At 64.0% G+C, this 56240-nt stretch carries 59 protein-coding genes (2 of these 59 cut by a window edge); 19 read left to right on the top strand and 40 right to left on the bottom strand.

Going from position 1 to position 56240, the window contains the following annotated elements; translation table 11 throughout:
- From ffh to ispH, 11 genes are all read right to left on the bottom strand, one after another.
- Positions 1 to 418: the 5' end (the start) of a signal recognition particle protein gene (gene ffh, locus AC1RQ9_RS03365; RefSeq protein ID WP_485985544.1), read on the bottom strand. 977 nt of this gene lie to the left of the window's left edge; the window shows 418 of its 1395 coding nt (coding positions 1–418); the start codon lies at positions 416 to 418; its stop codon lies off the left edge, out of view.
- A gap of 189 nt (positions 419 to 607) precedes the next feature.
- Positions 608 to 1117 (bottom strand): Spy/CpxP family protein refolding chaperone, encoded by a 510-nt coding sequence (locus AC1RQ9_RS03360; RefSeq protein ID WP_010506471.1) that lies wholly within the window; start codon positions 1115 to 1117, stop codon positions 608 to 610.
- Positions 1118 to 1260: 143 nt separating this feature from the next.
- A complete protein-coding gene (pstB, locus tag AC1RQ9_RS03355) occupies positions 1261 to 2046 on the bottom strand; it encodes a phosphate ABC transporter ATP-binding protein PstB (RefSeq protein WP_193732398.1) in 786 nt (261 codons plus the stop codon).
- Positions 2043 to 2951, bottom strand: coding sequence for a phosphate ABC transporter permease PstA (pstA, locus tag AC1RQ9_RS03350; RefSeq protein ID WP_485985542.1), 909 nt, complete (start codon positions 2949 to 2951; stop codon positions 2043 to 2045). Before pstA ends, pstB begins: the two co-directional genes overlap by 4 nt.
- On the bottom strand, positions 2952 to 3914 hold the full coding sequence (pstC, locus tag AC1RQ9_RS03345; protein WP_193732400.1) for a phosphate ABC transporter permease subunit PstC: 963 nt from the start codon (positions 3912 to 3914) through the stop codon (positions 2952 to 2954).
- A gap of 179 nt (positions 3915 to 4093) precedes the next feature.
- A complete protein-coding gene (locus AC1RQ9_RS03340) occupies positions 4094 to 4999 on the bottom strand; it encodes a nucleoside hydrolase (RefSeq protein ID WP_485985540.1) in 906 nt (301 codons plus the stop codon).
- A gap of 60 nt (positions 5000 to 5059) precedes the next feature.
- The gene (locus AC1RQ9_RS03335) at positions 5060 to 5839 is read right to left on the bottom strand and encodes an ABC transporter permease (protein WP_193732402.1); all 780 of its coding nucleotides are present in this window, start codon (positions 5837 to 5839) and stop codon (positions 5060 to 5062) included.
- Entirely contained in the window at positions 5836 to 6561 is a 726-nt protein-coding gene (locus AC1RQ9_RS03330; protein WP_193732403.1) for an ABC transporter ATP-binding protein, read from the bottom strand. Before AC1RQ9_RS03330 ends, AC1RQ9_RS03335 begins: the two co-directional genes overlap by 4 nt.
- Entirely contained in the window at positions 6558 to 7058 is a 501-nt protein-coding gene (rnhA, locus tag AC1RQ9_RS03325; protein WP_485985539.1) for a ribonuclease HI, read from the bottom strand. Before rnhA ends, AC1RQ9_RS03330 begins: the two co-directional genes overlap by 4 nt.
- Positions 7058 to 8026 (bottom strand): homoserine kinase, encoded by a 969-nt coding sequence (locus tag AC1RQ9_RS03320; protein WP_485985538.1) that lies wholly within the window; start codon positions 8024 to 8026, stop codon positions 7058 to 7060. Before AC1RQ9_RS03320 ends, rnhA begins: the two co-directional genes overlap by 1 nt.
- A 13-nt stretch (positions 8027 to 8039) precedes the next feature.
- Positions 8040 to 9029 carry a 4-hydroxy-3-methylbut-2-enyl diphosphate reductase gene (gene ispH / locus AC1RQ9_RS03315; RefSeq protein ID WP_085949323.1) on the bottom strand — a complete coding sequence of 330 codons (990 nt, stop codon included), beginning with the start codon at positions 9027 to 9029 and terminating at the stop codon, positions 8040 to 8042.
- Positions 9030 to 9292: 263 nt separating this feature from the next.
- On the opposite strand from ispH, the gene AC1RQ9_RS03310 reads away from it, so the two are divergent.
- Genes AC1RQ9_RS03310 through AC1RQ9_RS03295 form a run of 4 tightly spaced genes read left to right on the top strand, consistent with a single transcriptional unit; the run spans position 9293 to position 13893 of the window.
- A complete protein-coding gene (locus tag AC1RQ9_RS03310) occupies positions 9293 to 9871 on the top strand; it encodes a YajG family lipoprotein (RefSeq protein ID WP_485985537.1) in 579 nt (192 codons plus the stop codon).
- A gap of 9 nt (positions 9872 to 9880) precedes the next feature.
- Positions 9881 to 11818: an OPT family oligopeptide transporter gene (locus AC1RQ9_RS03305; protein WP_485985536.1), complete on the top strand. Its 1938-nt coding sequence runs from the start codon at positions 9881 to 9883 to the stop codon at positions 11816 to 11818.
- Positions 11819 to 11875: 57 nt separating this feature from the next.
- Positions 11876 to 13549: a M3 family oligoendopeptidase gene (locus AC1RQ9_RS03300; RefSeq protein ID WP_485985535.1), complete on the top strand. Its 1674-nt coding sequence runs from the start codon at positions 11876 to 11878 to the stop codon at positions 13547 to 13549.
- A 47-nt stretch (positions 13550 to 13596) separates the two neighbouring features.
- On the top strand, positions 13597 to 13893 hold the full coding sequence (locus AC1RQ9_RS03295) for a hypothetical protein (protein ID WP_485985534.1): 297 nt from the start codon (positions 13597 to 13599) through the stop codon (positions 13891 to 13893).
- Here the strand turns inward: AC1RQ9_RS03295 and AC1RQ9_RS03290 are convergent.
- The gene (locus AC1RQ9_RS03290; RefSeq protein ID WP_485985532.1) at positions 13888 to 14838 is read right to left on the bottom strand and encodes an SAM-dependent methyltransferase; all 951 of its coding nucleotides are present in this window, start codon (positions 14836 to 14838) and stop codon (positions 13888 to 13890) included. The two genes, AC1RQ9_RS03295 and AC1RQ9_RS03290, sit on opposite strands and share 6 nt — an antisense overlap.
- Positions 14835 to 15212, bottom strand: coding sequence for a DUF423 domain-containing protein (locus tag AC1RQ9_RS03285; RefSeq protein WP_485985530.1), 378 nt, complete (start codon positions 15210 to 15212; stop codon positions 14835 to 14837). The genes AC1RQ9_RS03290 and AC1RQ9_RS03285 overlap by 4 nt, the downstream gene beginning before the upstream one ends.
- 569 nt (positions 15213 to 15781) lie before the next feature.
- Between AC1RQ9_RS03285 and AC1RQ9_RS03280 the strand changes: the two genes are divergently transcribed.
- Together AC1RQ9_RS03280 and AC1RQ9_RS03275 are read left to right on the top strand one after the other, a co-directional pair.
- Complete coding sequence (locus AC1RQ9_RS03280) at positions 15782 to 16348, top strand: DUF4142 domain-containing protein (RefSeq protein ID WP_485985529.1); 567 nt, start codon at positions 15782 to 15784, stop codon at positions 16346 to 16348.
- A 46-nt stretch (positions 16349 to 16394) separates the two neighbouring features.
- Entirely contained in the window at positions 16395 to 16967 is a 573-nt protein-coding gene (locus tag AC1RQ9_RS03275; protein ID WP_485985528.1) for a cob(I)yrinic acid a,c-diamide adenosyltransferase, read from the top strand.
- An 18-nt stretch (positions 16968 to 16985) separates the two neighbouring features.
- Here AC1RQ9_RS03275 and AC1RQ9_RS03270 read toward each other — a convergent pair whose 3' ends face one another.
- Positions 16986 to 17561, bottom strand: coding sequence for a gluconokinase (locus tag AC1RQ9_RS03270; protein ID WP_485985527.1), 576 nt, complete (start codon positions 17559 to 17561; stop codon positions 16986 to 16988).
- Between the two features lie 414 nt (positions 17562 to 17975).
- Here AC1RQ9_RS03270 and AC1RQ9_RS03265 point away from each other — a divergent pair, with 414 nt between their 5' ends.
- A complete protein-coding gene (locus tag AC1RQ9_RS03265) occupies positions 17976 to 18635 on the top strand; it encodes a hypothetical protein (RefSeq protein WP_485985526.1) in 660 nt (219 codons plus the stop codon).
- A gap of 19 nt (positions 18636 to 18654) precedes the next feature.
- Positions 18655 to 19134 (top strand): hypothetical protein, encoded by a 480-nt coding sequence (locus tag AC1RQ9_RS03260; protein WP_193732417.1) that lies wholly within the window; start codon positions 18655 to 18657, stop codon positions 19132 to 19134.
- Positions 19135 to 19160: 26 nt separating this feature from the next.
- Here AC1RQ9_RS03260 and AC1RQ9_RS03255 read toward each other — a convergent pair whose 3' ends face one another.
- From AC1RQ9_RS03255 to gluQRS, 3 genes are all read right to left on the bottom strand, one after another.
- Positions 19161 to 20387, bottom strand: coding sequence for a pyridoxal phosphate-dependent aminotransferase (locus tag AC1RQ9_RS03255; protein WP_485985525.1), 1227 nt, complete (start codon positions 20385 to 20387; stop codon positions 19161 to 19163).
- A gap of 5 nt (positions 20388 to 20392) precedes the next feature.
- Complete coding sequence (locus AC1RQ9_RS03250; protein WP_485985524.1) at positions 20393 to 21595, bottom strand: pyridoxal phosphate-dependent aminotransferase; 1203 nt, start codon at positions 21593 to 21595, stop codon at positions 20393 to 20395.
- 63 nt (positions 21596 to 21658) lie between these two features.
- A complete protein-coding gene (gene gluQRS, locus AC1RQ9_RS03245) occupies positions 21659 to 22537 on the bottom strand; it encodes a tRNA glutamyl-Q(34) synthetase GluQRS (RefSeq protein WP_485985523.1) in 879 nt (292 codons plus the stop codon).
- Between the two features lie 220 nt (positions 22538 to 22757).
- On the opposite strand from gluQRS, the gene AC1RQ9_RS03240 reads away from it, so the two are divergent.
- Positions 22758 to 23318, top strand: coding sequence for an HNH endonuclease (locus tag AC1RQ9_RS03240; protein ID WP_193732420.1), 561 nt, complete (start codon positions 22758 to 22760; stop codon positions 23316 to 23318).
- A gap of 28 nt (positions 23319 to 23346) precedes the next feature.
- Here AC1RQ9_RS03240 and AC1RQ9_RS03235 read toward each other — a convergent pair whose 3' ends face one another.
- Positions 23347 to 23661 (bottom strand): hypothetical protein, encoded by a 315-nt coding sequence (locus AC1RQ9_RS03235; protein ID WP_193732421.1) that lies wholly within the window; start codon positions 23659 to 23661, stop codon positions 23347 to 23349.
- Positions 23662 to 24047: 386 nt separating this feature from the next.
- Here AC1RQ9_RS03235 and hpnR point away from each other — a divergent pair, with 386 nt between their 5' ends.
- Together hpnR and AC1RQ9_RS03225 are read left to right on the top strand one after the other, a co-directional pair.
- A complete protein-coding gene (gene hpnR, locus AC1RQ9_RS03230) occupies positions 24048 to 25592 on the top strand; it encodes a hopanoid C-3 methylase HpnR (protein WP_485985522.1) in 1545 nt (514 codons plus the stop codon).
- A gap of 624 nt (positions 25593 to 26216) precedes the next feature.
- Entirely contained in the window at positions 26217 to 26426 is a 210-nt protein-coding gene (locus AC1RQ9_RS03225; RefSeq protein WP_193732423.1) for a heavy-metal-associated domain-containing protein, read from the top strand.
- A 153-nt stretch (positions 26427 to 26579) separates the two neighbouring features.
- On the opposite strand, the gene AC1RQ9_RS03220 is transcribed toward AC1RQ9_RS03225, so the two are convergent.
- The 11 genes from AC1RQ9_RS03220 to AC1RQ9_RS03170 form a co-directional block, all read right to left on the bottom strand.
- Entirely contained in the window at positions 26580 to 27023 is a 444-nt protein-coding gene (locus AC1RQ9_RS03220; protein ID WP_193732424.1) for a SufE family protein, read from the bottom strand.
- A gap of 104 nt (positions 27024 to 27127) precedes the next feature.
- A complete protein-coding gene (gene hslU, locus AC1RQ9_RS03215) occupies positions 27128 to 28441 on the bottom strand; it encodes an ATP-dependent protease ATPase subunit HslU (protein WP_193732425.1) in 1314 nt (437 codons plus the stop codon).
- A complete protein-coding gene (gene hslV, locus AC1RQ9_RS03210; protein WP_110555435.1) occupies positions 28441 to 29034 on the bottom strand; it encodes an ATP-dependent protease subunit HslV in 594 nt (197 codons plus the stop codon). The genes hslU and hslV overlap by 1 nt, the downstream gene beginning before the upstream one ends.
- A gap of 66 nt (positions 29035 to 29100) precedes the next feature.
- The gene (locus AC1RQ9_RS03205; protein WP_193732426.1) at positions 29101 to 31068 is read right to left on the bottom strand and encodes a response regulator; all 1968 of its coding nucleotides are present in this window, start codon (positions 31066 to 31068) and stop codon (positions 29101 to 29103) included.
- 35 nt (positions 31069 to 31103) lie between these two features.
- Positions 31104 to 32969 (bottom strand): response regulator, encoded by a 1866-nt coding sequence (locus AC1RQ9_RS03200; RefSeq protein ID WP_485985521.1) that lies wholly within the window; start codon positions 32967 to 32969, stop codon positions 31104 to 31106.
- Positions 32970 to 32979: 10 nt separating this feature from the next.
- Positions 32980 to 34071: a chemotaxis-specific protein-glutamate methyltransferase CheB gene (cheB, locus tag AC1RQ9_RS03195; RefSeq protein WP_485985520.1), complete on the bottom strand. Its 1092-nt coding sequence runs from the start codon at positions 34069 to 34071 to the stop codon at positions 32980 to 32982.
- The gene (locus AC1RQ9_RS03190) at positions 34068 to 36191 is read right to left on the bottom strand and encodes a hybrid sensor histidine kinase/response regulator (RefSeq protein WP_485985519.1); all 2124 of its coding nucleotides are present in this window, start codon (positions 36189 to 36191) and stop codon (positions 34068 to 34070) included. The genes cheB and AC1RQ9_RS03190 overlap by 4 nt, the downstream gene beginning before the upstream one ends.
- A gap of 10 nt (positions 36192 to 36201) precedes the next feature.
- Complete coding sequence (locus tag AC1RQ9_RS03185) at positions 36202 to 37884, bottom strand: methyl-accepting chemotaxis protein (protein ID WP_193732430.1); 1683 nt, start codon at positions 37882 to 37884, stop codon at positions 36202 to 36204.
- A gap of 6 nt (positions 37885 to 37890) precedes the next feature.
- On the bottom strand, positions 37891 to 38430 hold the full coding sequence (locus AC1RQ9_RS03180; protein ID WP_485985518.1) for a chemotaxis protein CheW: 540 nt from the start codon (positions 38428 to 38430) through the stop codon (positions 37891 to 37893).
- Positions 38427 to 39797, bottom strand: a complete 1371-nt coding sequence (locus AC1RQ9_RS03175; RefSeq protein ID WP_485985517.1) for a CheR family methyltransferase — start codon at positions 39795 to 39797, stop codon at positions 38427 to 38429. The genes AC1RQ9_RS03180 and AC1RQ9_RS03175 overlap by 4 nt, the downstream gene beginning before the upstream one ends.
- Positions 39794 to 40405, bottom strand: coding sequence for a chemotaxis protein CheW (locus AC1RQ9_RS03170; protein WP_485985516.1), 612 nt, complete (start codon positions 40403 to 40405; stop codon positions 39794 to 39796). Before AC1RQ9_RS03170 ends, AC1RQ9_RS03175 begins: the two co-directional genes overlap by 4 nt.
- A gap of 135 nt (positions 40406 to 40540) precedes the next feature.
- Between AC1RQ9_RS03170 and AC1RQ9_RS03165 the strand changes: the two genes are divergently transcribed.
- The 5 genes from AC1RQ9_RS03165 to AC1RQ9_RS03145 all read left to right on the top strand — a co-directional run bounded on the left by AC1RQ9_RS03165 (position 40541) and on the right by AC1RQ9_RS03145 (position 44061).
- Complete coding sequence (locus AC1RQ9_RS03165) at positions 40541 to 40948, top strand: hypothetical protein (protein WP_193732434.1); 408 nt, start codon at positions 40541 to 40543, stop codon at positions 40946 to 40948.
- A 20-nt stretch (positions 40949 to 40968) separates the two neighbouring features.
- The gene (locus tag AC1RQ9_RS03160; protein WP_193732435.1) at positions 40969 to 41637 is read left to right on the top strand and encodes a cell division ATP-binding protein FtsE; all 669 of its coding nucleotides are present in this window, start codon (positions 40969 to 40971) and stop codon (positions 41635 to 41637) included.
- Entirely contained in the window at positions 41637 to 42563 is a 927-nt protein-coding gene (locus AC1RQ9_RS03155) for a cell division protein FtsX (protein ID WP_485985515.1), read from the top strand. Before AC1RQ9_RS03160 ends, AC1RQ9_RS03155 begins: the two co-directional genes overlap by 1 nt.
- Positions 42542 to 43231: a YdcF family protein gene (locus AC1RQ9_RS03150; protein WP_485985514.1), complete on the top strand. Its 690-nt coding sequence runs from the start codon at positions 42542 to 42544 to the stop codon at positions 43229 to 43231. Before AC1RQ9_RS03155 ends, AC1RQ9_RS03150 begins: the two co-directional genes overlap by 22 nt.
- Positions 43232 to 43308: 77 nt before the next feature.
- Complete coding sequence (locus tag AC1RQ9_RS03145; RefSeq protein ID WP_485985613.1) at positions 43309 to 44061, top strand: lysophospholipid acyltransferase family protein; 753 nt, start codon at positions 43309 to 43311, stop codon at positions 44059 to 44061.
- A gap of 131 nt (positions 44062 to 44192) precedes the next feature.
- Here the strand turns inward: AC1RQ9_RS03145 and phaR are convergent, their stop codons facing one another.
- Both phaR and gloB read right to left on the bottom strand, forming a co-directional pair.
- On the bottom strand, positions 44193 to 44822 hold the full coding sequence (gene phaR, locus AC1RQ9_RS03140; RefSeq protein ID WP_485985513.1) for a polyhydroxyalkanoate synthesis repressor PhaR: 630 nt from the start codon (positions 44820 to 44822) through the stop codon (positions 44193 to 44195).
- Positions 44823 to 45203: 381 nt separating this feature from the next.
- On the bottom strand, positions 45204 to 45935 hold the full coding sequence (gloB, locus tag AC1RQ9_RS03135; protein ID WP_485985512.1) for a hydroxyacylglutathione hydrolase: 732 nt from the start codon (positions 45933 to 45935) through the stop codon (positions 45204 to 45206).
- Between the two features lie 98 nt (positions 45936 to 46033).
- On the opposite strand from gloB, the gene AC1RQ9_RS03130 reads away from it, so the two are divergent.
- The 3 genes from AC1RQ9_RS03130 to AC1RQ9_RS03120 are packed head-to-tail and all read left to right on the top strand — an operon-like array spanning position 46034 to position 48371.
- Positions 46034 to 46786, top strand: a complete 753-nt coding sequence (locus AC1RQ9_RS03130) for a methyltransferase domain-containing protein (protein ID WP_485985511.1) — start codon at positions 46034 to 46036, stop codon at positions 46784 to 46786.
- Positions 46787 to 46820: 34 nt separating this feature from the next.
- Positions 46821 to 47498, top strand: a complete 678-nt coding sequence (locus AC1RQ9_RS03125; RefSeq protein ID WP_010506572.1) for a phosphatidylserine decarboxylase — start codon at positions 46821 to 46823, stop codon at positions 47496 to 47498.
- Positions 47499 to 47504: 6 nt separating this feature from the next.
- Positions 47505 to 48371, top strand: a complete 867-nt coding sequence (locus AC1RQ9_RS03120; RefSeq protein WP_485985510.1) for a CDP-alcohol phosphatidyltransferase family protein — start codon at positions 47505 to 47507, stop codon at positions 48369 to 48371.
- A 66-nt stretch (positions 48372 to 48437) separates the two neighbouring features.
- Here AC1RQ9_RS03120 and AC1RQ9_RS03115 read toward each other — a convergent pair whose 3' ends face one another.
- From AC1RQ9_RS03115 to AC1RQ9_RS03075, 9 genes are all read right to left on the bottom strand, one after another.
- Positions 48438 to 48893 (bottom strand): NADH-quinone oxidoreductase subunit B family protein, encoded by a 456-nt coding sequence (locus AC1RQ9_RS03115; protein WP_485985509.1) that lies wholly within the window; start codon positions 48891 to 48893, stop codon positions 48438 to 48440.
- A gap of 6 nt (positions 48894 to 48899) precedes the next feature.
- Complete coding sequence (locus AC1RQ9_RS03110; RefSeq protein ID WP_485985612.1) at positions 48900 to 50372, bottom strand: NADH-quinone oxidoreductase subunit D-related protein; 1473 nt, start codon at positions 50370 to 50372, stop codon at positions 48900 to 48902.
- Entirely contained in the window at positions 50372 to 51448 is a 1077-nt protein-coding gene (locus tag AC1RQ9_RS03105) for a hypothetical protein (RefSeq protein ID WP_485985508.1), read from the bottom strand. Before AC1RQ9_RS03105 ends, AC1RQ9_RS03110 begins: the two co-directional genes overlap by 1 nt.
- Positions 51445 to 51990 carry a hypothetical protein gene (locus AC1RQ9_RS03100; protein WP_485985507.1) on the bottom strand — a complete coding sequence of 182 codons (546 nt, stop codon included), beginning with the start codon at positions 51988 to 51990 and terminating at the stop codon, positions 51445 to 51447. Before AC1RQ9_RS03100 ends, AC1RQ9_RS03105 begins: the two co-directional genes overlap by 4 nt.
- Positions 51991 to 51992: 2 nt before the next feature.
- Positions 51993 to 52961: a hypothetical protein gene (locus AC1RQ9_RS03095; protein ID WP_485985506.1), complete on the bottom strand. Its 969-nt coding sequence runs from the start codon at positions 52959 to 52961 to the stop codon at positions 51993 to 51995.
- Between the two features lie 6 nt (positions 52962 to 52967).
- Complete coding sequence (locus AC1RQ9_RS03090; protein ID WP_485985505.1) at positions 52968 to 54707, bottom strand: hypothetical protein; 1740 nt, start codon at positions 54705 to 54707, stop codon at positions 52968 to 52970.
- A gap of 82 nt (positions 54708 to 54789) precedes the next feature.
- Positions 54790 to 55641, bottom strand: a complete 852-nt coding sequence (locus tag AC1RQ9_RS03085; RefSeq protein WP_485985504.1) for an aldo/keto reductase — start codon at positions 55639 to 55641, stop codon at positions 54790 to 54792.
- A gap of 53 nt (positions 55642 to 55694) precedes the next feature.
- Complete coding sequence (locus AC1RQ9_RS03080) at positions 55695 to 56141, bottom strand: DNA polymerase III subunit chi (RefSeq protein ID WP_193732449.1); 447 nt, start codon at positions 56139 to 56141, stop codon at positions 55695 to 55697.
- 42 nt (positions 56142 to 56183) lie between these two features.
- Positions 56184 to 56240: the final stretch of a leucyl aminopeptidase gene (locus AC1RQ9_RS03075; RefSeq protein WP_485985611.1), read on the bottom strand. 1410 nt of this gene lie beyond the right edge of the window; the window shows 57 of its 1467 coding nt (coding positions 1411–1467); its start codon lies off the right edge, out of view; the stop codon is at positions 56184 to 56186.

Genomic DNA, 56240 nt, shown 5'->3' with positions numbered 1-56240 from the left:
TATCAAGGCTGGCCAGCAGCACCTTCTTGCGCTCACGCTGCGCCAGGCGCCGCGCGATCTTGCCCGACGTGGTGGTCTTGCCCGATCCCTGAAGGCCAACCATCAGGATGGGCACCGGCGGGGCGGCGTTCAGGTTCAGCGGAACGGCGCCCGCGCCACCCAGCGCGTCGATCAGCGCGTCATTGACGATCTTGGCGACGGCCTGACCGGGGGAAATGCTGTCCAGCACCTCATGCCCCACGGCGCGTTCACGGACCTTGTTGACGAAATCCTTGACGACAGGCAGCGCCACGTCGGCGTCCAGCATGGCCAGACGCACTTCGCGCATGGCTTCCGTAACATCGGCTTCCGACAATGCCCCGCGCTTGGCGAGGCCATCGAACACACCGGAAAGCTTGCCTGACAGGGTTTCGAACAAAGTATTTCCCCAAAAGAGGACGCGCCACTGCGCGAACCCTCGCGAAGTGACGTGCCTGATTGTTGGCCGGATGTATCCCCTGCCCCCCGCCATGTCAAGCATTACGGGGCCGCGCATAAAAAAACGGCTGCCCGACCATGCCGGGCAGCCGCCTTAGACCCTCAGCCCGCAACAGGCGGGCGGACGATCTTACTTCTTGGCATCTTCGGGTGCCGGGGGTGCGGTCAGGGCACGCAGCTGCTCATGCAGGCTGGCAACCTTGTCCTGCGTCTCACGGATCTGGTTCAGCTGGTCCGTGGTCAGGATATCGTGGATGCGGATCGCGGTCTGCAGGCGGGCGGCCTCATGCAGCTGGTGAATCTGGGCGATCTGCTGCTGCAGGCCAACGATCTGGGATTCATCAACCTTGCCCGGCGTGGCCAGCAGGTCCTGGATCTGCTGGTGGAGCTTGTGTTCCTTATCCATGTCGGCACGGAAATCGGGATGGCTGTCCTGCAGGATGGCCTTCAGTTTCTTATGCTGTGCGGATGTCAGCTGCACATTCCCAAGGAACGGCATGCCGAACCCGCCGGGGCCACCCGGACCACCACAGCCGCCCGGCGGCGGGGGCGGTGCGTGGTGCGCGGCAACGGCCTGACCGGAGAAACCTGCAGCCATACCGCCAACGATCGTGGCGGCCAGAATCATTTTCTTCATCATGGGAATTAAGTCTACTCCTGTTATAACGTATTTTCTACCCTGCATGGCTCAGGCCCGTCATGCAAGGCCTGTAAGCGTAACGCTACAACACCCCATGTGTTCAGTGTGTGCAAACCTTGCTACAAAATGTAAGGTATGCGGACCTAACCGAAACGGCCCGTGATATAGTCCTGCGTGCGATTTTCGCGCGGCGCGGTGAACATGCGGTCGGCGCTGTCCACTTCCACCACCTCCCCCATATAGAAAAAAGCCACCTGGTCGGCACAGCGCGCGGCCTGCTGCAGGTTGTGGGTCACGATGGCGATGGTGAAATCGGTTTTCAGTTCATCCAGCAGTTCCTCGATCCGGGCGGTGGACACGGGATCAAGCGCACTGGTCGGTTCATCCAGCAGCACCACTTCGGGCCGGGTGGCGATGGTGCGCGCGATGCACAGGCGCTGCTGCTGGCCGCCCGACAGCGCCGATGCCGAATCGTGCAGCCTGTCGCGCACCTCCGGCCACAGGGCGACACGCCTGAGCACATCCTCCACCCGGGCATCCATGGCCGCGCGGTCAAGGCGTTCATGCAGGCGCACGCCAAAGGCGATGTTGTCATAGATCGACATGGGGAACGGCGTGGGCTTCTGGAACACCATGCCCACGCGTGCGCGCAGCACGTTCAGGTTCACCTTCGGACCAAGGATGTTGCAGCCATCAAAAATCACCTCCCCCGTGGCACGCTGCCCGGGATAGAGGTCGTACATGCGGTTGAGCACGCGCAGCAGCGTGGACTTGCCACACCCTGACGGGCCGATCATGCCGGTCACCTGCCCCTGGGGGAAATCGATCGAGATATTCTTCAGCGCGTGGTTCGCACCGTAATAGAAATCAAGGTTACGCACCGAAATCGCGGCTGGCACCGGCTGTTTTTCCGCCACTGTCATATTCATTTCCTGTTACGTCCCAGCCCCAGCCGCACGGTTATGTTGATCATGAGGATACCCGCCGTAATCAGCAGCGCCCCGGTCCATGCCAGCGCAGTCCAGTCCTCGTACGCCGCGCCGGCATACTGGTAGATGGTAACCGGCAGGCTGGCCATGGGGGCGGCAGGGGATACCGACCAGTTCATGTTCCCAAGCGAGGTGAACAGCAGGGGCGCCGTCTCACCCGATACGCGGGCCAGGGCCAGCAGGATGCCCGTCGCCACCCCGTCGCGCGCGGCGCGCAGGCAGACAAACAGGATGACCCGCCACCGTGGCGCGCCCAGCGCGATCGCCGCCTCACGCATGGACAGCGGCACAAGGCGCAACATGTCTTCGGTCGTGCGCACCACGACCGGCACCACCAGCATGGACAGCGCCAGCGCGCCCGCAATCCCGGAAAAATGCCCCGTCGGCACCACCACGATCATGTAGATGAACAGCCCCACCAGAATGGATGGCGCGGACAGCAGCAGGTCGGATATGAACCGGACCATGTTGATGAACCGCCCGTCGGTGGCCGTGAATTCCGCAAGGTAGATCCCCACCAGCAGCCCCACCGGCGCCCCGATCAGCACGGCCAGACCGGTCTGGATCAGGCTGCCGACAATGGCGTTGGCCAGACCGCCCCCCTGCCCTGGCGGCAGGGTCACATGCACGAAGGTAATCCAGCGCAGGCCACCCACCCCGTTGCGCACCAGCACGAACAGGATGGAAAACAGCATGAGCAGCACAAGGACCGTGGCGGCCCAGCACAGCCCCGTCGCCACCCGGTCCACCATGCGCCTGCGCATGTCGGACAGGCCGTTGCCCTGCCACCGCCCGGATGCGCAGGGCGCGGTGGCGGCCTGCGTCACGTTATCCCGGCCCGCCATTTATCGGCCCGCCGCCCTGGTGCGCAGCAGCAGCCGCGAACAGACCAGTGTTCCGAGTGAAATCAGCATGAGCAGGAAGCCCGCGGCCATAAGGGATGAAAATTTCAGGCTGCCCATCGCGCTTTCGGGAAATTCCAGCGCGATCAGCGATGCAATGGTGTTACCGGGGGAAAACAGCGACCAGCCGATATGGTTGGCGTTGCCGATGACGAACGTGATCGCCATCGTCTCCCCCAGCGCGCGGCCAAGCCCCAGCATGATCCCGCCGACCACGGATGTGCGTGACCACGGCAGGATGATGCGGCGCACCACCTCCCACCGTGTCATGCCCAGCCCATAGGCGCTTTCCTTCAGCACGGCGGGCATGGACAGGAACACGTCACGCATTACGGCGGATATGAACGGCGTGATCATGACCGCCAGGATCATGCCCCCCGTCAGGAAACCGGTGCCATAGGGCGCGCCACGGAACAGTGGGCCGATGCCGGGCACGCGCCCCAGCGTATGGCCGGCAAACGGTTCCACATAATGCGCCATGAACGGCACCAGCACCGCAAAGCCCCACATGCCGAAGATGATGGACGGCACCGCCGCCAGAAGCTGGATGAGTGTGCCGATGACCCCCGCAATGCGCGCAGACGCGATTTCGGTCAGCCACACCGCGATGCCAAAGGCCAGCGGCACTGCCAGCGCAATAGCCAGCAGGGCCGTGACCAGCGTGCCGAACACGGGGGCGGCAGCGCCAAAATGCTGGGTTACGGGATTCCAGGCCTTGTCGATGATAAAGGCCGGACCAAAGGTCGCGAACGCACCACGCGCGCCCCACGCCATGACGGCCACCATGCCGCCAAGCCCCAGCAGGATCAGGACAGCGGCGCAACGCACGATGGTGGCGAATACGGCATCACCGTTTCCCCTTGCCACCCCCGTCAGGGCCGAAGGGGATGTTGCAGACCGATCCATACAGAAGACCTCCGCGCCGCCACACGCTTCACTGTTCTCGACATTCGCGCCCGTGGACGCACCGGAATGCGGGGACCAATACTGGACGGAACGGCGGTTCTGCAACCGTCATGATCGCCCGTGGCACAAGTTTGCACCAGATCGTTGTATTTTTGTGCAATTCCGATGGCCCGGACCGGTTATTTACGTGCGCTCAGCAGCAGGTCACGCAGCACGCCACGCACGGCCTCGACCGACATGCGTTCCAGCACCAGTGCGTTGGGCTGCACGCCCGGCGGTCCCATGCGGCGCGCGACGGTCATGCCACGGGTAAATTCGCCACGGCATTCCACATCGACATGCGCCAGGTGGCCGCTGAAAAGACCGGGGCCAAGCAGCGCCAACAGCGGGGCTGCCGCCCGCAGCGAAACATCCACCCCGCTGCCACGCGCGCCACCGTTCCGCGCGGCCACCAGTTCGGCATGCACCCTGCCCGCGACGGAAGCCGGGGTATTACCCATCGGCTCAAGCTGTTCCATCCACACCGCATCCGCCAGCAGCCGCACAGTGCAGTCCAGCGGCACCAGGGTCACCGGCACGCCCGCCGCCAGCACCACGGCCGCGGCTTCCGGGTCAGCTGCGATATTGCGTTCGGCCACGCTGGTGGCATCGCCATGCACGAAAAACGCGCCGCCATTCACAATCACCCCATGCAGGTGCGACGCCATATCGGGGGCCTGCACCAGGGCCAGCGCCAGCGTGGTCAGCGGGCCGGAGCAGCATATGCTGACACTATCCGCCGGGCACGCACGCACCGCCTGCACCAGATGCAGCGCACCCAGCCCATCCTGCCCCGCAGGCAGGTCATGACCCATGCCACCGGCCTGCACCATCGGGGCGGGACAGCCCGTGCATACGGTGACATCGTCCAGCCCGTACTGATGCAGCAGGTCACGCGCATGGGCCTGCGCCACCTCCACCTCGGCAGCCCTGCCGCTGAACAGCACCAGTACCGGGCGCACATGGTCAGGCACCTGCAGCGCCGCCAGCAGGGTCGCCATGCCCTGCGCGCCGGGTGTCAGGTCAAGAATGATGGGGCGTGTCATTGGGCATCCATCCTGCATTGGGTTGCGCGGTTATCGGTGGTGGTGACGTGTTACAACAGTTCAGTCAACATCAGCATGCCGGGGCAGCCAGTACAGCGCGCGCACCAGCGCCCGGTCCACGCCCCACCACAGCAGCACGGTCATGGCCGCCAGCACCGCAAGGGCGGCAAACATGAGGTCGGTCTGGAATCGGGTATTGGCCGTCTGCATGAGAAACCCGAGACCGGACGACGCCCCGACCCATTCCCCCACAACGGCCCCGATCGGAGCGATGGCCGTGGCCATGCGCACGCCCGAGGCAAAGGACGGCAGGGCCGCGGGCAGACGCACATGCACCAGCACCCGCCACCGCGTGGCCCCCATGGTGCGGGCAAGGTCCATCCAACCCGGCTCGGTCTGGCGCAGGCCGTCGCCAAGCGCCGATGTGACGGGAAAGAAAATGACCAGCACCGCCATGACCACCTTGGACGCCATGCCGAATCCGAACCACAGCACCAGCAGCGGCGCCAGCGCGAAAACCGGCACCGCCTGGCTGAGCAGCACCATGGGCATGACCCACCGCCGCAGCGGCGCGCAGACCGCCATGCCGATGGCCAGCGCACTGCCTGCCCCGATTCCCAGCACAAGGCCCATAACCGTTTCTTCCAGCGTGGTCAGGGCGGCGGGAGCAAGCTGCGCGCGCTGCATCCACAGCGCACGCGCCACCGCATCCGGACCGGGCAGCATATAGGGCGGCACGTGCCCCCATCGTGCCAGCGCGCCCCACACGGCCACCAGACCGGCCAGCGTGACAAGCGGGCGCAGCAGGCGCATCCCCCGTGCCGTGGCCGTACCGGTCATTGCATCATCCGCCGCAGCAGCGCGGACTGCGCCGCCAGCACGCCCGCATCATCCACCGCGCGCGGCACGGCTCCCGCCGGGACATCAATCGCGTCCAGCCGTGCGGGATGCCCGGACATGAGCAGCATGCGATCCGCCAGACGGCAGGCTTCCAGCGGGTCATGGGTAATCAGCACCACGGTCCGGCCCGCCAGCATCCGCCCGGCCAGATCCTGCATGCGTGCCCGTGTCACGCTGTCCAGTGCGGAGAAAGGTTCATCCATCAGCACGACCGGACGGTCTTCATACAATACCCGCGCCAGTGCTACGCGCTGCCGCATGCCACCCGACAGCGTGGCCGGCAGGGCCGCCGCATGCGCTGACAGCCCGACACAGTCCAGCAGGTGCCCTGCCCTGTCCCGGTCCGGCCGTTCGCCACGCAGGCGCGCGCCCAGCATCACGTTGTCCGTGGCACGCGCCCAGGGCAGCAGCAGGTCCTGCTGCCCCATCCACGCAACCCGTCCGGCAAGGGGTTGCCCGTCCGCCGCAACGATACGTCCATAATCAGGGGCGACCAGCCCGCCCAGCATGCGCAGCAGCGATGTCTTGCCAACACCGCTGGCCCCCAGCAGCACGGTGATGATCCCGGCCCCGATACACAGGTCCAGATTTCGGAAAAGCGGTGCGGCCCCGAAGTCCAGCCCCACCCCTTCCAGATGGATGGCAGGGGGCGCGTGCATCATTTTCCACGCTTGGGATAGGGAATGCCCAGCGCGTCGCGCGCGGCGGTGGCCATCTGGTCGACGCGTTCGTTGTTCACGTCGCCGGAATGACCACGGACCCATTTCCACTCGATCTCGTGCTTCGCACTGACATCCAGCAGCCGCCGCCACAGATCCATGTTCGCCACCGGGTCACCGGATGCATTGCGCCATTTGCGCCGTACCCAGCCCGTGCTCCACCGCGTGATGCCATTGCGCACATATTCGCTGTCGGTATGCAGCACGACGCGGCAGGGACGCTTCAGCGCCTCCAGCGCCTCGGCGGCGGCGGTCAGTTCCATGCGGTTGTTGGTGGTTTCCGCCTCGCCCCCCGACAGTTCGCGTTCCTGCCCGCGATAACACAGCAATGCGCCCCAGCCACCCGGGCCGGGATTGGGCTTGCACCCGCCATCGGTCCAGATTTCCACCATGTCGGTGGTGGGGGGGGCGTTTTCGACGGGGGCCATGTCCTCGTCCATCACAGGAAACCTTCATCCATGCGGGACGCGAAGAATTCCATGCGCCTCAGATAATCCAGCGGATCCTTGCGCGTCACCAGCGCATCCGGCGGCGTATTGATCCAGTCATACAGGCGGGTCAGCGTGAAGCGGATGGCGGCACCCGTGGCAAGGGTGGCAAGGGCCGCGTTCTCCGCATCCTCCAGCGGGCGGACATGGCGGTAGGCTTCCACCATGGCGCGCGCACGGGTTGGCACGAAACGGGCCATGTCATCAAAGCACCATGCATTGATGGTAATGGCCAGATCGTAGGCGTACCAGTCGGTGCAGGCGAAATAGAAGTCGATGATGCCCGACAGTTTTCCATCACGGAAAAAGACATTGTCAGGAAACAGGTCGGCATGGATCTGCCCGCGCGGCAGGGACGGGTTGTTACCCGTGCCGGGCCATGCGGGCAGCACGCGCGCCAGCGTATCGCCAATCGCGCGCACCAGACCGGGGCGGACCTCATCCCCCCCTGCCCGGCAGGCCTGCAGCAGGTCGGCCCATGCCCGCGGCCCCATGGAATTGGGGCGTTCGGCCACGTATCCTTCGCCCAGCAGGTGCAGCCGCGCCAGCGCTTCGCCCACCTGCGCGCACATGTCCACATCCACCTGCCGCGACCAGCCGCCGGGCAGGAAGGTGGTGATGGCGGCGGGACGGCCGGACAGCGTGCGCAGCGTGCGCCCCTGCCGGTCGGCCACCGGCAGCGGGCACGACAGGCCATGCTGCGCCAGATACTGCATAAGCCCCAGGAACCATGGCAGTTCATCCGGGTTCACCCGACGTTCGTACAACGTCAGGATGAAGGTGGCCTGTGTGGTCTTCAGCAGGAAGTTGCTGTTTTCCACACCTTCCGCAATGCCGTGGCAGGCGACGGGCCTGCCGATGTCATAGCCTTCCAGAAACGCAGCCAGCGCATCTTCCGGCACTTCGGTATAGACTGCCATGTGGGAATACGGTTCAGCCCAGTGGCGCCGGCAGGCGGAAGGCCACGTTTTCTTCCTTGACGGTGATTTCCTCGATCTCAAGCGTGAAACGCTTGGCCAGGGCCGCCACCATTTCCTGAACCAGCGATTCCGGCGCGGATGCGCCCGCCGTGATCCCCAGTGTCGCGACGCCATCCAGCGCCGACCAGTCCAGCGCATTCAGGCGCGGCACCAGCAGCGCGCGCGGCGCGCCCGAACGTTCGGCCACTTCACGCAGACGCTGCGAGTTGGACGAATTGGGCGAACCGATCACGATCACCAGGTCACAGCCGGGTGCGATCGCCTTGACCGCTTCCTGCCGGTTGGTGGTGGCGTAGCAGATGTCCTCACGCCGCGGCCCTTCGATCAGGGGGAAGCGATCACGCAGGATATCCACGATTTCCGCCGTATCATCGACCGACAGCGTGGTCTGGGTAATGAAGGCCAGGCGCGAGGGATCGGCCGGCTGGACCGTGCGTGCTTCCTCGGCATCGTTGATCAGGGTGACGGCGCCGGCGGGCAACTGGCCCATCGTGCCGACCACTTCGGGATGACCCGCATGGCCGATCATCAGGATATGGCGGCTTTCGGGGCCACCATCGGCAAAGTGACGCTCGGCCTCGCGGTGGACCTTGGACACCAGCGGGCACGTCGCATCCAGGTACAGCAGGTTGCGGCGCATGGCCTCGGCCGGGACGGTCTTGGGCACGCCGTGGGCGGAAAACACCACCTGTCCGTCGGCGGGGACTTCATCGAGTTCCTCGACAAAGATCGCGCCCTGGGCTTCCAGCGCCTCGACCACGGTGCGGTTATGGACGATCTCGTGGCGGACATAGACCGGCGCGCCATAGCGGCGGATCGCCTCTTCCACCACGCGGATGGCGCGATCGACGCCGGCGCAGAAACCGCGCGGGCCTGCCAGCAGTACTTTCAGGACACGGGGCGGGGCCTCGGTGGGGGCGGTATTATCGGGCGTATGAATCATCTGGTCGGGCATGGTGTTCCCCAAACATCCGGCGGGCGGTATAGGATACGGGCCGCGATCTGCTACAGTTCCGGCGCCGGTCTCCCGTGCGATGGTCCCGGCCCTACGCAAACCGCGGCAATGGCGCAAGCCATTTTCCCGCTGATCCTAACGTACTGTGCCATGTCTGTCCTCCCCCGTCGCCCTGCCGGCATTGCGCTGCACCCCGGCCACCCCCCGCGGGGCGGGCCTCTGTCCACACCTGACCTACCCGGAATACCCGCATGATTCCTGCCCTTGTGCCATCACGCCTGTCACGAAACGCCCTGACAATCTGCATGCTGGGGGCCGTGTCCCTGCTGGCCGGCTGTTCCAGCGAATCCGATTCGATCGATTTCGCCCCGGCCTGTCCCGTGGTGGAAATCCCCGGTGAGGCTGCCGATTACTACCAGTATTCCGGCAACGACCATGACGTGACCCACCTGGTCGCGCGCGCCAGCCTGACCCGCGTGGTCGGATCGTGCGAGGCGGGGCAGAAGCGCACCGTCATGACCAACATGAAAATCGGGCTGCATGTGGAACGCGGCCCGGCATCGAACGTGAATTTCGTCAACATTCCGTATTTCGTCGCCGTGGTGTTCAATGGCGAGATCAAGAGCAAGAAGGAATTCGTCGCCCACGTGTCGTTTGACAACGGGCGCATGCAGGACCTGACCCATACGCGCAACATTCCCATCACACTGCCGGTGTCGCGCCATATCCACAGCGACCAGTACCATATCGAGATCGGCTTCCAGCTGACCAAGGCGCAGCTTGACTTCAACCGCGCACATCTTGTCATGCCGACCTTCCACAAGATGTAAGGGGCCGCCTTGGCCAACCATTCCCAGACATCCGAACTGACATGGCGCGGCATCGTGATCGGTGCGCTGATCACCGTCGTCTTTACCGCGTCCAATGTCTATCTGGGGCTGCGGGTCGGGATGACCATCGCCACCTCCATTCCCGCCGCCGTCATTTCCATGGCGGTGCTGCGGATCCTGGGCGGGGGCACGATCCTTGAAAACAACCTGGTCCAGACCCAGGCCTCCGCCGCGGGCACCCTGTCATGCGTGTTCGCCAGCCTGCCTGCGCTGGTCATGGCCGGGACGTGGCAGCATTTCCCCTTCGTGCTGACGGCACTGCTGACGGCGGCGGGCGGCATGACGGGGGTGCTGTTCACCATTCCGCTGCGCCGCGTCATGCTGGCGGACCCGGTCCTGCCCTTTCCCGAAGGGGTGGCGGCGGCCGAGATCCTGCGCGCAGGTGCGGCAAGGGAGGACCAGGGCGGCATCCGCGCCCTGATGCACGGTGGCGTGCTGGCGGCGGTCATGACCTTCGCCACCGCAGGCCTGCGCGTGCTGGGCGATGGCATGACGGCGACCGCCATCTGGGGTGTGTCGGCCTTTCGCCTGTCACTGGGATTTTCACCCGCGCTGCTGGGGGCGGGTTACCTGGTCGGGCTGGAAGGCGGCATCGCGATGATGACGGGGGCGCTGCTGACATGGGAAATCATCGTACCCGTCATGGCGCATGTCCAGCCCAACCCGGCAGGCCTGCCCGCGGGTGCGTTCGCCACCAGCCTGTGGAAGGACAAGGCCCGGTTCATTGGCGTGGGACTGATCGGGATTGCCGCGATATGGACGGTGCTGCGCATGGGGCGGCCGCTGCTGGCCAGCGTACGCACCCTGCTGGAACGCAAGCAGGGCGACACGCGTACCGACCGCACCGAAACCGACCTCTCGCCCCGCGCAATGCGCGCCGTCGCCAGCATCGTGCTGGTGACAATCGGGGGACTGTTTTTTGTATTTGCGCATCTTTACGTGCCCACCCTGTCCGCATTCGTGGCCGCTGTCGCGGGGCTTGCGTGCTGTGCGGGTGTCGGACTGTTCGTGGCGGCGGCATGTGGGTACATGGCGGGGCTGGTGGGATCATCGTCATCCCCCATTTCCGGTGTTATCATCCTGGCGGCCATGTGCCTGTCGTGCATATTTGTCATGCTGCGCGCGCTGGGGCTGTTCGCGGGGGTGGGCGGGCAGCATTTCGCCATTGGCTTCTGCCTGTATGTCCTGACCGCTATCACGGCATCAGCCGCGATCGCCAATGACAACCTGCAGGACCTGAAAACCGGCAGGCTGGTGGGGGCCACGCCATGGAAGCAGGAAGCCGTCCTGCTGATTGGCTGCCTGACCGGGGCGATCATCATTCCGCCGGTGCTGAACGTATTGTACCAGACCTATGGTTTCGTGGGGGCGATGCCGCGCGCGGGCATGGACGCGGCCCATGCGCTGGCTGCCCCGCAGCCCGCGCTGCTGCTGCTGATCACATCAGGCATTTTCCTGCATCAGCTTGACTGGAACATGCTGCTGCTGGGCGTGGGAACCGGATGCCTGCTGATCGGGATCGATGCCGGGTTGCGCCGCACGGGGCGGGGCGCGCTGCCGCCGCTGGCGGTGGGGGTTGGCATCTACCTGCCCATGAGCGTTTCCGTGACCCTGGCCATTGGTGCGATCCTGGGCCATGTCATCACGCGCCTGAACGCAGGGACAGGCAGCCATCAGGGCACCATGATCGCATCGGGCCTGATTGTGGGGGAAAGCCTGACGGGGGTGGTGCTGGCCAGCCTGTCCGCGCTGAGCGGGCGCGACAGCCCGCTTTCGCTGCTGCCCGCGGGCATGGATGCGACCCTGACCAACTGGGCGGGGCTTGGCGCGTTCTGCGCGCTGTGCGCATGGTTCTGCGCCATGCAACTGCGACAGGACCGGCGGTAGGCACGCCAGATAATCGGGCATGGACGCAGGCAAGGTTTCCATGGCACCCTGCCCCGCATGTTGCGCCATTTTGACAGCCTTGATTTCCCACGCCCCACGCGCGACGCGCTCGGGCTGCGTTTTGGTCAGGTCTCGACCCTGCTGGACCAGGGCAACGTACCGGATGCCGCCCGCCTGTTTGATACGATCCGTCGCGATTACGAAAGCTGGTCCGCGCTGGTTGACCTGCGCTTCGCACAGGATACCACCAGCCCCGCCGCCCGCGCCGAACGTGACTATGCCGATGCCCTGACGCCGCATGTCACGGCGCATGAAGTCGCGCTGAAGCGCAGGCTGCTGGAATATCCCGACCCCACGGCGGTGGCGCAGGTGGTTACACCCCATACGCTGGAACTGTGGCAGACCGACATCACTACCTTTGACCCCCGCATTGCCGACGCGCTGGAGGAAGAAGCCCGGCTGAGTGGCGAATACACCACCCTGCTGGCCAGTGCGCGGGTGGAAATTGACGGGAACCACGTCAACCTGTCCGGCCTTGCCCCCTATGCCGAAAGCACGGACCGTGCCATGCGCCGCGAGGCGGAACGGGTCAGATGGGCATTTTTCGAACAGAACGCCACACGGCTCGATACCCTGTTTGACCAGATGGTCCACCTGCGTCACGGCATGGCGGAAACGCTGGGCTATGACAGCTATATCCCGCTGGCGTACCGCCGCATGCGCCGGGTGGATTATGGCCCGGCAGACGTCGCGCGCTTTCGCGATGAGGTGCATGAACACGTCGTGCCGCTGGTCCATGACATCCTGCAAAAGCGGTGCGGGACGATGGGATGGGACATCCTGTATTCATGGGATGAACCGCTGATCGACCCGAAGGGCAACCCGCGCCCGGCGGGCGACCACGATCTACTGCTGGCACGCGCGCAGACCATATTTGACCGCATGGGCGGCGATCTGGGCGGGTTTTTCGGGCAGATGCGCGATGGCGGCTATCTGGACCTGGTCAACCGGCCCGGAAAGGCGGGGGGTGGTTTCTGCACATCCTTCCCCACGGTGGGCATGCCGTTCATATTCGCCAATTTCAACGGCACGCAGCACGACATCAATGTGTTCACCCACGAAATGGGCCATGCCTACCAGAACTGGAAAAGCCGCAGCCTGCCCGCCGTTGACCTGCTGTGGCCGACCATGGACGGGGCCGAAATCAATTCCATGGCGCTGGAATTCCTGACATGGCCGCATATCGACCTGATGGTGGAAGCGGGACAGGGCGAGCGCTTCCGGCAGATGCACCTGATTTCCTCCCTGTCGTTCCTGCCCTATGGGGTCTGCGTCGATCACTTCCAGACCGAGATCTATGCCAACCCTGGCATGACACCGGCACAACGCCACGCCACATGGAAGCGGCTGGAACAGCGCTACCTGCCGTGGCGCAACTATGGCGGCCTGTCGCACCCGGCCATGGGGGGACGGTGGCAGGCGCAGGGGCATATCTACCGCTCGCCCTTCTATTACATTGATTACGCGCTGGCGCTGTGCTGCGCGATGCAGTTCTGGATCCGCAGCCGTACGGACATGGACGGCGCATTGCAGGCCTATGTCGCGCTGTGTGCACGGGGTGGGGCGCAACCCTTTACCCGGCTGGTCCGTTCTGCAGGACTGAAGTCGCCCTTCCAGCCGGGCACGCTGGCCGACGTGGTCCGCACGGCGCGCGATATCCTGAACGCCTGATCACCAACGCAGGCATCATCCGCCCTTCATCACACCAAGGGGAAGTCATGTCTTCCACCCCGCCCCCCACCATTACCCGGACCGTGTGCAAGACGCTGGCGGTGCTTGTGCTGACGGGGCTGTTCATGCTCAGCCTGCGATTCAGCGCCGTCGTGGCGGGCATGGTGGACCGTATTGCCGGAACCGGCATGTGGCTGGCGCTGTACCGTCTGGCCGGAGCGAATGACGCGACCGAGCAGGAACGGCTGATCGTCATGGCGGTCGCCCTTGTGTGCTGCCTGCTGGCGATCGCGGTGGTGGAAGTGGCGGACAGGCTGATCAGCCGTCGCCGCGCGTCATCATGACGGGTCACGCTGCCAGAAAAAGGTCAGTTCATGCTTGTTGTGCCACAGGTGCAGCACCCGGCCACCGGGAATGGCGGCGAACGCATCCGCCGTGTCATGATCGGTTTCACCCTGAAACTTGATGGTCATGACAATGCGCGCGGCGCGACCCGACGCAATCCAACGCCGCGCCAGCGCCAGCAGGCGGGCGGGATAGGCGATGATGTCGGAAAACAGCCAGTCCACGGGATCACAGCTTTCCGGGTCCAGCCCGAACGCGCTTTCATACCGGCACGTCACGTTGGGCAGGCCCGCCACGTTTTCAGCAAGGGGTGAGCGGTCGATGGCGGTGACATGCGCCCCGCAACTGGCGGCGACCCATGTCCAGCCACCGGGACAGGCCCCAAGGTCAATGCAGGTTTCGCCCGCCACCGGCCATTGCCCCAGACGCAGCAGGGCCTCCCACAGCTTGAGATAGGCGCGCGAAGGCGGGTCGGTACGGTTTTCGACAAACGGGACCTCGCCATTCACGAAAGGCGAGGACTTGGTACGCGACAGCAGCAGCCGGTCGGCCGAAAGCAGCGTCCATGCCCCAAGATGCGCATCCGGCCCGACGGCGGGAAAGGTAAAGGGTTTTGGCCGCAACGGTGGCAGCGCATCGGTTACCAGCGCACTACGCCGGTGCAACGTTGGCGCATATCCCGCCCAGTTGCGCTGGATCGCCCGCATGATCCGTGCCGCCCCCTTGATGGACGGGACCGCGTGTTCTTCCGGTGCATCCCATATGTCCAGCGCCCACAGACAGGCCACCGGCGGCAGGGCGGATAGCGCCAGACGCCCGTGCCAGCACAGGTCACCTGCCCCCCGGCGGGCCAGTTCCTGTTCCATGACGTCTTCAAACCCCGGTGGCGCCAGATACGCGCTACGCACCGGCCAGGGCGGCTGCGTGCTGTCTGTTGCATTCATGAACGCATGACCCCGACAGCCAGAAGCAGCCACGCAAGCATGAGCATGCTGCCCCCCGTGGGCGCAACCGGACCGGGATGAATGCCCCAGAACGCGGTCAGCGCCACGCCCACACTGAACAGGACGGTGCCTACTGCCATAAGGCAGCCGGACACGGAAACCAGCACCCTGCACCCCTGCTGGATCATCAGGACCGAAATGCCGATAATGGCCAGCGCGTGCCACATCTGCATCTGTATGGCCTGACGGGCCATGTCCCGTCCCCCATCGGCAAAGAAACGGTCAGGCAGATGAGCGGTCAGTGCGCCCCCCATGACACCGGAAAACGCGGCCAGCGCCGCAAAACACAACAGGAACCTGACAACAGTAGGCATTCGGGGTATCCGCAAAACAGGGTGATAGCCCGCATCGGGCGCGGGCGGGCACACCCTACTCTGCGCATGGGTCAATCGTATAGGTCACGCGGGCAGGAAGCTGTCGTGCCAGATGTCGGTATCATGAAATTCCATCCATGCCCGTGGCTGGTCCCCACCGGTACGGTCAGGTCCGGACATTGCGATGAACCTGAATTCGTTACTGCAGAAAGCGAAAATGCGACCCTCAACGCAACGCATCCGTAAAATCCATGCAAATTTCATAAACAAATGCAGCAATATATTTACATATAAATTTATTACTATTTATAACTTATATTGTTTTTATTATTATACATAAATCATCATATATTTTTCCTTATATTCTATATTTTATATAAATATATTTTAATTTTATTATTATTTTTTCAAATGCACTGGTATTTTTATTATCCATATCCTGCACGGAACCGGTTACACAATACCCGTCCTGCCCTGCATGGCCGCTTTGTATGGTCCACCAAAACTGATAAAACAGGGTGACATTCAGTAAAAACCGCCTGAATTTCACACGTTAGGAAGATGACAATATGAAACATCACGCAGTCTGGTTCCTTTTTGCGTCTGTCAGCCTTCTTCCTGCCGTCTCCATGGCCCGACCCACGCCTGCGCCCGTCCCCGCGGCAGCAACCGCAGCGGTACCGACACTGCCGCCGCTGACGGAATCAGATTCCACCTTTGCCGAAAACGTTTCCGCGCTGAACACATTTGAAATGACCATTTCAAAAATGGCCACGACACAGGCCAAGCGTCCGAAAGTGCAGGAATTCGCAGAAAAATCGCTGAAAATGCACACAGCGAACCAGAAAACCCTGTCCACCATGACGCTGAAGCACGGCCTGGAACTGCACAAGGACATGAGTTCGGACGAAACCGAGGTCGCAGACGACCTGAAGACCCAGAACGGGACCAAATTCGACCGCACCTACCTTGACCTGCAGGCCCAGGCGGCAAGCGATGCGCTGGCCATGTTCCAGAATGAAGCGGAATCAGCCAGCGACCCGGACCTGAAGGCCTATGCCTCCACCACGGCGGATACGCTTCAGGCCCACCTGAACGAAGCCATGAAACTCGGGGCCAGCAAGCCCACCCGGTAACCATGGCGGGCGGATCAGGATACCGGATTTACAGACAGGATCATTCATGACCATTCGCATCGACCGGATCGTGACCCGCGGCGGGGATACGGGCCAGACCTCGCTGGGCAACGGGGAACGGGTTGCCAAGGATTCGGCCCGGATCGAGGCCCTTGGCACGCTGGATGAAGCCAATGCCATCATCGGCCTGCTGCGCGGCACCCTGCCCGCAGGCCGCAACGCCACCTTCATTGCATGGCTACAGGGACTGCTGTTCGATATTGGCGGCGCGATCTGCATGCCCGCCAACCCGCCCCGTCCGCTTCCCCATGCGGCGGCCGCCCTTCAGGCCATGGAACATGAAATCGAGCGCCTGCGCGCGGATATTCCGCCACTGCGCAGCTTCATCCTGCCCGGCGGCACGCCTGCCGCCGCCCACGCCCATCTGGCGCGCACCGTCGTGCGCCGGGCGGAACGACGGCTGGCGACACTGGCGCGGCAGGACGATATCGGCACCAATATTCCCGCCTGCATGAACCGCCTGTCGGATTACCTGTTCGTGCTGGGACGGCACCTTAATGACAACGGGGCGGCCGACCTGACATGGACACCCGCCTCCCCTCCGCCTGACCTGAACTGAACAGGCGGGCCACCCGCGTCATGCAGGCAGGCCGGACAGGTGCGCGCAGGCCTGTTCCGCCAGGATTTCCTGCGCTGCATTGACATCCAGCGCCATGACGACCTCATCATCCATGTCAGGTTCTTCCAGCGTCGCGAACTGGCTGTCCAGCATGGCGACCGGCATGAAGTGGCCGGTCCGTTCCCGCAGGCGTGGCGCGATGTCTTCCCGGCTCCCCTTGAGATAGACGAAACAGACATCCTGACCGCTGCCGCCAATATGTTCGCGGTATTTCCGCTTCAGCGCGGAACAGGTCACGATTCCACACTGGTTCGCATCCCCCCACTGCCGGACCTGCTGCGCGATACAGTCCAGCCACGGGGCGCGGTCTTCATCCGTCAGGGGGATGCCGTTGCTCATCTTGGCGATGTTATGGGCGGTATGCAGGTCATCGCCCTCGATCAGGGGCCAGCCCAGACGGTCGGCCATAAGCTGGGCCATGGTACTCTTGCCACATCCCGAGACCCCCATGACAATCAGCACGCATGGCCGGTTACCCTGCCGGAGCCTGCGTGAAAGGGAAACCGAAACGGCCTGGTGGTCAATGTTACACATTCCGCGTCCTGTCGGATGTTATCAGGGATAACCCATACCATCCCTTATCTGGACCAACCGCCCCCATGAAGGCAAGTGACCTGTCGGCGGGAGACCATATGACGCCAGAATATAAAGTGCTATTTTTATGCACCAATTAAATGATATAAAAAATATATTCAAAATTATATTTATGAATTACTATACATTATATTATTAAAATATTATTTTACTTAAAAATAAGCTTCCAATAATAAATAATATGTTACCGTGTTATATTATTCCTTATCCCCTTGCATAAGTTGGCGGGAAAGAATTATATACTCAGTAAATCACCTAAAGACAGGCACCACTGGTATACTGGCTGTAGGAATAGATTCCTAAATATAATTTCAGCCACCCCCTTATGGTGCATTGATTATCGAGAGTTCCGCTGTGTCATCATATAATGATTTTCTTTCCTTCCCGAAAGAAGAAGACCAGAACGCCCATCGGGAAGAAGTGAATGAATCCGCATTCCGGCAGGCGCTTGAACGACTGGGCAAGGGCAAGCCCGCGCCGCGTGGCGCAGGCGGCGGAAAGGCACCGGCACCCAAGGCCCGCCCGGCCCGTCAGGCCGACCCCACGCAGCGCCGGCGCAAATTCGTACAGGATGGCGATGTCCGGGTTGAACATCACTCCCTGGCCACCGGGCGCACCACTCCACGTGCAATCCATGCACAACAGGAAGACCGTGGCGAAATCGAACAGTTGCGCCACAAGGTGCAGTTTGAACAGAAACTGCGCGAACAGGCTGAACTGCGCCTGTCGGAAGCACAGGCGCAGATCCGTTCCCTGACCACACGCATTGGCCATGCCGATGTCATCACGGCGGAACACAAGGGAAAACTGGCGGCGCAGGATACGGAATTACTGGCCGTACGTGCGGAGCTATACAATACCCGTGAAGAAAACGACCAGTTGCGTGAAGAACTGACGCGCCTGAAATCACGACAGCGTACCGCAGACCCCCGCCCCGCACCAATACAGGCCACCGCCCCGCAGGACGAGACACCGGCGGAAGAACCCGAACCCGTCAAGTGGTGGCTGCGCTAGGCGCTGGCGGCGCACCTGCATGCCCCCGGAAGCCCCACAACATAATCCGGCAGCCCGGCAACGTCAGGTCGGACTTGTCATTGTCGCGACATGTACCTCCGCCAGCCTGGCCATCCTGATCCTGCTGCCGCTGGTCAGCGGGCTGGTGAACCTGCTGCGTGATATACTTGGCGTGCTGATCCTGCCCTTTTCGTTCATGTTCGGGCTGGGCGGCGAAGGTGGCCAGTCGCCTGCCCTGTTACGCCTGCTGTCGGATATGGGCATGCAGACACAGGCCCACCCCCTGCGGCTGGGCGGGGCGGCCATACTGGAACTGCTCGCCGTTTTCCTGTTTGTCATTGCCGAACGGCTGGGCGGCCGCACGGGCTACATGGCGGCCTGTGCCGCGTCCGCCGGGGCCATTGGCCTGTCGGGACTGCCACTGGCCATGCCGCTGCTGCCCGCCATCGTGACGGAGGGGGTCTTCCTGCTCTGCCCCCCCTCGCCCGATCCGGACTGAGCACGCGCCCATGCCCGCCATGGGTGTCAGTTCAGTCCATCGACAAAGCGCGCGATCCGTGCGCAGCTTTCCTTCAGGATATCATCGCTGGTGGCGTATGACAGCCGCAGGTAAGGCCCCTGCCCGAAGGCCGAGCCATGCACCACCGCCACGTGCTGTTCCGTCAGCAGGGCAATGGCGAAATCCTGATCCGTTTCCAGCCGGTGGCCACCAGCCGAAACACGCCCCATGCACCCCGCAATACCCGGATAGGCATAGAACGCCCCATGCGGCATGGCGCAGGTCAGCCCCGGTATGGCCCGCAATGTGGACACCACCATTTCGCGCCTGCCTGCATAGACCGCGCACATCTGCGCGATAATGTCCGCCGGGCCATCAAGTGCTGCCGCCGCTGCCGCCTGGCTTATGGAACAGATGCCTGATGTGGCGCTGCCCTGTATGGCCGTCATGGCACGGATAAGGGGCGTAGGACCGCCCACATATCCCACCCGCCAGCCGGTCATGGCATAGGCCTTGGACACGCCATTCAGCGTCAGGATACGGTCCTTGAGATCCGGCGCCACGGCGGCAAGGGAGTGATGCCGCAAGCCGTCATACAGCAGGTGTTCGTAAATCTCATCCGACAGGATATGGACGTGCGGGTGGCGACGCAGCACCTCGGCCACGGCTTCCAGGTCCGCCTGTCCCATCGTCCCGCCGGTGGGGTTGTTGGGGAAGTTGAGGACAAGCCATTTGGTGCGCGGCGTGATTGCCGCTTCCAGCGCCTGCGCCGTCAGGCGGAAACCGTCAGCTTCATGGCAGTCGGCATAGACCGGGGTGCCACCGAACATCTGCACGATCAGCGGGTAGCTGACCCAGTAAGGACGAGGAATGACAACCTCATCCCCCGGCTGCACCGTCGCCATGAAGGCATTAAAAATGACCTGCTTGCCCCCATTGGACACCATGATTTCGGCAGGCGCGTAGTCCAGCCCGTTTTCACGCGCGAATTTGCGTGCAATGGCGGCCTTCAGCGCGGGCGTGCCATCAACGGGCGGATATTTGGTCTGCCCGTCCAGCGCCGCGCGGTGGGCGGCCTCGATCACGGCGGCGGGGGTGGCGAAATCAGGCTCGCCCAGAGCGAGGGAGAGTACCTTCTCCCCCTTCGCACGCAGGTTGCGCGCGCGCTGGGCCATGGCGATGGTGGCTGGTACCGTCAGGCGGTCCATCCGCTGCGCAAACAGCGGATGGACCCGGTCCGCATCCCTATCCATATCCCTTACCGCAGCCCGGCACAGAAACGCTGGATGCGCAGGCAGGCTTCCTTCAGGCTTTCGGTGTCGGTAGCATAGGAAATGCGGAAATGACCGGCAAACATGAATGCGCTGCCATGCACGGCGGCCACACCTTCCTCATCCAGCAATGCGGTAACAAATGCCTCATCCGTGTCGATCAGCGTGCCACCCGCGCTGGTCTTGCCAAGGCAGCCGACCAGTGACGGAAAGACATAGAACGCCCCTTCCGGCACCGGGCAGTGCAGGCCCGCAGCCTCGTTCAGCATGTTCACGACCAGGTCACGCCGCGCCTGATAGGTGCTGACCATGGTGCCGATGAAGTCCTGCGGGCCGGTCAGGGCTTCTACCGCCGCCGCCTGGCTGATCGAACACGGGCCGGATGTGGACTGGCTCTGCAGTTTGTTCATCGCGCGCGTCATCTGCACCGGGGCTGCGGAATAACCGATACGCCAGCCGGTCATGGCATAGGCTTTCGACACGCCGTTCATGGTCACCGTACGGTCGCGCAGGCGGGGTTCCACCTCCACCACCGTCGGTGCGCGAAAGCCGTCATAGACCAGCTTGTTGTAGATATCGTCCGTCAGGATCCACACGTTGGGATGACGCAGCAGCACGTCACACAGGCCACGCATTTCCGCAGCGGAATAAGCGGCGCCCGTCGGATTGTTGGGGGAATTGAGCAGCAGCCAGCGCGTGCGCGGGGTAATCGCGGCCTCCAGATCGGCGGGCTGCAGCTTGAAGCCGTTTTCCGCGCTGCACGGCACGATGACCGGCGTGCCTTCGGCCAGCGAGACGATATCGGGATACGACACCCAGCACGGTGCGGGGATGATGGCCTCATCCCCCGGATTGATGGTCGCGACCATGGCGTTATAGATGATCTGCTTGCCACCGTTGGAGACGATCACCTCGTCCCACGTATAATCCAGGCCGCTATCGGCACGGAACCGTTCGGCAATCGCGCGGCGCAGGGCGGGCGTGCCCGCGACATCGGTGTATTTGGTCTCACCCGCCGCGATAGCCTGCATGGCCGCCTTCTTGATCGTGTCCGGGGTGTCGAAATCCGGCTCACCGGCGGAAAGGCTGATAATGTCCTTTCCCGCCGCCTTGAGTGCACGCGCCTTGGTTGAGATGGCGATCGTCTGGCTGGGGCTGATCCGGTCCAGCCGGGCGGCGGTAAGATCCATGATGTCAAGATCCATCAACAGTGAAAGACAGACCGGCACGCAGCCGGGCAACGGGCGCGTAGCCTAATGCGAACGCGCAGCGGTGGAAACAGCAGATATGTGATCAGGCCGCCCTGCAGCAGCGCATACCTGTTGTGGTGTCATACCCGCCGCGCGCATGGCACGGATGGATACCGCGCCATCCCGCTTGGCCAGCCGCCGGCCCGTGTCATCGCACAACAGGGGATGGTGGCTGTAACATGGTGCGGGCCAGCCCATGACATGCTGCAGCAGGCGGTGCAGCGCGGTGGCGGCCATAAGATCCTCGCCCCTTGTCACCAGGTTTACGCCCTGCAACGCATCATCATGCGTGACACACAGGTGATAGGACGCGGGCACATCCCTGCGCGCCAGCACCACGTCGCCAAACAGTTGCGGCTGGCATGCGCGCGGGCCGTGGCCAAGTTCATGCCATGTCAGTTCCCGCGCCCCGGGCAACCGCATGGCTGCCGCCATGTCCAGCCGCAGCGCATGGGGCTTGCCCGCCGTAAGCCACTCCGCCCGCAGCGCGGGGTCCATATGCCGACACGTGCCGGGATAGACCAGCGTGCCATCGGGGGCGTGATGGGGGGCGCTGGCGGCTTCGGCAATGTCGCGCCGGGTGCAGAAACACGGATACAGCAGGCCACGCGCCTGCAGGTTGTCCAGCACGCGGCGGTAGTCGGGCATGTGCTGCGATTGCCTGCGTACCGGCTGTGGCCATGACAGGCCAAGCCAGGCCAGGTCCGCGTACAGGTCGGCAATGAATTCGGGACGGCAGCGGACCGTGTCGATGTCTTCCACGCGCAGAAGGAAGGTCCCGCCCGACTCCGCAGCCAGCCGCCAGCCCCGCAGGGCTGATGCGACATGACCAAGGTGCAGGCGCCCCGTGGGGCTGGGGGCAAACCGGGTCGTGAATGCCATTATCGAATTAAAACAGCATGATACCTGAAAACACCGTCATTTTCCTGTCTTCCTCCGTTCATGAAGGGCGTCCACAGGCCCCATGGCCATGGCTTGCCACGCCATGCGGGGTCTGCAATAGATTCCTGCAGTTATCTGACGACGACGCACAACGCAGGCGTTCGCTTCGCTACAGGATACGCCCAAGCATTGTGCGCGGCATTCGGAAAGGAATGCGTCCGTGCCCTGTGACAGTCAATACCTGCCCGCGCTGGTCCTGAACGCCGATTTCAGGCCGCTTTCCTACTTCCCGCTTTCGCTATGGTCATGGCAGGACGCCATCCGCGCCGTCTGGCTGGACCGCGTATCGGTGCTGAGCGAATATGACACCGTCGTGCGTTCCCCCACCCACAGCCTGCGCCTGCCCAGCGTCATCGCGCTGAAGGACTATATCCCTTCCGCCCGCAAGCCTGCCTTCACCCGCTTCAACGTCTTCCTGCGGGACAATTTTTCCTGCCAGTACTGCAATACCCGCTTCCCGACACAGGAACTGACATTCGACCATGTCATCCCGCGCAGCAAGGGCGGCCGCACAAGCTGGGAAAACGTGGTAACGGCATGCAGTCCGTGCAACCTGATCAAGGGATCGTACATGCCCCACCAGATCCGCATGTATCCCGACCACACGCCCACACGCCCCACCAGCCGCAGGCTACAGGAAAACGGCCGCGCCTTTCCGCCCAACTACCTGCATGAAAGCTGGCGTGATTATCTGTACTGGGACACCGAACTGGAAAACTGAAACGGACCGGGGCGCAGGCCCCGACACGTTATTTTGTATAGCTGTAACCGTATTCGTCCGCCATCTTCTGCAGATCGGGCGCGCCGCGCAGTTTTAGCGGCAGCGGCTCGGCATGCTTGTGGTTCTTGCTGAAGACGAAGTTATGGTCGCTCATCCGCTGGCAGGTATTCGCCGCGATGGGAAAGCTGAGCTGCATGGTGGTGCCCATCTGTTCACGCAGGCACTTCACATCACTTTCGAAGGGCTTGCGCCCGATTTCAGCGGTACAGCCGCATACCAGAACCAGCCCACATGCCAGCAGCCCGAGGCGGGCGGACATTCTTTCCACGATTTTCAGCTTCATTTCGACCCCGTCGCTTAAGCGGTGCCGACACTGCCACGAAAGTGCTGGTTGCGATAGGGGACATGAAAGCCATCCACGTCCTGCCCCGTTGGCAGTGCATAGGTCCCCTACCACCAAAGCCGGGCATGAAAGAAAAACATACCAGCCCATGAAATACAGCACAGGACCTGCTGGCATTAACTGAATGCATAGGTGATATTACCGTGAACTGGATGACAGATCACGGTTATATTGCCACCCTCAGTCATTATTCTTATTTTTTCTAAATCGTGCCTGATATATAAAAAATACAAATACGACGCTGGTCCGGCTGTAAATTTGTTATCGGATTGCGTATGCACTGGCGTGCTGTGACACCGTCCCCATCGATGCCCTGAGGTAAAAGAATGAGATTACTGGCCGTTCATCCAAGCTCGCTCATGTACACGAAGGTCTTCCTGCGTCTTGAACCGCTGGGGCTTGAACTGGTTGCCGGTGCCGCGCGCAACAAGGGACATGATGTGGAAATCATCGACCTGCAGGTCGAGAAGCATCCCGATTACTGGGAACGCATCGAGCGATTCCGCCCGCATGCCATCTGCTTTTCCGGCAACTACCTGGCCAATGTCCCCGAGATCATTGACCTGTGCAAGGAAACGCGCCGGCGCCTGCCCAACGTGTTCCTGTTCATTGGCGGGCACTCGATCTCGTTCATCGCGCGTGACGTACTGGCACTGTCCGACGGGGCCATCAACTGCGTGCTGAAGGGTGAGGGCGACGCCACCGTCGGCCTGCTGCTTGAAGCATGGGAACAGGGCAAGGACCTGCTGAGCGTGCCCGGCGTCGTTACCATGGATGGTGATGGGCCGCCGCCGATCTTCATCGAATCCCTCGATGAGGTCCGTCCCGCGCGTGACCTGCTGCAACACCGCCGCAAGTACTTCATCGGCACGCTGGACCCGGCGGCATCGATCGAATTTGCCCGTGGCTGCCCGTGGGACTGCACGTTCTGCAGCGCATGGACCTTCTACGGCCGGTCCTACCGCACCGCCAGCGCCAAGGTGATTGGCGAGGAACTGCAGGAAATCAAGGAACCCGGCATTTTCATCGTCGATGACGTGGCCTTCGTCCATGCCGAACACGGCCTTGCCATCGCCGATGAGATCAAGCGCCGCAACATCCAGAAGGAATACTACCTCGAGACCCGCGCCGACGTGCTGATGCGCAACAAGGAAGTGTTCGCAGTCTGGAAGGAAATCGGCCTGAGCTACATCTTCATCGGGCTGGAAGCGGTCGATGCGGAAGGGCTGAAGCGGTTCCGCAAGCGCGTGTCGATGGACCGCAATTTCGAGGCGCTGGAATACGCCCGCTCGCTGGACCTGATCGTCGCCATCAACCTGATCGCCGACCCGTCATGGGATCGCGAACGCTTTGAGGTGATCCGCCAGTGGTGCCTGGAAATCCCGGACATCGTGAACATTTCCGTCACCACCCCCTACCCCGGCACGGAAATCTGGGAAAGCGAGTCCCGCAAGCTGACCACGCGCGACTATCGCCTGTTTGACATCCAGCACGCGGTCATGCCCACCACGCTGCCGCTGCGTGAGTTCTATGAAGAACTGGTCAAGACCCAGCAGATCCTGAACAACAAGCATCTGGGCTGGAGCGCGATCAAGGACACGCTGGGCATCGCCCTGCGTCTTGCGCTGCGTGGACAGACCAACTTCCTGACCATGATCTGGAAGTTCAACTCGGTCTTCAATCCCGACCTGCAGATGGCCGACCATGCGCAGAAGCCGGAATACGAAATGCCGCTGAAGCCGGAAGGCACCGATCAGAAAATTGATCGCAAGACGTTGTATGTCCACGGTCCTGCCGGCCGCAAGTCGCGCAAGCTGGATGATGATACGGAAAAGTTTGTGGATGAAACCCGCATGAGCACGGTTGACTGAACAGCCACACCTCACTGCGTTCATGATCCGAAAGGCCGGTTGCTTCAAGCACCGGCCTTTTTTGCATGCCGACACCCACACCGTCCCGGTTACCTGACAGATCCAGACCCCGCCAGGAATGTGCCCCCGCCTGCCCGGCCAGCACTGCCATGACCCCGCGTAATATAATGCCATGGCCCGTTGTCTGTCGTCCCGGCAAGCCATGGAGTAATACGCTGCGGGCACGAATCATGGCCGTTTACGCCCCCAAAATTCGATAGCAATTTTATTACAAACGATAATATCATGAGGCCTGACTGATCCGGTTACAGCCCCTATCCATCAAGATCGTGTGGCAGCACCGATCATGCCCAAGATGCACTTCCGGTTTCATTTTCATGGAATAGGAGACTGCCTGAAAAATCAGCCCGGGAAACATCCGGCAATCATAAGGAAGTTTTTTGGTGAAGCTTTTTGAAAAAAGACGGCACCTGAAAACTTTTATTGTTTTTTATCAACAGGTTGTTTTCAAACAGTCTTTGAGATGAGGTGATGGCGTTAAACGCCCTTATCTGGTGTAATCGCTCCGGTTCTCAACCACAGGCACCCATACAGGCTGCCAGCAGGTGCAAAGGCGATCAGATCATGGAAACAATAACACTGAACATAAGCGGCATGACCTGTGATGGATGCGCATCCAAGGTCGTACACGCGCTGGAAGCCGTGGATGGCGTCTCGATGGTGGAAGTCTCGCTGGAACAGGGCAAGGCCTTCATCACCTATGACGGACGCACCACCAATCCCGACGACTTGTTCGCTGCCGTTGACGATGCGGGCTTTGACGCGGGTTACTGATCCGCATGGGCAGGCCTGATCGCCTGTCTCGTCCCTTCCGGCCCCAAAAGATAAGAAGTTTTTGGTGAAGCTTTTTCCCAAAAAATTTCAAGGAACGCCGCCTTTCTGAAAAAAGGCGGCACCCGGAAACTTTTATTCTTTTTTGCCAACGGTTCAGGCTGGCATGGCGGCGGCAGCCTTGCGTATGGCCTGCGCCATGGCTTCCACCCCATTGCCCCGGTTGGTGGACAGTGCCTGCACCAGACCAAGGTCACGCAGGAATTTGGGGTCCGTATTCAGGATTTCATCCCGGCTGCGCCCCGAATAAACCCGCAGCAGCAGCGCCACCAGTCCCGACACGATGGCCGCATCCGACGCACCAGCCAGATACAGCAGGCCATCACGCGGCTGCACTTCCATCCAGACCTGACTCTGGCATCCCGGCACGCGATGGGCGTCATCCTGCCATTCAGCGGGGAATGGCGGCAGCTTGCGCCCCAGTTCGATGATGTACTGGTACCGCTGCATCCAGTCATCAAACAGGGCCAGTTCCTCACCAATTTCCGCGATGGCATCTGCGGCGGTATCGTCCTCGGGCTTCACAAAGGGGTCGGTCATCATCTTTCCTGTTACGCAAGGCCCTCAATGCTGGGCCGGAAAACGGGACGGAACACAAAAGGCCGCACCCTGTGGCGCGGCCCCCTGCACCGGCGGTTACTGCCCTACAGGATAAAGCGGCTCAGATCACCCTTGCGGGCCAGGGGTGCAACCCGGTTCTGCACATCTTCCGCCGTAATCACCACATCTTCCCCGCTCCGGTCGGCAGCGGTGAAGGACACGTCTTCCAGAAGGCGCTCCAGCACGGTGGCCAGACGCCGCGCACCGATATTCTCGACACGTTCATTGATGTCAGCCGCCAGTTCCGCCAGCGCATCAATCGCGCCATCGGTAAAGGACAGCGTGACCTTTTCCGTGCCCAGCAGGGCGACGTACTGCTGCAGCAGCGAATGTTCCGGCTCGGTCAGGATCCGCCGCAGGTCCTCACGCGTCAGCGACGCCAGCTCCACGCGGATGGGTAGCCGCCCCTGCAGTTCGGGCAGCAGGTCGGACGGCTTGGCGATATGGAACGCACCGGATGCGATGAACAGGATATGGTCCGTACGCACGGGGCCGTATTTGGTGGAAACCGTCGTCCCCTCGATCAGGGGCAGCAGGTCGCGCTGCACCCCTTCACGCGAAACATCGCCACCACGCGATCCCCCTTCGGATGCACGGGCACAGACCTTGTCGATTTCATCAAGGAAAACGATGCCATGATCCTGCGCATGCGCCACGGCTTCACGCGTCAGGGTTTCGGTATCCAGCATCTTGTCCGCTTCCTGCCGGATCAGGGCGGCGCGGGCGGCAGCCACCGTCATGCGCTTCTGCTGCGGCATGCGGTTCATGAAACCCTTCATCATGTCGGAGAAGTTGATGACCGCGCCGGGCGTCATGTTCGGCATGTCGGACGGTGACGGACTGCCCCCTTCGGCAATCGAGATCTCGACTTCCTTGTTTTCCAGTTCACCCGCGCGCAGCATCCGGCGGAACTTGTTGCGCGTCTCGGATGAGGCCCCTTCCCCCACCAGCGCGTCAAGCAGGATGTCCTCGGCAGCCTGTTCGGCGTTCTTTTCAACGTCCTTGCGGCGCAGGTCGCGCAACATGTTGATCGAGGACTCGACCAGATCACGCACGATGCTTTCCACGTCGCGGCCGACATAGCCGACTTCGGTGAATTTCGTGGCCTCGACCTTCAGGAAAGGCGCCTGCGCCAGCTTGGCCAGACGGCGCGCGATTTCGGTCTTGCCGCAACCCGTCGGCCCGATCATCAGGATGTTCTTGGGCACGACCTCGTCACGCATCGCATCCGTCAGCTGCGCGCGCCGCCAGCGGTTGCGCAGCGCGATGGCCACGGCACGCTTCGCATCGGACTGCCCGATGATGTAGCGATCCAGTTCGGCCACGATTTCACGCGGGGAATGATTGGGGATTTCCATTACGCCGCTCCGTCCTGCGCATCCGCACCCAGTGTTTCCACAATGACGGAATGGTTGGTGTAAACACAGATGTCACCGGCGATCTTCATTGACCGCCGTGCGATATCGACTGCCGACAATCCCTCGATCCCCAGCAGCGCGCGCGCGGCCGACAGCGCGTAATTGCCGCCCGAACCAATGGCGATGATGCCGTCCTCGGGTTCCAGCACGTCGCCATTGCCGGTCAGGGTGAAGGAGCGTTCGGCATCCGCCACCGCCATCATCGCCTCCAGCCGGCGCAGGTAGCGATCCGTGCGCCAGTCCTTCGCCAGTTCCACGCAGGCGCGTTCAAGCTGGTTGGGGTAACGTTCCAGCTTGTTTTCCAGCCGTTCCAGCAGGGTGAAGGCATCTGCCGTGGCGCCTGCAAACCCGGCAAGGATCTGCCCGGTGGGGCCGATGCGGCGCACCTTGCGGGCGTTGCCCTTGATCACGGTGGCGCCCAGCGTCACCTGCCCATCGCCCGCCATGGCAACCTGGCCATCACGCCGGACACATAAGATGGTTGTTCCATGCCACCCAACAGGGTCATGGGGAGATGAATGATATTCTTGCATATCAATAGAAATAAAACGTTCTCACGCCAGCACAAGGGGCAAGACCACCCGGACAGTACGGCGCCCCTATGCCTCCTGCGGGGCGCGGTTCATGATCCGGTCGATATGGGCGGCCAGATCGGCACGGGTAAAAGGCTTGTGCATGACATTGGCGCTGCCCGCCGGCAGGGCGCCGGCATTGGCGTAACCGGTCAGGTACAGCACCCGCAGGCCGGGACGCAGCGCCTGCAGGTGGTGCGCCGTCTCCAGCCCGCCCATGCCCGGCATCATCACGTCCATGATGACAAGGTCGATCGGCCCCGGCCCCTGTTCCATCGCCTTTACCGCGGCGGCGCCGCTGGCGTATTCGTGCACCTCATGCCCACGCGCGCGCAGGAAGCCCGCCGTCACTGCGCGCACGCCCGGTTCATCATCCACCACCATGACATGCAGCGCGCGCTGGCCTGTCCCCTCCGCCGAAGTCGTGGCCAGGGCGGCAACCGGGGCGTCCATGGCATTGCCGCCGCCCTGCACCGGCAGGCACAGGTCAACGCGCGTGCCCTCGTCCGGCCTGCTGCGCACCTGCACCTCGCCGCCCACGTGACGGATGAAGCCATAGATCATGGACAGGCCCAGCCCGGTTCCGCGCCCGACATCCTTGGTGGTGAAAAAGGGTTCGAACACACGGGCCAGCGTCTCGGGCGACATGCCGACACCCTGATCGGTTACCGAAACCATGACGTATTCACCGGGCACGAGGTTCGTGCCCGCCACGATTTCCTTCACCTGCTTCAGCGCCGTCGAAACCTTTATCAGCCCGCCTTCGGGCATGGCGTCGACAGCGTTGATGCACAGGTTGAGCACCGCCAGTTCCAGTTGTCCCGCATCGGTGCAGACCGGCGGCAGCATGCCATCCGACGCCGCCGTATCCACCACGATGGCGCACGGCGCGCCGCCGCTTTTCCCCTGCCGTGACACCACCGTCTGCGCCAGCAGGTCGTTCATGCCATGCAAAAGGGCGTTCACATCCACCGGCTCAAGGCTGAGGTCGCGCGGACGGCTGAAATTGAGCAGCCTGCGCGTCAATGATGCACCCCGCTGTGCGGCGGCGGACGCATTATCCAGCAGGCGCGCCATCGGCCCCGTTTCCGGCCCCATGTCGCGCACCAGTTCCAGCGAGCCAAGGACGGCGGTCAGCAGGTTGTTGAAATCATGCGCGATGCCACCGGCCAGCGTGCCCAGCGCCTGCATCTTTTCCGCCTGCCTCAGGCGGGCCGCCATTTCCTGCTGGCGGGTGATGTCCCGGTTGATGACAACGGAACAGGCCGACCCGTCCCCCAGCGCGCCCAGCACGACGCGCGTGATCTCACGCCACCGCCCCTGCACACCGCCACGGATATGGGCGGGCAGTTCAACGGTTTCCTCGTCCCGCCCCTCGGCGTGCAGGCGTTCATGCGCCGCACGGATCAGGGGCAGCAGGTCCGCGTCACACAGTTCCTCCTCCGTATGGCCAAGGCAGCCTGCGATATCACGACCATAGAAATCAGCGGCCTGCTGGTTGATGCGGATGAATCGACCCTGCGCATCCTTGAACCCCAGCCCCGAACGCAGGTTGTCCAGCAGGCCATGCAGCAGCATGCGCTCGGTGCGCAGTTCACGTTCCAGCCGGTGGTAATCCGCCGCCTGCACGATCATGGCGCGCAGGGCGTCCGGGTCCCATGGCTTGTGCGAATAAAACGAAATCCGTCCCTGGTTCAGCGCCGCCGCCACCGCCCCGATATCGGCATAGCCGGTCAGCAGAATGGCCTGCGCATCGCTGTGCTGGCGCGCGCGCGCCAGCATCACGTCACCGCCCATTTCGGGCATGCGCTGGTCGGATACGATCACGTCCACGTCGTTGCGGGTGGCGAGGATATCCAGCGCCTCGGTGGGGGATGTGGTGGACAGGACGGTAAAGGTATCTTCCAGCAGGTCCGTAAGCGCCACAAGGATCTCGGCTTCGTCATCCACCAGCAGGACAACAGGGCGCGGTTGCGTCGCGGGATTGGTGTTCATTGATCTGCAACTCCCTGCACGAAGGTCAGGATACCTCAGCGCGCTTGTTCGGATAATGGCCGGGATGCGGTTGTCTGTCCGTCATTCCCCGGGCCGGGATTCCATGGCACGGAAATGGTGAAACGCGCCCCGCCCTGCGGCGCGCTGCCAACCGACAGGCTGCCCTGATGGGCCTGCACCACGCTGTAGGCGATCGCCAGCCCCAGCCCGGTTCCCGCCCCGACCGGCTTGGTGGTGAAAAACGGCTCGAAAATACGTTCCTGCACGTCCGGGGCGATGCCGGGGCCGCTGTCGGTAATGACAAAGACATAGCTGTCCCGCCCGTCGCCATTATGCGCAAGGAACGTGTGGATATCGATTTCCCCTTCCGCGATCCCGCCACGGACAGACATATCATCAGGCTGGGCGGCAAGAATTGCATCGGCCGCATTGCTGATAATATTCATGATGACCTGATTGAGCAGCGCCGCCTGACAGTACAGCCGGTCCGGCGCTTCGTACCGGCGCCTGACCACAATGCCGCTGCCCAGCTTCTGTGTCAGCAGCGCCATGACGGTTTCCAGTGCCTCGGGCACGTCGATCAGCTGGAACAGCCCTTCATCCAGGCGCGAGAATTTGCGCAGGTTCAGCACAAGGTTCTGGATCCGCCGCAGCCCCATGTTCATGGACCCCACCCGGTCGCGGCATTTGTTCAGGATCGCGGCGCGATCGTCATGGTCGGGATCGGTGCAGGCGGCTTCCATCCCGATCACACGGTCCAGCCCGCGCGCCACCGTGTCCTTGTGCGCAAGGATGAAGGCCAGCGGGTTGTTGATTTCATGCGCGATGCCCGCCACCAGTTCACCCAGCGACGCCATCTTGGCCGTCTGCACCAGCTTGCCCTGTGTCTCGATCAGCTTGCGGTTGGCGTCGGCCAGTTCGCGGTTGGCCTGTTCCAGCGCCTCGGCCAGCGATGCCTTGGACGCGATGGCGGCAGCCTCCGCCCGTGCGCTCTTGACCGCGATCTCACGCGCCTGACGCTCGACCTCGATGCGGCGCACGTCATCCTGCAAAAGCTTGCGGCGCACCAGCACGCGGATGCGCAGCGCCAGAGCCGCAGGCCCCACATCGCGCGAGACAAGGTCGTCTATCCCCGCCTCGAACACGCGGGCCGAAAACTCCTTCGCATCGGGCCGGGGCGCACCATCCACCCCCAGGATACGCGGCGGCACGTTGCCCGACAGCAGGTCCTCCTGCCGCCATTCATCAAGTTTGCGGCACACCCCCAGCCCGTCGAATTCCCGGCAGGCCAGATCGATCACCACGCAGTCGGGCACATGGTCGGGATCATGCAGCAGCGATGGCCTGAGCCGGGACGGGTCCGGGCACAGGGTGACGATATGCCCGTCACGCCGCAACTGGTCGATCAGTTCGGGCACCGCGCGCCGGTGGGCGGGTTCGGGGGCGATGACCATGATCCGCGCGCGGCGGAACACGCGCTGCGGCAGGAGGGATGGCGCATGCGCCGCATGTTCACGCAGCAGCGCGCGGATACGGAAAACGATCAGTGCGGGATCGGATGATTTGGGGATATAGGCATCCGCCCCGCTTTCCAGCCCCTCGCGCTCCAACCCCGGTTCGATTCCTTCCGTCAGGATCAGGACGGGAATGGTGCGCGTGACCGCGTTCATGCGCAGCTGGCGGGCCAGCTGCCCGCCATTCATGCCCGGCAGGTGGTAATCGGCAATCACCAGCCCCGGCAGACGTTCATCAAGGGTATCGAGTGCTTCTTCCCCGCTGGCCACGCGGTGGACGTGAAAGCCGTGGCCTTCCAGCATGCGGCGGATACGCAGGGCCTGCGTGTCCGAATCCTCCACCAGCAGCAGGGTGTCGGCATGGTCCTGTTGGTCAGTCAGCGGCATCGGTGCGTCATCATCCTGCCAGGGGGTCTTCGGAAGGGATCTGGCCACCTGCCACGATCCGGAGAATATGCGGGGTGATTTCATGCACTGGTAGGCTTATGCACGCAGCCCCCGCGCGTTCGGCGGCGCCGGGCATGCCATGGATGACGGCGGTGCTGCGATCTTCGACAATGGTATAGCCACCGGCACCACGGATACGGCCCAGCCCCTCCACGCCGTCTTCACCCATGCCGGTCAGCAGCACGCCAAGGCTGTCCGCGCCAAACACGCGGGCCACGGAAGAAAACAGCACGTCGGCCGATGGCCGCTGCCCCTGCACCAGTGCATCATCATGCAGCAGCACATCGCCGCGCGGGCCGACCGTCATGTGCCGGTTGCCCGGCGCCACCAGCACCCGGCCGCGTTCCAGCGGCATGCCGTGCTGCGCCAGCATGACCGGCAGGGCCACATGCTGGTCCAGCCAGGCCGCGAACCCTTCCATGAACGACTGGCCCATATGCTGCACCAGCACCACCGGCAGCGCGAAATCCGCCGGCAGGTCATTCAGCACGCGGGCAAAGGCCGTAGGCCCCCCGGTGGATGCCGCAAGGGCAAGGATGCGCGGGCGGATTTCCAGCGGGCGCGTCCACATGCCCTTGTGCCGGAAGGGTTCGGCCTGCATTAGGCGGCGGCGGATCACGGGCACCTGACTCATGATATACAGCTGTGTGGCGATCCCCTGCGCCACGGCCGCACCTGCTGCACCCGACAGGCCCTGCGGCTTCTCGATCACCGACAGCGCCCCCGATCGCAGGGCATTCATGGAAACCTGCGTCGCCTGCGCGCCGACAGTGTCACTGACGATCACGATGGGGGTTGGAAAATGCGCCATGATCTGCCGGGTCGCTTCCAGCCCGTCCATGCCGGGCAGGCAGATATCCATGGAAATCACATCGGGGCGCAGGCGCGGGACAAGGCGCAGCGCCTCCTCCGCCGTTTCCACGGCCTCCACCAGTTCCAGACGCGGGTCGCCCGCCACCACGCGCATCAGCAGGTGGCGCAGCACCGCCGAATCCTCCACGATCAGCACGCGGCGCGGGGCCTGGGGCGTCATATCGTTCACAACAGCCCCTTTATGGTATCGATCAGTTCACCCTGATCGAATTTCTGTTTGGTCAGGTAGGCGCGCGCGCCCCCTTCCATGCCCCGGCGCACGTCATCCCCCTCGTCACGCGATGTCATCAGCACAACCGGTATGCCCGACAGATGGGGGTCGGCCCGCATGGCCGCCAACAGGGCGAAGCCATCCATGCGCGGCATTTCAACATCCGTCACCACAACATCCACATGCCGCGAGGACTGCTGGAGCATCGCCAGCGCTTCCTCCCCATCCACCGCAAGGCAGACATCGTAACCATGGGACTGCAATATGGTTTTCTGCAGTGTCCGGGTCGTGATCGAATCATCCACCACCATGACCAGCGGCGCATGGCGCACGGGCACCACGGGGGCGGCTTCATCCACGTCACTGAAACAGACGCCGTCGCCATTGCCCCGCAGCCGCCAGCGCGCAAACAGCCGGTCGGGGCTAAGGATGAAAACCGGCTGGTCCTCGCGCTGCCAGGCAATGCCGGGCACCAGTTCACTGTCCAGCCCCACGGCGGTCGCATCCGACACCAGCAGCGTGCGTACATCCACCATGCGTTCCACCGCAAAGCCGCAGCGCACGCCATCCACCTCCATCACCACGACGCTGACCGCGCCATCGCGCACGGGCAGTGGCGCGTTCTCATCTCCCACGAAAGCCCGCAGCGGCACCAGCGGCACCAGGTCCTCGGCCTGTTTCCTGGTCTGGCCGGCCGCAGGATGCGTGCCGTCATGGGGATGCGGCACCACGGCGAAGGGCGCGCCATTGAGCAGCCGGATCTCATCACGCCGCACCCGCAGCAGGTGGCGGATCACGCGTCCGGGCAGGCCAAGCGACTGCCCGGCATTTTCCACCAGCAGCACGGTGCGCTGGCGCTGGGACACCGGCACGGTCAGGGTGACGGTCGTGCCCGCGGGCTGGCGCTGTTCCATGCGCACGGTGCCATGCAGGGCGCGCGCGGCTTCGGCCACCACCGACAGGCCAACCCCGCGCCCGGCCAGCTTATCGGCCTGCCCGCGCGTGGAAAAACCCGGTTCGAACACGCGCGCCAGCAACTGCCGCGCATCCAGCGGCGCATCGGCATGGACCAGCCCCTGCCCCGCAGCCCGCGCGGCGATGGCCTGCAGGTCGGGACCACGCCCGTCATCACTGACCGCAACCTGCAGCCGCACGCCCGTCAGGGTGACGGCGATGGTGATGTTCAGGCGTTCGGACTTGCCTTCCTTCAACCGCTGGGCACGGCTTTCATGCCCGTGCACGATGGCGTTGCGCACAAGATGGACCACCGGGTCGCGCAGGGCCTGCATCACACGGCGTTCGGTCTGGACCTCCATGCCGTACATGTGTACCTCCACCCCCGCATCCGGGCCGCCATGTTCGCGTGCGATGCGCCGGGCCATGGCGGCAAGGGAGCCGAACACGCTTTCGGCGGGCACGAGGGTCACCGCATGGACTTCCTCCCCCAGTCGCAGCAATGCGCGGTCGATCTGCCCGGACATGAGTTCACGCTCGCGCCCCACCGTCATGAGCCTGCGCGTCATGCGCGCGAATTCGGCCACGGGATCGGCGCGCATGCGTTCGGGCGCGTGCATGACCACACGGGATTCATCAAGCAGATCCATCACCTGCGCCCATAGCCGCTCATGCCGTTCGGCCACGGACATAAGGTCATGCACCGCCGAGGCCAGCGCATCGAGCCGTGCGACAGGCACCTGTACATAGGCCGGGTTTTCCATGGCCGTGGTGGCAGGTGCCTCCTCATCCGGCGCATGGACGTCCGCCCCCGCCGGGGCGGCGGTCATCAGCAGGTCCACTTCATCAAGTGTATCGGTAATCGCCTTCAGATCGGCTTCATCCGGCAGGGCACGGGCCGCCTGCAGGGCCGACAAGCGGTTTTCCAGCGCGTGGGCCACCCCTTCGACCACCGGCAGTTCCACCGCCCGCGCCGCCCCCTTGAGCGAGTGGACACGCCGGAAGATTTCCGCCAGCCCCTGCGCATCCGTGCAGCCGGTGGCCACGATACCGCGGATCACACGCAGGTGGTCGCGGTATTCCGCATCGAATACCGCCAGAAGTTCGTCGCGAAGGGTGTCCACGGCCCGGCCGTCAGGTCTGGTAACGGGCGGAAATGGTCAGAAGCTGTTTTGACAGCTTGCCAAGGTTGCTGGCCGAGACCTCCAGATTGCGGGTGCCCGCCGATGTCTGCTGGCTGGCCTGTCGGATGCTCTGCAGCGCGGTCATGACCTGTTCAATGCCGATCTGCTGCTGGTTGGTTGACGCCACGATCTGCTGGAAGGCATGTACGCCTTCCTCGATCCCGCCGGTCATGCGTTCGATAGTGCGGTAGGCAATGTCGGTGCGTTCCTTCCCCGCCGAGACACGCTTGACCGCTTCCTCCGTCAGCATGACGGAGGTGTTGATGCCGCGCTGGATGTCACCAAGGATGGCGCGTACATTCTGCGTCGCATCGCGCGACTGGTCGGCGAGGATCTTCATTTCCGCCGCCACCACGGCAAACGACCGCCCGTGCTCGCCCGCCGCGGCCGCCTCGATCGCGGCATTCAGCGCCAGCAGGTGGGAGCGTTCGGACAGGTCATTGACGGACGCGATGATTTCGCTGATCGCCTCGGTCCGTTCGGACAGGGCCACGATGTTCGACGCCACGGCTTCCGCCCCGTCATGGGTATGGGCCATGGCGCGGGCCGTTTCCTCCACCGCTTCCAGACCGCTTGCGGAACTGTGGACGATCACCTCCGCCGAGGAAATCACCTCACGCGCGCGCTTGCTGATCTGGGCACCCGAATGGGTGATTTCATCCACGGTGGCCGCCGTTTCCTGTACTGCGGCGAACTGTTCCTCCACGCTTGCGGCCTGCTGCTGGGTGGAAGCGCGGATTTCGGCCACGGCGGCGTCAAGGTTCTGCGTGACTTCCCCGCTCTGGCGCGCGATTTCCCGCAGGCCGTCAATCATGCGGTTCAGGCCGGCAGCCAGGCGGGCGACCTCGTCACGGTCCTCGCCCATGCCGCCCACCTTGGCGCGGGTGGCAAGGTCGCCCTGCCCCACGCGTTCCATCACATGCATGATGGACGAAATCGGTTCCATGATCGAACGCCGCGTCCAGAAAGTCACGATCAGGGCCACGACAACTGCCCCCGCCATGCCGATAGCCAGCGAACGGCGGCTGTAATCATATGATGCTGCCCCCTGCGTTTCGGCCACCTGCACCCCGTGATCCAGCAGGGACGCCGCCCGCCCCACCAGCAGGTCTATCGACTGTTCGCGGTTGTCGATACGCGATGCCTGTTCGCGCACGCCCGCGTCATTGCCCGCGCGTATGGCCTGGAACAGCATGGCCGCGCCACGCGTATCCATCTGGAACTGCGCGGAAATATCCCGCAACTGGCTGGCGACGGTATTGAACATCTCGCGCTGGTCGTCGCTGCGGGCCAGCCTGCCCCCTTCCTCCGCGCGCGACAGCACGCCCGCCAGCAGCCTGTCCGCGTCGCGCGCTTTTTCATCCCATCCCGCAATGGCGTCTTCCAGTACGGTGGGGGCGGTTTCGAAATCATGCGCGTAATAATGCGCAAGGATGGCAAGCCTGCGGGCGACAAGGTCGTTTTCATTGGCGCGGATATGCGTCAGTTCACGATAGACCGACAGGTCGCGCGTGACGATGATCGTCATTTCATCACGCACCTCCCGGATCTGTCCCAGCGCGTAGATACCCAGCGATACCATCAGCAGGACACCGACCATGAAGCCGAACAGCAGGCGATTGGCGATTGTCACGGTACTTCACACTCCGACATAACGGGAAGAAAACAGGCGCGCGGGATCAATGACGGTCAGGCTGCGCCCATCGGGCAGGCTGGCCTGTGGAAAGCCCGAAGGCGTCAGCGGCGTGGGCGTGCCCGTGATTTCCACGGTGCCCGCGGCACCACTGGCCAGCAGGGCGATGCGCCCCAGCGGAATGCTGGAAACCGAACGCAGCAGCAGCATCACGCCGGGCGCCTCCAGCGGTGCGCCGCCCAGCAGGACCGAAAGGTCGAATACGGTATACAGGTCAGCCTGATAGCCATGCACGCCGCGCACGCCGGGTGGGCAGTCGGGCCTGCGGGGCATATCACTCCAGACCGGATCGGTCACGCGCAGCACGGCATGCAGGTCCACACCGCAGGCCTGCCCCGCAAGGTCCAGCATGACCAGCAGCCGCCCCGCTGCAGCCCCTGTGTGTTCCTGCCCGCGCGCGGCCATGATCTGCGCGCGTTCGTGCAATACCCGACGGGCGAAGGCATCCCTGCCGGATGGTGGCGTGATGTCGCGGTTTTCCGTCACGATGTCACCTGTGCATGACGGATTGCCGGGGCCTCACTGGCCTGTCGGGCCAGACGCAGCAGGCCCCCCGCCGTCATGCCATCCCCATCGGGCAGCACGGTAGCGGGCGGGCAGCGGCGGGCCAGTTCCATCATCTGCAGGCGCAGCCGGTTTGCCTCCACCCATCCGCCCGCATCTTCCAAAAGGCGGGCAAGGTAGCAGCGCGCCATGACATGGTCGCGGCACAGGTAAATAACCCGGCGGAACGATTCCTCGGCCTGCAGCAGGCTGCCTTCACCCCATGCCAGCACGGCAAACAGGAAATGGATGCGGGTATCCATGGGGTGGCGCAGCAGGTGGTCACGGCACATGCGCATGGCCAGCGGAACCTGCCCCGTATCCGCAATCTGCCGGATTTCGGCAGCGACTGGCGTGCTATCCACGGCGGGCATGGGCACAAGCGCGCGCGTGGGCCTGCGCCGGGACGTATCGCATGCGACGGGCGCATCCGGCACGTCCCCACCTGCCTTTGCGGGCCGGCGAAATGCCAGCGTGCCCGGCAGGCGCACGGTTTCAAGGCTGGGCGCAAAACAGGAAACGGGTTCGGAATGCCCCAGCAGGATCCAGCCCTGGGGCGCAAGCCGGCCCGCCATGGCATGGACCAGTGCCTGTGCCTGTGCCTGCGCGAAATAGATCAGCACGTTGCGGCACAGGATCAGGTCGAATGGCCCCGGCGGCCCGCCATCGGGCCGCAGCAGGTCAAGGACATTGCTGTAACGGAAGCGGACCATGCGGCAATAGCATTCATGCAGCCGCCATATCCGGGGACTGACTGGGGTGAACCACGCGGCACACTGCGCGGGCGCTATGTCACGCAGGGTCCATGCGCTGAATTCGGCCTGGCGCGCCTGTTCCAGGGCGCGGGTACTGATATCGGTGCCCAGGATTTCGATATGCCAGTCAGCGGGATTCATCCCCGCGTCATCCAGCAGGCGCGTCAGCAGGATGGCGATGGAATAGGGTTCGGCCCCGTTGGAACAGCCGACACTCCATATCCGCAGGTGGCGCGTAGCGGCAGCCCGGCGGATCAATTGCGGCAGGATGGTGCGTTCAAGGGCCGCGAACTGTTCGGCATACCGGAAGAAAAACGTCTCCCCTATGGTGATGGCGGATTCAAGTTCCCGCCATTCCCTGTCACCCCGCGCCCCATCGGCCAGCAGGGCAAGATAGTCATGGCAGGTACGAAAGCCATGCAGCGCCATGCGCGCGCCCACCACCTGTTCCAGCAGATCGGCCTTGTCCATGTAGTAATGCAGCCCCGTGCGGCGGGTCACCGCATTGAGCAGGCGCCGCAGGCCCGCGGGGGGAAAGGCTGCCGGTCCCGTCATGAACGTCCTTCCCCATGCCCCTCGTCGGGCATGTCGGGTTGCGGTGTATCGATCGCGGCCCACAGGGTGGCGCGCGCACGGGTACGTTCCATCAGGGTGTCCAGCCGCATGCGTTCATCATCATTGATGATGTCGGTCATGCGCAACATGAATGCAATGCCACCATCTGCAAGTTCCAGTTCCCGCCCGGCGTCCGTCCCCCCTGCCATGTCACCGTCAACCGTGGCAGGGGCAACGGGGGCGGGCTGCCGCGTGACCGCGCACACCGCATCCACCAGCAGGGCCACGCTGCCCCCGCCGGGCAGGTTGCACAGCAGCAGCGGGCAGTACAGCAGGTCAACAGGCTGGCGCACCGCCTGCGTGCGTTCCCCCAGCAGCACGCCAAGGTCGATCACCACCACCATGGCCGCCCCCAGCCGGAACCAGCCCGATACATGCGGCAGCGCCACGGCCACCGGCATGAGTTCGGGCACGGGCATGCATTCCCTGACCACAAGGCCCGCGGGCAGGCCATACTGCCGCGAACCGACGCGAAAGATCATGACGGGCGGCAACGGCGGCCGGCCCGATCCATATCCCTTACCCTGCTGTGGCGTGGCGTTATCCATTAGCGACGGCGCACCTGCTGTTTCCCATATGCACAAGGCAGAAGTTTGCATTTAATACAAGCGGTCGCTACCTCGGTCTGGAATGCGTTTCCAACAATCCGGGGAAGCAGCACCCATGACCGGAGTCTTGTTTTAATGGACAGTCCCTTTTCCAACCAGCAGCATGATCGCACGCTGCCCCCTGCCACCAGTGCTGCGGGCGGGATGAATATGCCGCGTATCGTGCGGCTGGCGGTATGGTCGGTTTTCTACTTCCTGTTCTATCTGGTGCAGCAGGTATCGGAACTGGTCGCCCCACTGGTCCTGATCCTTGGCATCGGGTGGAGCGCGCTGCCCCATATCATCGGGATCGTGAACGGCGCCGTGGGCAACGACCCGCAGACACGCGACATGATCGCGCATGTCACGCATTCCATTCCCGACCATCTGGAGGTGGGATCCCACCTGCTGACCCCGTCCTCGCTGGTCTTTGACGGGCTGCTGCTCATGGCGGCGGCGGCGCTGTGCGCCACGCTGTCCACCATTGCCGCGCGCACCATGTAAAGACAGGCAGGGCCGCCCGCATGTTCCGCCTGCATGATGTCAGTTACGCCCATGGCGGCAACGCCGGGGTGGCCGCGCTGTCACATATCAGCCTTGATGTCCCGCAGGGTGAATTCCGCTGGCTGCTTGGCCCGTCGGGTGCGGGCAAGTCGTCGCTGCTGTCCATCCTGTCGCTGGAAGTGCAGGCCAGTGCCGGGATGGTGGAAATACTGGGCGTGCCGGTCATGCAGGCGCGGCGCAGCAGTCTTGCGCGCCTGCGCCGCCGCATCGGGACGGTGTGGCAGGATTTCCGGCTGCTGCCCGACCTCAGCGTGTTTGACAACGTCGCCCTCCCGCTGCGCCTGCAGCACCGCGCGGAGGACGAGATCGCCCATGAGGTGCACGCCATTATGAAATGGGTCGGGCTGGAAAACCGTCTGGACGCGCGGCCGCTGCAGCTTTCGGGCGGCGAGCAGCAGCGGGTCGCGATCGCGCGCGCGGTGATCTACCGTCCTGCCCTGCTTCTGGCGGATGAACCGACCAACGCGCTGGATGAACGGCAGGCGGGGCGTCTCATGGCCATGTTCCACCGGCTGGCGGAACTGGGCACGACCATCGTGGTGGCCACCCATAACGACGCGATCGTGGAAAAATATCCCGCCCCCGCCATTGAACTGGCGCATGGCCACATGGTGCGGGATTACCGCTGATGGCACGCAGGCGCTATCATGACGGGCTGGCCCTGCATCAGGCCTTGCCGGGGCAGTTCCTGCCCTTCCTCGTCGCGGCCATGTCCTTTCTTGCCGCGCTGGCGCTGGCGGGGGGGATTGCGGCACATGGCCTGTCGCAGCGCTGGACCCATGGCGCGGGGGCGGTCACGACCGTGCAGGTTCCCGGCCCCGATGACCCGGCGGCCGGCACGGGCACACGGATCGCGGCCGTGCAGGACATTCTGGCCCATGCCCCCGGCATCATCACGGCGCACCGTCTAAGTGACGCGGAACTGCGCAGCCTGCTGGCCCCATGGATCGAGCAGACCGGGGACGCGTCCCTGCCCCTGCCCGCCGTGATCGAGGTGCATACGACAGCCGGACAGGACCCGATGCCGCCCCTGCTGCCCCGGCTGGAAGCCATTGCCCCCGGTGTGATGGTTGAACATGACAGTGTATGGAGCGACCGGCTGGCAGCCTTGGCTGCCAGCCTGCAGGCCTGTGCGCTGCTGTCCGTACTGATCGTGATGACGGTGGCGGTGTGCGTGGTCATGGCCGCGACGCGCGCGGGACTGCAGACCCGGCGGCAGGCCATTGCACTGATCCACTCACTGGGGGCGATGGACAGCTATATTTCCGGGCGGTTCGCATCGCGCGTGGGACTGCTGGCGCTGGTGGGGGGGCTTGGGGGCAGTCTTGCGGCATTGCCCATGCTGCTGGCCATGTCGCATCTGGCCGCTCCCTTTGCCGCCGTGACCGATGCGCAGGCCACGGCCCCCATGGACTGGCGCGATCCCGCCGCATGGGCGGACATCGTGCCGCACGCGCTGTTATGGATGCTGCTGGCGCTGCCGCCCGCGGCAGGCATGACGGGCTGGGTCACAACCCAGCTGACCGTGCGGGCATGGCTGCGCCGCCTGCCATGATACGGCTGCCACACGGCAACGGACGACCATCCCCCTTCCGCCGCAGGCTGCTGGCCACGGGCGTACTGGCCACCCTGCTGGCATGGATGGCGGGACTGGCATGGTTTACCCGTGACGCCATGCGCCCCCCCGCGCGGCCGCCGCATGTGGACGGGATCGTGGCACTGACGGGCGGACAGGGCCGGATTGACGAATCCCTGCGCCTGCTGGCGGAAGGCGACGCGGACCGGCTGCTGATTTCCGGCGTGGACCTGCATGCAACGCTGGGCGATTTCCTGCGCCACCAGCCACAGCCCACGCCACTGGCGTTATGGATGCGCACGACACTGGGCCATAGCGCCACATCCACGCTGGGCAATGCAGATGAAACGGCGGCCTGGGTACGGGCCTACCATATCCATAGTCTGGTCGTGGTGACGGCGGGGTACCATATCCGCCGCGCCATGATGGAAATCAGGCGCACGGTGCCCGATGTGCGGCTGTATGGTTATCCGATCCGCTCACCCGCGCTGCAGCACCTGCTGCATCCCGCCACCATGCGGCTTATGGTGACGGAATATGACAAATGGCTGCTGGCCTGCCTTGATATCGCGCGCCTGACGCGGCCACTGCACGGCCTGATCAACCATACCGACACCCGCCCCGGCGCACCGCCCGTCATGGGCTGAATACCGGGCCACCGCTTGTCCTGACGCCGGTTTTCTGGTGTTAGGAACACCCATTCATACTGATGGACCCGTTCGTGATGACAGTACTGCGCGCGTTTGCCTTCAACCTGTATTTCCTGCTGCTGACCATCATCATGGGCATTCTGGCCTTTCCCATCCGGCTGTTCGCACCCGGACGGGCGCTGGCCTATGCCAAGGTATGGACGGGGCTGACCCTGCGGGGGCTGCAACGTATCTGCCGGATTGACATAAAGGTCAGCGGCATGGAGCACCTGCCTGCCGGGCCGTGCCTGCTGGCATGCCAGCACCAGTCCGAATTCGACACCCTGGTCTGGATGAACCTTGTGCCGCGCCCGACCTATGTCATGAAGCGCGAACTGGAGCGCATACCGCTGGTCGGTCCCATGCTGCGGCTGAGCGGCATGATCCCGGTGGACCGGGATGGCAAGGCAAAGGCCCTGCGCGCCCTGCTGGCCGCAACCGACGCGGCGGTGGCCGACGGACGGCAGATCATCATCTTTCCCGAAGGTACGCGCACGGTCCCTGGTGCCCCCATCAGCCTGCAGCCCGGCATTGCCGCCCTTGCCACCCATACCGGGCTGCCGGTCATTCCCGTGGCGACGGATGCGGGGCTGTACTGGAAACCCGGCGGTCTGCTGAAACGTCCGGGCACGATCCATATCGTTGTGGGCGCGCCCCTGCCTGCAGGGCTGCGGCGGGCGCAACTGCTGCCCGCCATCGGTCAGGCGTGGCGGCAACTGTGCACCAGTCACGGGCTGCCGGTGCCTGCGCAGGCAGCCCCGGCTGATCCCGCTCAAAAGACCAATTGATTGATAGATAAAGTTTTTGGCGAAGCTTTTTTCACAAAGATTCGCCAAACGCCGCCGTTTTGAAAAAAGGCGGCACCCAAAAAACTTTTATTGTCTAAGGGAAAGCAGGCTTTCCCATCCGCAAGACAGGCTCAGCGGCTGCCCTTTTCATTCGGTGCTTCTCCATGGCGATCCTGTAGCGCCGCCACCTGCTGGCGCAGGTCCATGATTTCCTGCAGCAGGTTTTCCACCGTCCGGTTACCCACCCGTTCCACGGCATAAAGGGAAGTGAACAGGGACATGGCCTGCCGCACCACCGCAGCGTTTTCCGTCCCCAGCTGTTCCAGTCCATCCGGTGTCGCGGAAGGGGGCTGCCGGTCCATGAATTCGGCCATCATGCGTTCCAGGTAATCGGATACCTCACCCTGCCTGCTATCGCCATAACAGCGGATAAGCTGGCGCAGGAAGGCAACCGGCAGCATGGCGCGCCCTCGGGTTTCCTCTTCCAGCATGACCTGCGCCAGCACGCCACGGGTTATGTCATCACCCGTGCGGGCATCCAGAATAACGAAGGCACGGTCCTGCTTGACCATGTCCATCAGGTTTTCAAGGGTGATATAGGCCGAAAGCTCGGTATCGTACAGCCGCCGATTGGCGTATTTCTTGATGATTACCGGGACAGAAGATACCGACAAATGCCTTCCTTTCGCATGGATCTGGCCCGTAACACCCCGATGGGCCATGACGTCGCCCACCAGATGGCGGCCATCCCGGCCAGACATTGTGCATGCAGGCCAGATATGGAGTTTTACCGGTCGGGTCTCCCCCGGCATGACCCCTTCATACCTACCCCCTGGCCACGTCCAGCCTTGCGGCATGGATCCAGCGCGGGGCCTGCGCCTGTCCCTGCATCCATGACCGCCAGACAGCCAGCATTATGTCATAATATCAGGGGCTGGCCATGAGCCGGATCATTAATTGTGATTGCGGACGGGAAAACAATATCGCCATCCGGTTCCCTTTTCCCATCCACATGGTCGGGCCATGACCGGATGATGGCCATTCCCGCCGCATGCCCCGCCATGAATCCCGCTTTTCGTGCCTGTAAAACGCAGACGTAACCACCCGCGTTTCACAGGTCGCGGCAAACATGACGTAGTATGTCAGAAACTGTCCTTTTCACTGCGCAACCGCGCCAGGGTCGCCACATCCGGCGCGCGCAGGAAGGGATTGGTCAGACATTCCACCGACAGGGGAACCGGCAGCGTGGGCAGCCCCCTGCGTCGCAGGTCGGCCACCTGTGCGGCACGCTTTTTCAGCGCGATGTTGTCCGGGTCGACATGCAGCGCAAAACGGGCATTGGACTGGGTATATTCATGCCCGCAGCAGATCTGTGTGTCATCAGGCAGTGCCCTGATCCGTTGCAGGCTGGCGAACATATCGGCCGGCGTACCCTCGAACAGTCGCCCGCATCCCATGCTGAACAGCGTATCGCCACAGAACAGCGCCGGGCCGTCGGGGAAATAATACGACACCTCCCCCGCCGTGTGCCCCGGTGTTGCGATTACCTGCGCCCGGGACTGCCCCAGGGCCACGACATCCCCGTCGCGCACCGCGATATCAAGGCGGGGCAGCCGGGCGACTTCTGCTGCCGGTCCCACGATCTTCGCGCCATAACGCTGGCGCAGGGCATCAGCCGCCGCGATATGGTCGGCATGGTGATGGGTCAGGAAAATCAGGTCCAGCCTGCCCCCCGCTGCGTCGATGGCGGCAATCAGGGGGGCCTCCTGCGCCGGGTCAACCATGCCGGCCGCCCCTGTTACGCCATCATGCACGAACCAGGCATAATTGTCCGACAGGATGGGAATCGCCTTTATATCGAAATTCTGCGTCATGGCTGTCCTCCATTACTCCGGTTGCATGGCCTGAATGCCCGACATGACGTGATGGCTCGGGCAGCGAGGTATGCTAGTGTGTACCAATGCCAGCGAACATGCACACCGCCGCAAGTTTCTATGCCACCCGCCGGGGTCAGGCGGCTGCCCGCCTGCTGTGCCAGCGCATGGCCACCTTCTGGCCCGATGCCACGCAGGGGCATACGCTTGGCCTTGGGTACGCGCTGCCTTTCCTGCCGCTGTGGGACCGGCCCGACAGGCCGTGCATGTCGGCGCGGCTGGACACGCACGTCACGCGCGATGCGCTGCCATGGCATGGGCGGGACTGTATCGTAAGTGGCACGCATCTGCCATTCGATGACCTGAAGTTCGACCGCATCGTGATGATCCATGCGCTGGAGGTCAGCGAGGACAAGAACAGCCTGCTGCGGCAGGTCTGGAAAATCCTGAAGGATGACGGGCGGCTGCTGCTGGTCGTGCCCAACCGGGCGGGGCTGTGGGCGCATACCGACAATTCCCCTTTCGGGCAGGGCACGCCATTTTCACGCCGGCAGATCACGCGCTGGCTGGCCAATGCGTGTTTTCAGGCGCAGCGCCATGAAGACGCGCTGTATGTCCCGCCCGCCGGGCCATGCCCCGCAGGCCCGGTCCGCATGGTGGAATGGACGGGCCGCAACCTGTTCCCCCGACTGGGCGGAGTGTGCATGATCGAAGCGGTGAAGGACATATACGCCGCCGTGCCCGCGCGCCCCGTGACACTGGTACCGTCGGGGCTGCGCCTGCGGCAGGCACGGGTTTTTTCACGAAATACCACGCCACGCCGGCAACCACGCGATATGCAGAATACTTGACCAATTTTACCGAAATCTCCATGAACATTATCCCATGTCGCTGATTCAATCCCTCAAGCTCGTCATCGCCCCGCCGCACCCGGCCGCGCGCCCTTTTCTCCTCGCGTCGGGGGCCGGGGCCATCATCGGTCGGCTGCTGCCGTTCCGAGTGACCAGATGGCTTGGTACGGCCAGTGGCCTGTTCTTTGGCTTCTGCCTGTATTTCTTCCGTGACCCCGAACGCGTCACACCAGCCGAACCGAATCTGGCGGTCGCCCCTGCCGACGGCCACATCGTGTCGATCGAGAAAGTGGCCCCCCCGCCGGAACTGGACATGGGCGACGCCCCGGTGTGGCGGGTTGCGACCTTCCTGTCGGTTCTGGACGTGCATGTGAACCGCATGCCGGTGGCGGGCACGGTGACACGGATCGCCTACCATGCCGGGCAGTTCCTGAATGCCAGCCTGGACAAGGCATCCGAACTAAACGAACGCAATGCGCTGCGCGTGACGCTGAAGGATGGCCGGCAGGTTGCCGTGGTCCAGATCGCGGGGCTGATCGCGCGCCGCATCCTGTGCGATGCCGAGGAAGGCATGCAGTACGAAACCGGCGAACGGTTCGGCCTGATCCGCTTTGGCTCGCGCACCGACCTGTACCTGCCGCCCGATGTCACGCCGCTGGTTGAGGTCGGTCAGACCATGATTGGTGGCGAAACCGTGATGGCGCGGCTTTAGTCCGGCATGGCCACCCCCCCCACTACACCGGCACGCCGCACGCGACGGTTAAAAAAACGCCAGCGCCCCCGCGTCCGGGGCCTGTCGTTCAACCGGATGATCCCCAACCTCATGACCATGCTGGGCCTGTGCGCGGGCCTGACGGGCATGCGCTTCGGGCTGGAGGAACGTTTTGGCAGTGCCGCCACCGCGCTGCTGATCGCCGCCTGCATTGACGGGCTGGATGGCCGCATTGCGCGCCTGCTGCGCGGCACCAGCCGTTTCGGGGCGGAATTCGACAGCCTGTCGGATTTCCTGTGCTTTGGCGTAGCCCCGGCTTTCGTGCTGTATCTGTGGGCGCTGCATGAAGGCGGCCGTTTCGGCTACATCCCGTGTATCATGTTCACGGTCTGCATGGCGCTGCGTCTGGCGCGCTTCAACGCCAGTCTGGATGACGATGCCAACCAGCCCAAATACGCCAGCAACTTCTTTACCGGCGTCCCGGCCCCTGCGGGTGCGGGGCTGGCGCTGTTCCCGCTCTTCCTGGGGCTGGAGGCACAGCACCTGCATTGTGACTGGCTGTATGAACTGACGCGCGACCCGCTCCTGCCCGCACTGACGCTCAGTGGCACGGCCTTCCTGCTGGTCTCGACCCTGCCGGTCTGGTCATTCAAGAACTTCAAGGTCCCGTCCCCCATGATCCTGCCCACCATGCTGGGTACGGGGGCCTATGCTGCCGTTCTGGTGGCCGAACCGTGGGGCGCGCTTGCAGCCGCCGGGATCATCTACATCCTGCTGCTGCCCATCAGCAGGCGGAGCTTCCACCGCCTGCGGCGTGAGGCCGAGGCCCTGCAGGAAAGCGATGACCAGCCCGTGGCCGCGCCTGCAAACTGATAAAGCTTCAGGAAACGCCGCCTTTTTGAAAAAGGGTGGCACCCGGAAACTTTTATCCTTTTTATATTATGCGGATAGCCCGTCTTCGCCCTGCATGCGCCAGCGGATCAGGGCGTCGAGTACCTCCGCAGGCGATGGCGGACACCCCGGCAGCAACAGGCTGGCACGCGCACGTCCCCCCACCCCACCCATTACCGCATAATTGGGTGTGAACACGCCCCCATCCACCGCACAGTCCCCGACCGCAGCCAGCAGCCGCGTACCGGGCATGGCCTGCCACGCCAGTTCCACAACCGGAGCCATTTCCACCGTCAGGCTGCCGGTCACCAGCAGCAGGCCGGCCTGTCGCGGCGTGGACACAAAACGGATATCGGAATGCCCTTCCACCAGGGCGCGCGACAGACTGCGCAGTTCCAGCGCACAGCCGGAGCACCCCCCGGTTTCCATATGGAAGATGTCCAGCGGCAGCATACGGGGCAGCACCGCGCCTTCGGGCCAGAACAGGTTCAGATATGCCATCATCCCATCCTACAGGTCTGCCGACGCCGCCGACAGGCCGAGGGAGGCAAGGATAAGCGGCACATCTTCATACACAGCCCCCGACAGTACCTGCGGCAAAGCCTGAAACAGCAGCAGGGACGGGTCACCACACCACCATGCGGCCACCCGGCCATTTTCAACCCGCAGCCAGTGCCAGACAGGCCCGGTCGGCCCTTCGGCACAGCCAATGCCCTCACCCGATCCATATTCATGCACAGATGCTGTCATAAGTGCCGCTGTATCCAGCCTGGACAGCATTTCAACCGCCGTTTCGACTTCATGCAGTCGCAGCGCAAGCCGGGCGGCCACATCACCCGCCATTGTGGGGTATCCGTCCGGCCAGCCGCCGGGTGGGCGGACCATATAGGGTCTCAGGTCTGATTCAGCACCGCCTGCACGCCCCACGCATCCGGCGATCCCCCATTGAGCGGCCATATCCGCCGACAGGACACCCCGCCCCCGCGCCTGCATGGCCATGCCACGCGGCCGCCAGAACAGGCGTTGCAGCGCCTTGCAGCCCGCGCGCAGTTCCGTCAGCAATTCAGGGGGGATGGACAGGATCCGTTCTGTCCCACCCGCGGGCGGCAGCACGTCAAACAGCAGGCGACTGCCACACATGTCCCGACAGGCCTGCCGCACCTGTTCCAGCAGGGTTGCCGCAAGGATGGCGAAACGCCCGTCCGCCAGCAGTTCGGCCGCGATCGTCAGCGTATCCAGATGGGCCATGATACGCCCGAGTTCACCCACGAACATATCTACATCGCGCATTCCCCCGGCGCCATCCTCTTCCATTGCCGCAAGCGCGTCAGAAAAAGCCAGCTGGTGGGCCACTGTGGCCGTTGCGTCAATCCGGGCCACCAGTCGCGCGGCCTGCGCCACGGTCGCCCCGCGCATGCGCGCGTACAGGCCACGATGGGCGTAACCCATGCGGGACTGTACCTGCATGATCCGTTCCCCCGGCAGGCCCAGACGCAGGTGAAAGGGCGCGTTAAAATCCCCCTCCGCCGGACCATGGCCCAATACGGTGCCACCGGCCCGCACCATGGTTGCATCATCAGTGAACTCCACGCCTTCGGGCGGCGCGGGGGCCGGTGGGGGCCGATCATGCAGGGGCCATGTCACCGGCCATCGCCCCTGATCCAGCCACGGGGCGCTGTCTGTTGCCCCCATGGCCTCGATCCCCCACAGATCGTGCATGATGCGTTCAGACGCACTGCCCCCGGTCCGCGCCGGGGACAGGGCCAGATAGCGTCCGTCCGTCACCGCGACACTGGCCAGCAGGGGACGCGTTCCCTCCATGAACAGGGCATGCACCTGCATTCCGTCCGACCATAGGCCAAGAAGCGGCAGGGTGGACCGGGACAGGGCCGCCGCCATGTCACGCCACCCCCCCTCATCCAGCACAAATCGTCCGTTACAGCCTGCGGGCGTACCCCGGCGGATCAGGGCTGCCACCTGCATCACCACGATCCGCCCCCCATCTGATAATACGCAGCACAGGCAAGCACCGCGCATCCCATGACCATCAACAACGTCGCCTGCACCCATGATGGCGTGCCATGCCCCGCCCCCATGCGCGCCGTCATTATCGGCCACAGACTGGCACCAGCCAGCACCGCCACGGGGGGCATTTCACCCATTTCCCCCACCAGTACCAGCACGACCGCCATGCCGGGCAGGGAGGGCGGCCACAGCATGTATCCCGACAGCCACCCGCCCGATGACGGCGTGCAGGCCACGACCAGCAGACAGGCCGCCAGTGGCAATCCCCCCATGAACCCATCCGGCAGGCCCGCAGCCAGCATGGCCCAGCCAGCCCAGTACCCTCCGGGAAAGGACCGTCCCTGCCGCGACAGGACCGCCCATGCCAGCCATACGCAGCCCATGAAGGTCAGCGCAGGCAACAGGCCCGACCAGATATGGGCTGCCTGCGCCACAACCGGCAGAACGGCCAGTATTTCCATGTTCCAACCCGGCGCAACCGGCCCCGGACGGCCCGGAATGCCGCAGGCCAGCAGCAATCCGCCCACCAGCAGGATCGCCCCGGCCTGATCCTGCACCTGTCCCCATCCCGCCTGCAGCATGAACAGGCCACCCTGCGCCACCAGCAGGCCACCCAACCCCATACGCAGTGCCTGCCACCCGTCCCGGTCCAGCCCGCGCGGCCCGATCGCCAGCCCAAGCCGTGCCACCAGCCCGCAGCCCAGCAGGGCACCAAGCAGGTCACACCGCCCGAACGCACCGGCAAGGGCTGCAATACCGGACAGGAAAAAGGGCAGCACATCCTTCTCGCGCGGAAGCACCTCATCACCATGACGCGGCCCGAAAACCCACACGCATAATGCCAGCGCGGGGCCACATCCCATCATGATCCGCACCATATCGGGACCATGGCTGCTGCCCATGCCACACAGGATCAGCAGCAGCACAGCCAGCAGGCCACGCAGCGCCAGCGGTCCACCCGTCACCAGCAGGGCGATCAGGGCCAGCACCATCCAGCCACCCAGCAGGCTGGCGTAAAGCGGCAGCGCCATCATGCCGCCCCGCCATGCGACCGGGGATGCGTGGCCAGCAGGATGTTCAGGCCAATCGCAGCAATGATCACCTCCGCCATGACCAGCAGGCTGCCTGCCCGTGCCGCCAGCAGCATGACGCCATCCAGCCCGCAGGCCAGCCCCGCGCACAACGCGACCGGCCCGCGGGCGATACACGCCCCCCACACCCCGCACAGGATGGCGGCCAGCCCCGTCATGCCCATAAGGCGCGCCGTCATGTCCACCTGTGGTCCCTGCATGATGACCTGCGCCAGCACGGCGATACAGGTCAGTCCGCCCACAAGGCGCAGGCCGCTGCGTTCACGTCCCGCTGCGGGGATATGCAGCATCTGCACGCCCAGCAGCCCAAGCAGTCCCGCCAACCCCACCGCCATGACGCAGGCCAGCCCGACCTGCCCCTGCCCCCAGCGCGACAGGCACACGCACGCAGCCATGCACGCGCCATGCCAGACCGGGCCGCCCCCGCGTCCCCCCGACGTTGAAAGCGAAAGAATGACCAGAACGCCAAACAGCAGCACAAGCATGATCAGCCCATTCCCCGTCCGGCAAACAACAGCACGCCGGCCATGACGGCACATAACAGCGCCAGTCCCGCCCGCCAGCCCGCATGAAGCTGTCCAGACACGACAAAAACCCGTATCGCCGCGACACACCCGCACGCCAGCAGCATATGCACCACCCACAACGCCACTGCCTCCAGCATGGGCACCAGCACCCATGAACGTGACAGGATGTCGGGTTCCACAATCCCTTCGGGCCAGATCAGGTCACGCGCCAGCATCATCCATACCACCGCCAGCAGGTCACGCGCGTACTCGGCCACGGCCCGGTCGGGACCGGCAAGGTCCTCCAGCATGGCTGAAAACAGCCGCGACGTTGTACCGTCGCCCTCACCCACCCCCGCCATGACCAGCGCACCGGCAACCAGCGCCAGCGGCGCGCGTACAAGGTTCATGTCCGCCACATGCGCCTGCCGCACCAGTCCCGCCAGCGTGCCATCGGGCAGGCACATGCCCAGCACGGCGCATGCCAGCAGCATGACAGGCTGGATCATGATCCCACCTGCCACGACCCGCAGTCCCGCATGGCCCGGCCGCGCAAGACCAGGCGCAAGGGCCGCCACCACCAGCGCCAGGAACGCCATTTCCAGCAATCCGCCGATAACCAGCACATCCGACAGGTCACCACCGGGCATGCCAGTGGAAAAGGATGGCACCAGCAACACCGCCACCATGCCCGCAGCCACCGCCAGCCATGGGGCAACCGCCGTTACCTGCGCGCCAGCCGCCGAACGCACGCCCACCTGCCGCCATGCATGCAGCAGGGCGCGCCAGTGCGCGGTCGGGTCAGGCAGGCGGCGTTCGCCCTCCATCATCGCGGCCATCCAGCGCAGTAGCCCGATCCATACGGGCACCGTCACCATGACCAGCGCCATATGGCAGCCCGCAAGCAGGATGGCCTGCATCCGCGCGGCAAGGGAAAACGATGTCATCATGCAGCCCTACCCATGCCACGCGATGAATATCAGCGCCGCCATGCACGCCATGGCCATCACCACCGGCGCGGATGCCATGACGCCACCCGGCCGCAGGCGATCCACGTATCGTACCAGCAGCGTGCATGACCGCCCCATCTGTCGCCGCAGGCGCACGTACTCACGCAGGCACCGCCTGCGCATCACGGGCATCATCACCATATCCAGCAGCATGCGCGCGGGGTTACCCGGCCCCACCTGCGTCAGCGGGTCGCCGAACACCATCCACGGCGGCACGGGGGGCGCGCCCTGCTGCCAGCCCGCGACCTGACGCGCGGGCGTGGGACAGGCCATGCGCCGCAGCACCACGACCACACCCCCTATCAGTGCCACCAGCAGACAAAGCCGCGCGGGATGCAGTAACGCCGCCCCATCGGGCGACGCCAGCGCGACATTGTCCACCAGCGGCCACGTCATGCCATCCGGACCATGTCCCGCCACCAGTCCAAGCCAGTATCCCGGCCAGATGGAGGCACACAGCACCGGCAGCACCGCCAGCAGCAACGTCGCCATTTCCCGCCCCGACGGATCGGACGCCCCGGCGCCGCGCGGCGTACGTGGCCTGCCACACAGCATGACCGCGACAATGCGGACGAGCGCAAGCATGCGCACCGCCCACCCCACCCCCAGCGCCAGAAGTGCGAGCAGCAGCGGCAGGTCCGCCCCCAGCCCCCCGCCACGCGGCATGGCCGCCAGCAGGTGCAGCAGCATCCAGATAATGGAAAAACCCAGCAGGGGCGGCAGCCCGCTTTCCGCCAGAAGCCCGATGGAAAACAGGGCCGACAGGCGCGGCATCAGCACGCCCAGCCCCCCCAGACGGTGCAGTACCAGGGCACCGGCCTCACGCTCCATCGCATCCATGGCACGCGCCATGAACATCCATGTCAGCAGCGTGCCCACAACCAGCATGAACGTACGGCTGGCGCACGTGGCCATGGCGGGCAGGTCATCGGCGCGGGCCAGCAGGCCCAGCCCCGCCAGCACGATCACCAGCGCGCCCGTGCCCCCCAGCAGTCCCGTCATGACCCTGCGCCCGTCACCCGCGCACAGCGCCCGCCACGACGCCGTCATGTACAGCCCGCAGCCCACCACGATCAGCACGCCACCCCAGCGCATGTCCGCCACCATGCCGCCAGCAGGCAGGTGCCCCCACAGCGCCATGGCGGCGATCATCGCGGCGATATCGGCCATGTAAAAGGGACGCAGCCCACGCGGTGATACGCGCGGGGAAAAGGAAAGGCCCAGCAGCCCGCGCGTGGCCAGCCAGCACAGGCCGGGCAGCAGCCAGTCCGCATGGGCCGGAAACACCAGCACCGCCACCATAAGCAGCAGGGCAATCAGGTCGGGCGCCTGGCGGGCATCCATGCGCGGCCCATCATCATGCGGGACATGCGCACGCGCGATCAGCACCCATCCCGCCCCCATGCAGGACAGGACCGGCCCACCGATCACCGCAAGGGCCGCCCCGGCGCAGGCCGCAAGGTCACGCCCACGGGATGCCGCGAACCCCACGATGCCCAGCGGCGCCAGCAGGGCGATATCACGCGCCCCGGAGGAAAAACCGGCCCATGGCACGCCCCCGCCGGACAAGCCGACCCCAAGGCATGACAGGACGGCCATGGCGCATATGGCCAGCCACCCGCCGCGCAGGACGGGCACCATTCCCGCAGCCGACCGTGGCCAGCAGACCGGCAGGACACCTGCCACCCCCACCAGCATTACGGTTACGACAAGGATGACAGGAATGATGACGGTCCTCCCGCATGCCGCCCGGAGGAGGCCGGACGGGTCAGATCATGGCCAGCGGCTCCTTGCGGCGCGGCGGCGCTATGGCTTCATCAATCTCCGCCAGATCATCGCGCGTCAAGGTGATCTCGGTCGCGGCAAGGTTTTCATGCTGATGGCGCGGGCTGCCCGCCTTGGGAATGGCCAGCACGTTTTCCTGCCGCAGCACCCATGCCAGCGCGATCTGCGCCGTGGTCGCAGGCCCAAGGGACGTCGTGTGCCGCTGCGCGATGCGCTTCAGCACCGGCGCACGCAGCAGGTCCCCCCCCTGCCCCAGCGGGGAATAGGCCATGGTCACGATGCCCGCGTCCCGGTCACGTTGCAGCAGGTCGAATTCAACGCCACGGTAATCAAGGCTGTACAGCACCTGATTGGCCGCACAGGGCGTGCTGGCCGGTGTGCTTTCGACCTCACGCATGCCATCGGCATCAAAGTTGGACACACCCCAGCTACGGATCATGCCTGCATCAATCAGGTCATCGAAGCCGGCCAGCGTTTCCTCCAGCGGCACGCTTCCGGGCCAGTGCAGCAGGTAGAGGTCAAGATGGTCGGTGCCCAGACGCTTCAGCGATGCGGCACAGGCCTTGCGCACGCCATCGCGCGAGGCGTTGGAGGGGACGACCTTGCTGACAAGGAACACGTCGTCACGACGTCCCTTTATCGCTTCGCCCACCAGCTTTTCGGAACGGCCGGAGCCGTACATTTCCGCCGTGTCCACCACGCGGATACCCGCGTCGAGACCTGCATGGATGCTGTTGATTTCATCCGCACGGCGGCTGTCGCTGTCCCCCATGTTCCATGTGCCCATGCCCAGCGCGGGCACCGTTGTGCCATTGGGGAAAGTAACCGTCTTCATTGCGCAACCTGCCTTTCGTCCATGTCATCACCCCCACCGTGGCGGAAGGGGGACTATTTACGACGCGCCCAGCCTTTGGGCTGCTGTTGCCAGTAGCTCAGTTCATGGCCACCCTCGCGCCATGCCACCCAGCGTCTGCGCGCGCTTGCGACGGCGGCTTCATCATGGCCATCAAACAGGTCGAACACCCGTTCGAAAGGGGAAAGGTCGGGGACTTCCACCCCATCGAGCAGGAAGGCGAAGGTCGCGCCATTGGGCACGTCCCCGCCTTCCGTCAGCCAGATCGGCTGCCATTGTCCATGCCCCATGGCCTGTGTGCCATGGGGAAGCCATAGCGGGTCGGTCGCCCGCCACAGCCCGTCATCAAGCTCCCGCACCCGTTCCGCTGTCACGCAGCGGACCACCGCCCGCTTGCCTGCCGCCAGCGTACGGCCCAGCAGCGCGGGCAGGACCGCCAGCGCCGGTGAACGCGTCAGGTGATAGAAGCCGATCTGCGCCATGGAGTTCCCTGTTCCGATCCGGCCTGCCGCGCGGGGCAGGCATTACCCTTCGTAATACGTGCCGACCATGCGATCGAGCAGGCGCACGCCAAAGCCGGT

Source organism: Komagataeibacter ossonobensis (assembly GCF_057359305.1).
Note: the sequence above shows the minus strand (reverse complement) of the source record. Positions and strands in the feature narration are given on the sequence as shown.

Bases quoted from the DNA above. Each gene is read 5' to 3' on its own strand.
- AC1RQ9_RS03360 (WP_010506471.1), bottom strand. From the start codon at position 1,117: ATGATGAAGAAAATGATTCTGGCCGCCACGATCGTTGGCGGTATGGCT.
- pstB (WP_193732398.1), bottom strand. From the start codon at position 2,046: ATGAATATGACAGTGGCGGAAAAACAGCCGGTGCCAGCCGCGATTTCG.
- pstA (WP_485985542.1), bottom strand. From the start codon at position 2,951: ATGGCGGGCCGGGATAACGTGACGCAGGCCGCCACCGCGCCCTGCGCA.
- pstC (WP_193732400.1), bottom strand. From the start codon at position 3,914: ATGGATCGGTCTGCAACATCCCCTTCGGCCCTGACGGGGGTGGCAAGG.
- AC1RQ9_RS03340 (WP_485985540.1), bottom strand. From the start codon at position 4,999: ATGACACGCCCCATCATTCTTGACCTGACACCCGGCGCGCAGGGCATG.
- AC1RQ9_RS03335 (WP_193732402.1), bottom strand. From the start codon at position 5,839: ATGACCGGTACGGCCACGGCACGGGGGATGCGCCTGCTGCGCCCGCTT.
- AC1RQ9_RS03330 (WP_193732403.1), bottom strand. From the start codon at position 6,561: ATGATGCACGCGCCCCCTGCCATCCATCTGGAAGGGGTGGGGCTGGAC.
- rnhA (WP_485985539.1), bottom strand. From the start codon at position 7,058: ATGGACGAGGACATGGCCCCCGTCGAAAACGCCCCCCCCACCACCGAC.
- AC1RQ9_RS03320 (WP_485985538.1), bottom strand. From the start codon at position 8,026: ATGGCAGTCTATACCGAAGTGCCGGAAGATGCGCTGGCTGCGTTTCTG.
- ispH (WP_085949323.1), bottom strand. From the start codon at position 9,029: ATGATTCATACGCCCGATAATACCGCCCCCACCGAGGCCCCGCCCCGT.
- AC1RQ9_RS03310 (WP_485985537.1), top strand. From the start codon at position 9,293: ATGATTCCTGCCCTTGTGCCATCACGCCTGTCACGAAACGCCCTGACA.
- AC1RQ9_RS03300 (WP_485985535.1), top strand. From the start codon at position 11,876: ATGTTGCGCCATTTTGACAGCCTTGATTTCCCACGCCCCACGCGCGAC.
- AC1RQ9_RS03295 (WP_485985534.1), top strand. From the start codon at position 13,597: ATGTCTTCCACCCCGCCCCCCACCATTACCCGGACCGTGTGCAAGACG.
- AC1RQ9_RS03290 (WP_485985532.1), bottom strand. From the start codon at position 14,838: ATGAATGCAACAGACAGCACGCAGCCGCCCTGGCCGGTGCGTAGCGCG.
- AC1RQ9_RS03285 (WP_485985530.1), bottom strand. From the start codon at position 15,212: ATGCCTACTGTTGTCAGGTTCCTGTTGTGTTTTGCGGCGCTGGCCGCG.
- AC1RQ9_RS03280 (WP_485985529.1), top strand. From the start codon at position 15,782: ATGAAACATCACGCAGTCTGGTTCCTTTTTGCGTCTGTCAGCCTTCTT.
- AC1RQ9_RS03275 (WP_485985528.1), top strand. From the start codon at position 16,395: ATGACCATTCGCATCGACCGGATCGTGACCCGCGGCGGGGATACGGGC.
- AC1RQ9_RS03270 (WP_485985527.1), bottom strand. From the start codon at position 17,561: ATGTGTAACATTGACCACCAGGCCGTTTCGGTTTCCCTTTCACGCAGG.
- AC1RQ9_RS03260 (WP_193732417.1), top strand. From the start codon at position 18,655: ATGCCCCCGGAAGCCCCACAACATAATCCGGCAGCCCGGCAACGTCAG.
- AC1RQ9_RS03255 (WP_485985525.1), bottom strand. From the start codon at position 20,387: ATGGATAGGGATGCGGACCGGGTCCATCCGCTGTTTGCGCAGCGGATG.
- AC1RQ9_RS03250 (WP_485985524.1), bottom strand. From the start codon at position 21,595: ATGGATCTTACCGCCGCCCGGCTGGACCGGATCAGCCCCAGCCAGACG.
- gluQRS (WP_485985523.1), bottom strand. From the start codon at position 22,537: ATGGCATTCACGACCCGGTTTGCCCCCAGCCCCACGGGGCGCCTGCAC.
- AC1RQ9_RS03235 (WP_193732421.1), bottom strand. From the start codon at position 23,661: ATGAAGCTGAAAATCGTGGAAAGAATGTCCGCCCGCCTCGGGCTGCTG.
- hpnR (WP_485985522.1), top strand. From the start codon at position 24,048: ATGAGATTACTGGCCGTTCATCCAAGCTCGCTCATGTACACGAAGGTC.
- AC1RQ9_RS03225 (WP_193732423.1), top strand. From the start codon at position 26,217: ATGGAAACAATAACACTGAACATAAGCGGCATGACCTGTGATGGATGC.
- AC1RQ9_RS03220 (WP_193732424.1), bottom strand. From the start codon at position 27,023: ATGACCGACCCCTTTGTGAAGCCCGAGGACGATACCGCCGCAGATGCC.
- hslU (WP_193732425.1), bottom strand. From the start codon at position 28,441: ATGGAAATCCCCAATCATTCCCCGCGTGAAATCGTGGCCGAACTGGAT.
- hslV (WP_110555435.1), bottom strand. From the start codon at position 29,034: ATGCAAGAATATCATTCATCTCCCCATGACCCTGTTGGGTGGCATGGA.
- AC1RQ9_RS03205 (WP_193732426.1), bottom strand. From the start codon at position 31,068: ATGAACACCAATCCCGCGACGCAACCGCGCCCTGTTGTCCTGCTGGTG.
- AC1RQ9_RS03200 (WP_485985521.1), bottom strand. From the start codon at position 32,969: ATGCCGCTGACTGACCAACAGGACCATGCCGACACCCTGCTGCTGGTG.
- AC1RQ9_RS03175 (WP_485985517.1), bottom strand. From the start codon at position 39,797: ATGACGGGACCGGCAGCCTTTCCCCCCGCGGGCCTGCGGCGCCTGCTC.
- AC1RQ9_RS03170 (WP_485985516.1), bottom strand. From the start codon at position 40,405: ATGGATAACGCCACGCCACAGCAGGGTAAGGGATATGGATCGGGCCGG.
- AC1RQ9_RS03165 (WP_193732434.1), top strand. From the start codon at position 40,541: ATGGACAGTCCCTTTTCCAACCAGCAGCATGATCGCACGCTGCCCCCT.
- AC1RQ9_RS03160 (WP_193732435.1), top strand. From the start codon at position 40,969: ATGTTCCGCCTGCATGATGTCAGTTACGCCCATGGCGGCAACGCCGGG.
- AC1RQ9_RS03155 (WP_485985515.1), top strand. From the start codon at position 41,637: ATGGCACGCAGGCGCTATCATGACGGGCTGGCCCTGCATCAGGCCTTG.
- AC1RQ9_RS03150 (WP_485985514.1), top strand. From the start codon at position 42,542: ATGGCTGCGCCGCCTGCCATGATACGGCTGCCACACGGCAACGGACGA.
- AC1RQ9_RS03145 (WP_485985613.1), top strand. From the start codon at position 43,309: ATGACAGTACTGCGCGCGTTTGCCTTCAACCTGTATTTCCTGCTGCTG.
- phaR (WP_485985513.1), bottom strand. From the start codon at position 44,822: ATGTCTGGCCGGGATGGCCGCCATCTGGTGGGCGACGTCATGGCCCAT.
- gloB (WP_485985512.1), bottom strand. From the start codon at position 45,935: ATGACGCAGAATTTCGATATAAAGGCGATTCCCATCCTGTCGGACAAT.
- AC1RQ9_RS03130 (WP_485985511.1), top strand. From the start codon at position 46,034: ATGCACACCGCCGCAAGTTTCTATGCCACCCGCCGGGGTCAGGCGGCT.
- AC1RQ9_RS03125 (WP_010506572.1), top strand. From the start codon at position 46,821: ATGTCGCTGATTCAATCCCTCAAGCTCGTCATCGCCCCGCCGCACCCG.
- AC1RQ9_RS03120 (WP_485985510.1), top strand. From the start codon at position 47,505: ATGGCCACCCCCCCCACTACACCGGCACGCCGCACGCGACGGTTAAAA.
- AC1RQ9_RS03115 (WP_485985509.1), bottom strand. From the start codon at position 48,893: ATGATGGCATATCTGAACCTGTTCTGGCCCGAAGGCGCGGTGCTGCCC.
- AC1RQ9_RS03110 (WP_485985612.1), bottom strand. From the start codon at position 50,372: ATGCAGGTGGCAGCCCTGATCCGCCGGGGTACGCCCGCAGGCTGTAAC.
- AC1RQ9_RS03105 (WP_485985508.1), bottom strand. From the start codon at position 51,448: ATGATGGCGCTGCCGCTTTACGCCAGCCTGCTGGGTGGCTGGATGGTG.
- AC1RQ9_RS03100 (WP_485985507.1), bottom strand. From the start codon at position 51,990: ATGCTTGTGCTGCTGTTTGGCGTTCTGGTCATTCTTTCGCTTTCAACG.
- AC1RQ9_RS03095 (WP_485985506.1), bottom strand. From the start codon at position 52,961: ATGATGACATCGTTTTCCCTTGCCGCGCGGATGCAGGCCATCCTGCTT.
- AC1RQ9_RS03085 (WP_485985504.1), bottom strand. From the start codon at position 55,641: ATGAAGACGGTTACTTTCCCCAATGGCACAACGGTGCCCGCGCTGGGC.
- AC1RQ9_RS03080 (WP_193732449.1), bottom strand. From the start codon at position 56,141: ATGGCGCAGATCGGCTTCTATCACCTGACGCGTTCACCGGCGCTGGCG.